The organism is Pseudoalteromonas agarivorans (genome assembly GCF_024518735.1).
Taxonomy (GTDB): Bacteria; Pseudomonadota; Gammaproteobacteria; order Enterobacterales; family Alteromonadaceae; genus Pseudoalteromonas; species Pseudoalteromonas atlantica.
This window is the reverse complement of sequence record NZ_JANIGJ010000002.1, coordinates 346030-403700: the sequence shown is the minus strand read 5'-3', so window position 1 is coordinate 403700 and position 57671 is coordinate 346030. Positions and strand designations below refer to the sequence as shown.

The following is a 57671-nucleotide window of genomic DNA, read 5'->3' as shown; positions in this document are numbered from 1 at the left end:
TGGGTGCAACTTAGTTGCACCTCAGTGATTTATAATGGGGTTTGCTCAAGTACTTTAATATTTAAAATAACAACGGGCGTTTTTGGTACAAAGTCGTAGCCAATTTTTTCATTAAAGCCGGTTTCTACAGCCATAATTTTATCTAGCGTGTCGTAACCATCCATTACATTGCCAAACACGGCAAAGCCCCAATCTCTACCTGGGTTTAAATGATCGTTATCATCCATATTAAAAAAGAACTGGCGAGTTCCCGAATGCGGTTCACGGTCTTGATATGCCATAGCGATGCTGTACATATCATTTTTTAAACCGTTGCCACTTTCGTTAAATATAGGGTCGTTTTCGTGTAAGCCATCAAGGTCTTTATCGTAGCCACCACCTTGTATTACAAAGTCACGGTCGTTTTCAACATCACGTTCTACACGGTGGAATATACTGCCTTGGTAACTTTTATCCATTACGTAGGTTAAAAAGTTATTTACCGTAATAGGGGCTTTTGAGCGGTCTAGCTCAACCACAATGCTACCCAATGACGTGACTATTTCTACACGCGGGAAAATATTGTCTTTTTGAACAAAGCGGCCTTCTTGCGCGGCAAAGGTGCTTACACTAAATAGTAGGCTTAAGCAGATTAAAAATCGTTTCATTGTTAACCTTCTAAAAATTCAATTAATTCTGGGTCCGATACAATGCGGGTTATAATTTGTTCCGTCAACTTATTGAGTTGACCTTCAATTTTGGCGCGATCGTGGCTCAGCGGCCCTTCTAAATTAGCACTGCCACGATACACTTTACTAAAATTGCTAGTAGAGCGAATGACACGTACGCCTAGCTCAATGTGCGCTTCGCTGGTATGGCTCATGAGCTTTTCAGTCACCTTTGCTTGTAAGGCATGAATGTCTAGTTCAAAGCGGGTTGTTGCTAGGTTTGAAATACTTGCCCCGTTACGATTTAGCGCGCTATCTAATACGCTTTTAACAGAGGTTACAATACCTTGGCTGGCAAAGGTTTTGGTTTTGTCCGACTCAACAAGCTTAAGGGTTGCGCTATCACCACGTAAATCAATAACGCTGGTACTTAAACTGGCTGAAATAACGCTAATTTGGCCACTTTTATAAACCGGGTTTAGTATCACTTGGTTTGGCTGGTTACTGCATGCGCTAAACACCAGCATGGAGCAACAGGCTAAAATAAATTTAGTTAATTTCATTTTATAGCATCCCACTATTTTTAGTTGCGCTGAGCACTACAAACTTTTTGTTTGAACCTAATAGCTTACAGTTACCAAACATACGATTTAATTTATCGTGATAATCTAAATGACGATTCCCAATAATACGCAGCTCGCCACCTTCTTTTAATGTATCTTTTGCTTGTTTAAACATTTGCCACGCAATGTGGTCGGTAACGGCTTGGGCTTGGTGAAATGGAGGGTTACACAACACCATATCCACACTGTCTCTTGAAAAGCCTGTTAAACAATCATTTTCTATAAATTGGCAATCATCAAATTTATTTGCTTGGTTAAGTTCTACATTTAAACGTGCAGATTCGACCGCCATGTACGACTCATCAACAAAGGTTACCGACGCATTTGGACAGCGTGATAACGTCATTAAACCAACCACACCATTACCACAACCTAAGTCGATAATACTTTTTGCTTTTGAGGTTTGCGGCAAGTAATTAAAAAAGAACCGTGCACCTATATCTAACGAATCGCGCGAAAACACATTGGCATGGTTCGTTATATTAAAATCAGTGCCTTCAAGCTGCCAACTTACCGGGAAGTTAGCTTCTTTATAACCGCCTTTAGCTGTACTTAATATTAAACGCGACTTTTTAACGGCCAAGCTTGTTTTGGTCTCGCCAATAAATTGCTCAAACGCTTTTATAGTTGAGTTATGAATTTCCTTTGTTTTACCCGCGGCAATAACCGGTGTGCCAGGGGCAAGTACTTCACTCAACTCGCTTAATTGAAACTGTAAAAACCCGACGTTACGCGGTATTTTTATAAGTACTAAATCAACCTCTTCAGGCAGCGCAGATAAGCTATCTAACTGTGTAAATTGGGCTGTTGATAGTTTATTTTCTTTTAAATTATAGGCTGCAGCTTGGTGGCTAATATAAGAATCGTTAACTGAACAAACCGTTAATTCACTAAAATAACAGGCCAGGGCACCAAACGCGTCGTTTAAAATTAGTAATGAGCGACAATCAGGGTGATGTTCGTTAACATAATTGATAAGGTACTCGTCGGCCGAATCCCACGCTTGTAAACTGCGGTTTTTTTGATCCAAAGGGAAACGTTCAAGAGTAAATGTTTTATCGCCTAGCTGGGCTTGCGTCGTCATAATGGTTTGTTGATCAGTAATCTAATGTAGGTAAATTCTAACATGCAACGGCAAAACGCCAACCCCCAACAGTTACCAAACGGCTTTTCTTATCAAAGTAAGGCGCTTAGTGCGCAAAAAAGCCTCGATTTATTTTATTATTTACAAAAAAATCTTAATTGGCAGCAGCCTAATGTCACTGTGTATGGCAGAACAGGGCCCATACCACGTTTGCAATGTTTTATGAGCGACTTAAATATTGAATATGGTTACTCACACAGTAAACAAATAGTAGAGCCGTGGGATAAGGTGCTTTTAGCAATGCGAAAACGTTTAGAGCGACATTTAAATAAGCCGCTTAATTCGTTATTAGTCAATTATTACCGTGATGGTAACGACACCATGGGCTGGCACAGTGATGATGAAATAGAGCTAGGTCCTGAGCCTACCATTGTATGTATATCGCTTGGTGCTGAGCGCGTACTCAAATTAAAACAAAAAGCCACCAATAAAGTCACCGACTTAAAATTACAAAGCGGTAGTTGCTTAGTGATGAGTGGGCATAGTCAGCGCGACTACCAGCACGCAATCCCCAAACAAACAACGCTTGCTCACCCACGGATCAGCTTAACGTACCGCTTTATTGAGCACATTAAACAAAAGCAATTTAGTTAGTTAAATTAACTTGTTATAGTAGCTGCACAATTCAGTGACTAAATATGGTGTTTTAATGTCAATGCAACAACAAATTCAAGACAAGCTTAGTAGCGCGATTGCCTGTAAGCATTTAAACGTAATTAACGAAAGCCATATGCACAGCGCCGGTACTGAGTCGCATTTTAAAGTAATTGTGGTAAGCGAAGAATTTGCGGGTAAACGATTACTACAGCGCCACCGCCAAATTAACGAAGTACTAAAAGATGAGCTAGCAAATCATATTCATGCCTTAGCGATTCATACGTACACGCCAGATGAATTTTCAGAACAAGGTGGCGAAGCACCTGACTCTCCAAATTGTATGGGCGGCTCAAAGCTAAATTAACCACACTGTAGGTTAGCCAATATAAATAGGGGTATTTGATCAGGTTTAACTGATCAGATCAGTGTTTTTAGTATTAGCCTTTAAACTAGCGCTAATTTTTATTGTAAAAGATATAGGATGATCAATGGTCATTAAGCCTAAAATTCGTGGATTTATTTGTACTAACGCACACCCTGTAGGTTGTGCAGAGCATGTTCAAGAGCAAATTAACTATGTAAAACAACAAGGCGAATTAAAAGATGCGCCTAAAAATGTACTCGTAATCGGTGCATCTACTGGCTACGGCTTAGCGTCTCGTATTACGGCGGCATTTGGCGGTGGGGCTAAAACACTGGGTATTTTCTTTGAAAAAGAAGGTACAGAGCGTAAAACAGGTTCTGCTGGTTGGTACAATACAGCAGCATTTCAAGACGCTGCAAATGAAGCTGGGCTTTGGTCAAAAAATATTAATGGCGATGCGTTTTCTAACGAAATTAAGCAAAAAGCAATCGAGACAATCAAAGCAGATTTAGGCAAAGTAGACTGTATTATTTACAGCTTAGCATCGCCTCGTCGTACCGATCCAAATACAGGTGAGGTGTATTCATCTACACTTAAACCTATTGGCAGTGCTGTAACCACAAAAAATTTAAATACGTCAAAGCGCGAAATTGACGAAGTAACAGTAGAAGCCGCAAGCCAAGATGACATCGACAACACCATTAAAGTGATGGGCGGTGAAGATTGGGAAATGTGGATTGATGCATTAAAAGAAGCAGACGTACTAGCCGATAACTTTAAAACCACGGCTTATACTTATATAGGTAAAGAGTTAACGTGGCCAATCTACGGGCACGCAACAATAGGTAAAGCAAAAGAAGATTTAGACCGTGCAACTGCCGCAATTAAAGAATCGACAAAAGATTTAAATGGTCAAGCCTATGTGTCGTCTTTAAATGCTGTTGTTACTCAGGCAAGCTCTGCTATTCCTATTATGCCGCTATATATCTCTGCTTTATTTAAAGTAATGAAAGCCGATGGCACTTATGAAGGCACTATTGAGCAAATTCATGCTTTATTTAGCGAAAACCTATACGGTGAAAACCCACGCTTTGACGAGGGCGGCCACTTATTTCAAAACTACAAAGAGCTAGAAGACGATGTACAAGCACGTGTGCAAGCTGTTTGGGATAAAGTAGATACGAGCTCAATTGATGAGCTAACCGATTATGTAGGCTACCATAACGAATTTTTACGTTTATTTGGTTTTGGCATTGACGCTGTTGACTATGAGCAAGATGTAGATGCAGTGAAGCCAATTGCAAACATGATTGACTAATCATACTTTGTCATTATAAAAAGTCGCTTATTGCGGCTTTTTTGCTTTTAGTGTTTTAGATATTTTGTGGCAGTTAGGTGCTTAGGCTACCACTTTGGTCTACCTTGATTTTTATTTAAAACACTTAACAAAACTAAATAAGCGTTTCTGTCGTATAATTTTCATAAATACACTCGCATAGTCGTACATAATGATGTTAAAATCGAAGCAATATGTGAGGAGTTTTACTGCGTTGCTTGTTTGATATTCCTAGCAAGTTGTTCTTTTGTACCTTGATATATCTTGGATAACTCAAGTGGCGACGTGGTTGATACGATTTTTCAGTTTCTTTCCGTTAATTAATGCAAGTGCGTATGATCAACATAAAAAAAGGTCTGGATTTACCCATAGAGGGCGCGCCTCAGCAAGTTATTCATGATGGTTCTGCCATCAAACGTGTAGCTGTGCTAGGTGAAGAGTTTATCGGTATGCGTCCAACCATGCATGTTCGTGTGGATGACCAAGTCAAAAAAGGCCAGGTACTTTTTGAAGACAAAAAGAACCCAGGCGTCCTATTTACTGCAACAGCTTCTGGTACAGTAAAAGAAATTAATCGTGGTGCTAAACGTGTGCTGCAATCTGTTGTTATTGAAGTAAACGGCAGTGAGCAAATCACCTTTGACTCTTTCAATGCAGATGAGCTTGCAAGCTTATCGCGTGAAAAAGCCAAAGAAGTACTTGTTCAGTCAGGTCAATGGACAGCACTTCGTGCTCGCCCATTTAGCAAAATAGCTGCGTTGGATGCAAATCCTAGCTCTATATTTGTAACCGCTATCGACACAAACCCTCTTGCTGCAGATCCTGCAGTAATTATTGCCGAAAATGCAGCTGCATTTGAAGCGGGTCTTGCTGTTGTTTCGCGTTTGACCGATGGCAAAGTATTTGTATGTAAGCAAGCTGGCAGTCAAGTTCCTAGCTCGTCTATCGCTCAAGTAGAAGTACATGAGTTTGGTGGCGTGCATCCAGCAGGCTTAGTTGGTACTCATATTCATCACCTTGATGCAGTATCTGTTAATAAACAAGTTTGGCATATTGGTTACCAAGACGTTATCGCGTATGGTCACTTATTCCTTACTGGTGAAATCAACACAGACCGTGTTATTTCGCTTGCAGGTCCTCGCGTTAAAAACCCTCGTTTAGTGAAAACACAACTAGGTGCTTCATTAGATGATTTAGTGGCAGGCGAATTAGAAGACGGTGATAACCGTGTTATTTCTGGTTCTGTTTTATCTGGCGCTATTTCTTCAGGTCCTCATGCATTCTTAGGTCGCTACCACGTTCAAGTATCTGTTTTACTTGAAGGTCGCGAAAAAGAGCTGTTTGGTTGGATTGCACCAGGTAGTGATAAATTCTCTGTAACGCGTACATTCCTTTCTCACCTTGCACCGAGTCGTTTATTTAAAATGACAACGTCTACAGGTGGTTCAAAACGTGCCATGGTACCAATTGGTAGCTACGAGCGCGTAATGCCGCTAGATATTTTGCCAACCTTATTATTACGTGACTTAATTTCACGTGACTTAGACAGTGCAATTTCATTAGGCGCGCTTGAACTTGATGAAGAAGATTTAGCGTTATGTACCTTCGTTTGTCCGGGCAAATACGAGTATGGTTCTATCCTACGCGATTGCTTAACAACGATCGAGAAGGAAGGCTAAGAGATGGGTTTAAAGAAATTTTTAGAAGACATTGAGCCGCATTTTGAACCAGGTGGTAAACACGAAAAATGGTACGCCCTGTATGAAGCAGCCGCGACTATTTTTTACACGCCAGGTTATGTAAATAAAGGCGCAACTCACGTTCGCGATAATATCGACCTAAAACGCATGATGATTTTAGTGTGGATGGCGACGTTCCCAGCTATGTTTTTTGGTATGTTCAACATCGGTCATCAGGCCGCAGGTGCTTTAGCACAAGGTTTTGAACTAGCAAACTCTTGGCAGGTTGGCTTGTTCCAGTTATTTGGTGGTGAATTAACCGCTGAGTCGGGCTGGGGCGCTAAAATGTTCTACGGGGCATGTTTCTTCTTACCAATATACGCCGTTACTTTTGCAGTAGGTGGTTTTTGGGAAGTACTATTTGCTTCTGTGCGTAAGCATGAAGTTAACGAAGGTTTCTTCGTAACCTCTGTATTATTTGCACTTATTTTGCCTGCGACTATTCCTTTATGGCAAGTGGCGCTAGGTATTACGTTTGGTGTTGTTATTGCTAAAGAAATCTTTGGTGGTACAGGCCGTAACTTCTTAAACCCTGCATTAGCGGGCCGTGCGTTTTTATTCTTCGCATACCCTGCACAAATTTCAGGTGACACAGTATGGACTGCAGTAGACTCGTTCTCTGGTGCAACTATGCTAGGTCAAGCGTTTGTAGGCACTCTTGATTACAGCAACATGGAGCTATGGTGGAATGCGTTTTACGGTTTCATTCAAGGTTCTGTAGGTGAGACATCTACTCTTGCTGTGCTTATTGGTGGCTTATTCTTAATTTACGTTCGCATCGCTTCTTGGCGCATTGTACTAGGTGTATTCCTAGGTATGGTGGCAACTGCATTCTTATTAAATGCGGTTGGCTCTGAGAGCAACCCTGTATTTGCAATGCCTTGGCATTGGCATTTAGTACTGGGTGGTTTTGCGTTTGGTATGTTCTTTATGGCTACTGACCCTGTATCAGCTGCATTTACCGATAAAGGTAAGTTCGCATACGGCGCGCTTATTGGCTTTATGGTAGTTATGATCCGTGTAGTAAACCCTGCTTTCCCAGAAGGCATGATGCTAGCAATCTTATTTGCTAACTTATTTGCTCCACTGTTCGATCACTTTGTAGTGCAAGCTAATATCAAGCGGAGGTTGGCACGTAATGTCTAGTAATAACGAATCAATCGGCAAAACGTTAACGGTTGTTGTGGCACTATGTTTAGTGTGTGCAATTATTGTATCGTTTGCTTCTGTACAGCTTCGTCCTTTACAGCAAGCTAATAAAACTCAAGATATTCAACGTAATATCTTAGCAGCAGCTGATATTGAAATCGCAAACTCTGTATCTGACACATTCGATGGCAAAATCGAAGCACGTGTTGTTGATATGGACACTGGCGAATTTGTTGAAGATGCTGATCCAAACTCATTTGATTTCGAAAAATCGAAATTCGACCAACAAAGAAGTTTTGCACTTAAAGCAGAAGGGATTAAGGACATCGCTGGTATTCAGCGTATGACTAAAAACTCACCTGTTTACATCTCTAAAAAAGAAGATGGTTCTACAGATGCAATCATTTTACCTATCCAAGGTTACGGCCTTTGGGGTGTAATGTATGGTTTCTTAGCGCTTGAAAGCGATGGCGAAACAGTTAAAAACATCAACTTTTACAAGCATAGCGAAACACCAGGCCTGGGTGGCGAAATTCAAAACCCACAATGGACAGCTAAATGGCAAGGTAAAGAGTTACCTATTAACATTATGAAAAGCGGTGCTAGCAACGAACATCAAATTGATGGTTTATCAGGTGCTACATTAACTTCTAATGGTGTTGATCACACAGTTGACTTTTGGACTGGTGAAAACGGCTTTGGTCCTTTCCTTGCGAAGGTACGTGAAGGAGCGTTGAAATAATGGCTGATACTAAAGAAATGAAGTCGGTCCTATTTGGTCCGGTTTTAGCTAACAACCCAATCGCATTACAAGTACTTGGTATTTGTTCTGCTCTGGCGGTAACGTCTAGCTTAAAAAATGCCTTAATCATGTCAATTGCTTTGACATTAGTAACGGCGTTTTCTAGCTTGTTCATTTCAAGCATTCGTAACCACATACCTTCATCAGTACGTATTATCGTACAGATGACGATCATTGCTTCACTAGTAATTGTTGTAGACCAAGTGTTACAAGCATTCTCTTACGCTACGGCGAAAGAGCTTTCTGTATTCGTTGGCCTAATCATTACTAACTGTATTGTAATGGGTCGTGCTGAAGCGTACGCAATGAAGTCGCCACCACTTATGTCATTTTTAGATGGTATCGGTAATGGCTTAGGCTACTCAGTGGTATTACTTACTGTTGGTTTCATTCGTGAGCTATTTGGTAAGGGAACACTATTCGGTGTTGATATTATCCCATTAGTACAAGATGGTGGTTGGTATCAACCTATGGGTCTATTGATTTTACCACCGAGTGCATTCTTCATCATTGGTTTATTCATATGGGTACTTCGTACTTATAAGAAAGACCAAGTAGAAGCTAAAGCGTAAGGGGCAAGCAATGGAACATTATATTAGTTTATTTGTAAAAGCGGTTTTTATTGAAAACTTAGCTTTAGCTTTCTTCCTAGGTATGTGTACTTTCTTAGCAGTATCTAAAAAAGTAACTACATCAATTGGCCTAGGTGTAGCCGTTATTGTGGTACTGGGTATTTCTGTACCAGTAAATAACTTGGTTTACCATGCCGTACTTGCACCGGGTGCATTAGAGTGGCTTGGTTACCCTGAAGCAGACCTTAGCTTTTTACGTTTCTTAACGTTCATTGGTGTTATTGCAGCACTTGTGCAAATTTTGGAAATGGCATTAGATAAGTTTTTCCCTGCACTTTACAACGCATTAGGTATCTTCTTACCACTAATCACAGTTAACTGTGCGATTTTTGGTGCGGTATCATTCATGGTTGAGCGTAACTATAACTTCGGCGAGTCTGTTGTTTATGGTGTTGGCGCTGGTGTTGGCTGGGCGCTTGCAATTACATTACTTGCAGGTATCCGTGAGAAAATGAAATATTCAGACGTGCCAGATGGCCTACGTGGTTTAGGTATTACCTTCATCACTGTTGGTTTAATGGGTCTTGGCTTTATGTCATTCTCTGGTATTTCACTGTAAAGGTAGCGAGGATAAATCATGAGTTATGAGATTTTCTTAGGCGTTGGTGTTTTCATCGCTATCGTTGTACTACTAGTTTTAGTTATCATTGGTGCTAAATCTAAGTTAGTTGCAAGCGGTGACATCATCATCGGTATTAATGGCGATCCAGACAAAGCCATTAAAACATCAGCAGGTAGCAAGCTTTTAGGCGCGCTATCTGAATCAGGTATTTTCGTATCATCTGCATGTGGTGGCGGTGGCTCTTGTGGTCAGTGTCGTGTACACATTAAAGAAGGTGGTGGCGATATCTTACCAACAGAACTTGATCACATTTCTAAAGGTGAAGCCCGTGAAGGCTGTCGTTTAGCGTGTCAGGTAAATGTTAAAAACGACATGGAAATTGAACTTGAAGAGTCAATTTTCGGTGTTAAAAAATGGGATTGTGAAGTTATCTCTAACGATAACAAAGCAACGTTCATTAAAGAGCTTAAGTTACAAATTCCAGATGGCGAATCAGTGCCTTTCCGTGCGGGTGGTTACATCCAAATCGAAGCGCCTGCTCACCATGTTAAATACGCAGATTTCGATATTCCTGAAGAGTATCGTGGCGACTGGAATCACTTTGGTTTCTTCGACCTGGAGTCAAAAGTAGACGACGAAACAATTCGTGCATACTCAATGGCTAACTACCCAGAAGAAGAAGGCATTATCATGCTTAACGTGCGTATTGCTACGCCGCCGCCAAGAAACCTAAGCCTACCATGTGGTAAAATGTCATCGTACATTTGGTCACTTAAAGCAGGCGACAAGGTAACTATTTCAGGTCCATTTGGTGAGTTCTTCGCTAAAGACACCGACGCTGAAATGGTATTCGTAGGTGGTGGTGCAGGTATGGCACCAATGCGTTCACATATCTTTGACCAACTTAAGCGTTTAAACTCTAAGCGTAAGATTAGTTTCTGGTATGGTGCGCGTTCTGAGCGTGAAATGTTCTATGTTGAAGATTTCGACGGCTTAGCAGCTGAAAACGATAACTTTGTATGGCATACCGCATTGTCTGACCCACAACCAGAAGATAACTGGGAAGGTTATACAGGCTTTATCCATAACGTACTTTATGAAAACTACTTGAAAGATCATGAAGCGCCAGAAGATTGTGAGTTCTACATGTGTGGTCCTCCAATGATGAACGCGGCTGTTATCGGCATGCTTAAAGACCTAGGTGTAGAAGACGAAAACATCTTACTAGATGACTTCGGTGGCTAACACCCATATCAAAACAGCTTAGTTTTGGTTAAAATACGGGCCTCGTTGCACTTTGTGCAACGGGGCTTTTTTTATTTTATTTTACATGGGCTAATTTAATGAACAGAGTAAGCAGTTCTCAAGGCGCTATCAGTATTTTTTTATTAACTATAATGCTATTTATCTCTGGCTGTGGGGCTGATAAAACACCTCAGGAGGTATTTTTAGAAGGCAAAACGATGGGCACCACCTATCATATTAAATACTTTGCCGACGATAAAAGCGTCGATGCCACTAAATTACAGCAGCAAATAGATACGCAATTGAAAGCGGTTAATCAGTCTATGTCTACGTATATCCGCGATTCTGAAATTAACACATTTAATAAATTACCCGCCAACCAGGTTATGCCAATTAGTGAAGACTTTAGGGCTGTGGTGAGCGAATCGATTCGTTTAGGTAAGTCGACCAAAACGCTCGATGTTACGATGGGCCCGTTAATAGATTTATGGGGCTTTGGACCTGATAAAAAACCAACTAAGCGCCCAAGTGATGAAGCACTTGCTGCAATGATTGAAAAAATTGGTGTAGATAAACTTAATCTTACTGAGCAGGGCCTTGCTAAAACAGTTGATGGTTTAGAGCTGTCGTTTTCGGCCACAGCGAAAGGGTATGGCATTGATAAAGTAGCGCAATTACTTGAAAGCCAAAACATTAGTAACTACATGGTAGAAATAGGCGGGGAGCTGCGCATTGGCGGTGAAAAGCCAAATAACCAAGATTGGAAAATCGCGATAGAGCAGCCAGATGCGCCACCAGGCGAGCGAAAAGTTCACCGTGTATTAGCGCCCGGTACGAATGGCATTGCAACATCAGGTGACTACCGTATTTTTTATAAAATGGATGGCGAAACTTACACTCATTTAATTGACCCAGTAACAGGCATGCCAATCAAACATGACTTAGTGTCGGTAACTGTATTACATCCTAGTGCAATGACCGCAGATGGCTTAGCAACCGCATTAACGGTTATGGGAATGGACGATGCTAAAGCATACGCTGAAAAGCACGATTTACCTGTGTACTTAATGGCTAAATCAGACAAAGGCATTGTGACTTACGCGAGCACTGCATTTAAACCTTATTTGTAATATAATGGCGTTTAGCTAAAGCTTTATTCGTGCTAAACGCATATTACAACCGATTTTTTGAAATAGACTTCTCTCGCATCTATGTGGGTTTTGGGTGTATAATTTAGCGGTCGCTCAACAATGTTTGAGCATAATTTATTGCTGATCAATAGGGGCTAAGCAATGTCACTTTTTCTTCTTACATTTGGTTTATTAATTTTAATCGTGATAGCTATGGCTGTTGGTATGATCGTGCAAAGAAAATCTATGGCAAGTAGTTGCGGTGGATTAGGCTCGGTAGGTATTGATAAAGCCTGTGATTGTGACGATCCATGTGATAAGCGTAAAAAGCGTATGGCTAAAGAGCAAGCCTGGAAAGAAAACCAAATTATTTAAGCAGTAGCTTAATGACAAAAAGCGCCATATGGCGCTTTTTTTGTACCTGTATATTTAGTGCTCATATCTTCTTTTAATTAAACACAACCTTAATGTATTAGACCAAGGTCTATAGTTTAGTTTTTTTCACCTATTAGGTTTATTTTTCTCGTTTGTCAAATTGGAGCTAACACTCTAAAGTTTAAGCATAGACACAGAGCAAGGCTCCAGTCATAAGTTTGAGGCATAAAGTTTGCCTCGCTTAAAAGAATCTTTATATTGTGTGTGAAGATGTTGTCAGTGTGAAAGGCAACTCAAGGTCGGTGGTGACCGGTTTTGAGTTGTTTTTATTCTCTACAATTGCCACGCAGTGTAAACCAAGAATCTTTATATTGTGTGTGAAGATGTTGTCAGTGTGAAAGGCAACTCAAGTTCGGTGGTGACTTAGCTTGAGTTGTTTTTATCTCTTACAATTGCCACGCAGTGTAAACCAAGAATCTTTATATTGTGTGTGAAGATGTTGTCAGTGTGAAAGGCAACTCAAGGTCGGTGGTGACTGGTTTTGAGTTGTTTTTATTCTCTACAATTGCCGCGCAGTGTAAACCAAGAATCTTTATATTGTGTGTGAAGATGTTGTCAGTGTGAAAGGCAACTCAAGTTCTGTGGTGACTTAGCTTGAGTTGTTTTTATCTCCTACAGTTGCCACGCAGTGTAAACCAAGAATCTTTATATTGTGTGTGAAGATGTTGTCAGTGTGAAAGGCAACTCAAGGTCGGTGGTGACCGGTTTTGAGTTGTTTTTATTCCCTATAATTGCCACGCAGTGTAAACCAAGAATCTTTATATGTGTGTGAAGATGTTGTCAGTGTGAAAGGCGGCTCAAGTTCGGTGGTGACTGAATTTGGGCTGTTTTTGTTTGTGCGGCTTTATTTTTAACTTCATTAATCCCCCTTATCTCTACTGCTCAACCTACCTAAATATAAAATATTTATAAACTAAGTCTTTATTTTTATTATGTTATTTTTTATTAACAAAATAGCTGCGAAAGCTTAACGCAAAACTTTATATTTTTTGTTGAACCGAAAACTGTCTTTGTTATACTCAGCATCGAACTTTCAGTAAGTTTTGAAAGTTTGTTTGATACGGATCAATTCTCACTAGGTAAATGTGTGCTAGCCGGTTTGATTGTATTTAGCACCTCGTTTTAGGGCTTACAGCAGCAATGTTTTTTAATTTTTCCATTGCGCGCTTTATTACTCTAATTTTGTTATTAGTCATTTAGTAGGTTAATGTCTTTGAACACACTTTCTTTGCATCATACAAATACGGCTTTTGCTTCTAGCAAACCGCACACGTGTGAGCGCTTGAATAAAGCGGGCAAGGGCGTGTGTGTCGCTATAACATTATTAGTGTTTAATACGGTAATGCTGCTAAGTGGTGCATTAGAGGATGCCTTTCAGCTTGAAGCGTTGTTTAGCAATGGCTCTATTGTTGAGCCTGTTTTGCTGCACATTACGCAATTTTTAGCTCATCCGATCATATCTAGTCAGTTACTCATTGGCCTTTGCTGGTTATTGTTCCATATTTTTCCGGCGCGTCGTGCTGGAATTATCCTTCGTAAAGCCGCTTTCGCTTTTCGCGAGGCAAAAGTACACCAACCTGTGTCCGCTGCACATGGTTGTCGTGCTCCACCTAGCTTTACAGGTTGTCTGTAAGGCTTCACTTGTTGCTGGTTTTAATTATTTTTTCTTGCTGTAAATAATTAAAGTTTGCATTAGCAATGTAGCCGCGTGTTTTAAACACGTCAGCCAACCAACACTCACCCAAGTTAACTTTTATTACGTTATATAAATGCGTTTAGAAGCTGGGTTTGTTGCTAGGTATTTTTTGCATCCACTTGCAGCGGGTTCAGTCCCCTTTATTTTTATAATTTAGTTCTAGTTAACTTGGGTTTTTATTGAAAAATCGTTGCTTAATTTTTATTCAAAGCAGCAAATTAAAACTCTAGGTTTGTAGGATACTCCCTTGTTAATTCGTAACCTTTGTAATATTGCTTTAGCTAGTACGGTGCTGGCGTTGTCAGGCTGTAAAGGCGGGATACTCGATCCAAAAGGCCAAATAGGTATTGATGAGAAAAACTTAATCATCATTGCTACTGTCCTTATGCTGCTCGTAGTAATCCCCGTTATTGTGATGACTTTGTATTTCGCATGGAAATACCGAGACACACAAGATCATGAAATTTATGCACCAAAATGGGCTCATTCAAATAAGATTGAAGCCGTTGTTTGGGCTGTTCCTATTGTTATCGTTATTATTTTAGGTGTTATTACCTGGCAGTCTACCCAAGACTTAGACCCCTATAAACCTATTGAAGGTAAAGGCGAGCACCTCACTGTAGAGGTGGTTTCATTAAACTGGAAGTGGCTATTTATTTACCCAGAGCAAGGTATTGCAACGGTAAATGAATTGGTATTTCCGGCAAATGTGCCGGTGGAATACAAAATCACTTCAGAAAGCACAATGAACTCGTTTTTTATTCCTCAGCTAGGTAGTCAAATTTATTCTATGGCAGGCATGGAAACCAAGCTTCATTTAATCGCAAACGAGCCGGGCACATTTAAAGGCTTTTCTGCTAATTACAGTGGCGCAGGTTTTACCGGTATGAAGTTCAATGCCATTGCCACCCCAACACAAGCTGATTTTGACACGTGGGTAACAAGCGTTAAAGCCAATGCTAATAACCTCACTCATGCCAATTATGTTGAGCTTGCAAAAGCCAGTGAAAACAATCCTGTTGCCTATTATGGCAAGGTCGACGACGGCCTATTTCATACCATTGTGATGAAGTATATGCAGGCACATGGCGATATGAACAAAAAACATAAAGCAATGAGCGAACATGGGCAAATGAGCAAAAAGCACCATGAAATGAATGAACACGCAATGCCTTCATCTCACAGCCAGGGCGAGGAATAATAATGTCGTTTTTAGGTAAACTTTCACTCGACGCAATTCCGTTTCATGAGCCAATTATAATGGTTACCATGACGGTGATAGCGATTGCCGGGCTTATTATTGCCGGGCTTATTACTAAATATAAAAAGTGGGGCGTGCTTTGGCACGACTGGATCACCTCTGTTGATCATAAACGCTTAGGCGTAATGTACATCTTTTTAGCATTAATAATGCTGTTTCGTGGTTTTTCTGATGCCATTATGATGCGTGCGCAGTTAGCACTTGCTACCAGCGGTGCACCTGGTTATTTGCCTCCTGAGCATTACGACCAAATATTTACAGCGCACGGCGTTATCATGATCATATTTATGGCTATGCCATTTATGATTGGCCTAATGAACATTGTATTGCCACTGCAAATTGGCGCACGCGATGTCGCTTTTCCATTTTTAAATAACTTAAGTTTTTGGTTTACTGCCAGCGGTGCCATTTTAATTAACTTGTCGCTTGTATTTGGTGAGTTTGCAAAAACAGGTTGGGTGGCGTATCCGCCGCTTTCGGAGCTGACCTTTAGCCCTGGGGTGGGGGTCGATTATTATATATGGGCCTTGCAAATATCCGGGCTCGGTACGCTTTTAACTGCAGTAAACTTTTTAGCGACTGTGTTTAAAATGCGTGCCCCAGGTATGACCCTAATGAAAATGCCAATTTTTACATGGGCATGTACATGGGCAAATATTTTAATTGCAGCATCTTTCCCTATTTTAACTGCTGTGCTGGGCATGCTAACGCTTGACCGTTACCTTGATTTTCACTTTTTTACCAATGCAGCGGGCGGCAACGCCATGATGTACATCAATCTGTTTTGGGCGTGGGGTCACCCTGAGGTTTATATTTTAGTACTGCCTGCTTTTGGTATTTTTTCTGAAATTATCTCAACCTTTGCCGGTAAACGTTTATTTGGTTACAAATCGATGGTGTATGCCAGCGGTGCAATCTCTATTTTAGGTTTTATTGTTTGGCTACACCACTTTTTCACCATGGGGTCGAGCGCCAACGTTAATGCGTTCTTTGGGGTAATGACCATGGTTATTGCCGTCCCTACTGGCGTTAAGCTATTCAACTGGTTGTTTACCATTTACCGCGGCCGTTTACGTGTTAGCGTTCCTGTACTTTGGACATTAGGCTTTATGGTTACCTTTACAGTAGGCGGTATGACCGGCGTACTACTGGCTATTCCGGGTGCCGATTACGTGTTGCATAACAGTTTATTCTTAATTGCGCATTTCCATAACACAATTATTGGTGGCGCTGTATTTGGCTACCTTGCAGGTTTTGTATTTTGGTTCCCTAAAGCAATGGGCTTTAAGCTTAGCGAAAAATGGGGTAAAGCGTCTTTTTGGTGTTGGATAGTTGGTTTCTTCGTGGCGTTTATGCCGTTGTATGTACTTGGTTTCTTAGGTATGACACGTCGCTTAAACCACACTAATAACCCAGATTGGAACATGTGGTTATACATTGCCGCAGGCGGTGCTGTCATTATTATGTTTGGTATTATTTTCCAAGTCGTGCAGCTATTTGTTAGCTTTAGAGACCGCGAAGCACTTGATGATACAACCGGCGATCCGTGGAACGGCCATACACTAGAATGGGCAACTAGCTCACCTCCACAAGTGTATAACTTTGCCACTATTCCTCACGTTGATGACATTGATGCCTGGACCGAAGCGAAAGAAAAAGGCCAAGCGTATCAAACAAAAGCAAGCTACAGCCCAATTCATATGCCTAAAAACACAGCATCTGGGGTGTTAATTGCAGCAAGCTTAACTGTATTTAGCTTTGCTATGATCTGGCATATCTGGTGGTTAGCTGCCGTTGGTTTTGTTGGCGCAATTGCCTTATTTATCAAGCGTTGTTACACCAGTGATGTTGATTACTATATACAACCTGATGAAATTACACGTATTGAAGCTGCGTATAATTCTAGTGGAAATAAGGAGCTAAGCGCGTGAGTACACTATCTGCGAATGTAGAAACTGCCCATTTAGACTCAGTTTCGCACGATGATCATGCACATGAGCATCACGATACCTCTGGCGATACAATCTTTGGCTTTTGGTTATACCTAATGACCGATTGCCTATTATTTGCCTCGTTTTTTGCCACTTACGCCGTGCTGTTTATGAACACAGCCGGTGGTGTATCAGGTAAAGACATTTTTGAACTCGACTTTGTCGCTGTAGAAACAGCGGCGCTACTCATTAGTAGTATTACTTTTGGCTTTGCCATGATTGCCGCACAAGGGCAAAAAAAGGCACTAACACTCACCTGGTTGTTTATTACCTTTTGTTTAGGTGCTGTGTTTATAGGCATGGAAATTTACGAATTTCATCACCTAATTGTGCATGGTAATGGTCCACAACAAAGTGCCTTTTTAACCTCATTCTTCTCGTTAGTAGGCTTACATGGTTTGCACGTAACTGCGGGTCTAATTTGGATGAGTATTATGATGATAGAAGTGGCTAAACGCGACTTAGGTAAACAAACAGTGACACGCTTAAGCTGCCTAAGCCTATTTTGGCACTTCTTAGACATTGTTTGGATTTGTGTATTTACCGTTGTTTATTTAATGGGAGCAATGTAATGAGCCACAGCGAAGCGCACGCGTTAAAGCAAATGCAAAACGAGCACCATGATGAGTCTCATGGCAGCGTTAAAACGTACTTAATAGGCTTTGTGCTATCAATAATTTTAACCGCCATACCGTTTTACATGGTAATGGAAGGCGACTTTTCAAAAGTAACTACGCTTTGGAGCATTGTTACTTTAGCTATTGTACAAATTTGGGTGCACTTAAAATACTTTCTACACCTTAATTTTACGACAGAAGATGGTCGTGCAAGTACCTTCTCATTTTTATTCAGTGCCCTAATTATCGTCATGGTTGTTGGGTTATCGGTTTGGATAATTTACGAATCTAACGCAATGATGATGTACTAGGAGTTGAAGATGTTTCGTCGTTATTTATCAGTGACTAAGCCAGGCATTATTATGGGCAACCTTATCAGCGTTGCAGGCGGTTTTTTACTTGCCTCGCGCGGGGATATAGACCCATGGCTAATGGTTGTTACGCTTATTGGCTTGTCACTTGTGGTTGCATCGGGCTGTGCTATCAACAATGTAATTGATAGGGACATAGATGTAGCCATGGCACGTACTCGTACGCGGGTAACAGTAACAGGCGAAATGTCGGCCTTTGCTGCACTGAGTCACGGGGTTTTATTGGGGGTTGTAGGTTTTGGTTTACTCATTGCTTACACCACACAAGCCGCGGTATTTTTTGCAGCGTTTGGCTATATCATTTATGTTGGGGTTTATAGCCTTTACATGAAGCGCAACTCAGTTTATGGCACGTTTGTAGGTAGCCTTTCTGGCGCAGTGCCTCCTGTTGTAGGTTACTGCGCTGTAACCGGGCAGTTCGATATAGGTGCATTAATATTATTAGTTATGTTTAGTCTGTGGCAAATGCCACATTCATATGCCATTGCTATTTTTCGTTTTAAAGATTACCAAGCCGCAGGTATTCCCGTATTACCCGTAGCGCAAGGTATTGATAAAGCGAAGCGCCATATTGTACTTTATATTGCTGTGTACGCTTTAGTCGTCATGCTATTACCAATAAGTGGCTACACTGGCGCCGCCTTTATGGCAGTGGCGTGTATTACCAGTTTTTGGTGGTTACTTATGGCACTGCGTGGCTATCGCCGTAATGTTAATTTAACGAGCTGGGCACGCCAAGTGTTTGCTTTTTCTATTATAAATATTACAGCACTCAGTATTGCCATGGCCGTTGACTACCACAGCGCAGCGCCACAACTGCTTACACTGATATAATTTTTTAAAGCTTTATATTTCCAAAGTTAATCCAAAGGCTCGAAAGGGCCTTTTTTCATGTTTGAAATAAAGCGGCAATAGAGTGTTTTTGATCTTGCTTTAGGTTTTCTTTTATTTGGGCTCTAATTTCTGCTGATTTATTTTGGCTTAGCTTAAAGTTTCCACTCCAGTGAGTGGGAGTAAACTCTATAAAGCTTAATTGTTGATACATTGCTTGGCGACTGCGTGTAGGCATATCATTAATATTCCACATGGGCTTAATGGTTTGCTCAAAATGGGTTGTTAATTGACTCATTATTTTTTCTTTCTCACTGTCGCTTTTAATAATCTCTACCTTTGCAGTGACTTGTACTGATGAGTAAAGCCAGCTTGGCAGTGTTTTATTATTACTATACGAGGGAGATAGATAGCAGCTATCACCATTAAAGTGTAATTTTACTGAGCGTTTATCACATTGTGTTAGTGGGTTATGTTTAGCTACGTGTGCAGTGAATACATTACAAATGGGATCATATAGTACAGGTACATGGCATATATTATTTAAATCACTTTGCGAGCTGGGCGTTAAAATACTCGCTAGTGGAAATTGCTCAACCAATGCCTGCAAACGTTTAATATCATGCTCTTGAAAATGCGAAGGTGGGTACATTAGAGCTTCTCCTCTAGTTGCAATTTTATGTTCGGCCATTGCTCATCAACTATGCTAAATTTTGCTGTGTTTCTATAGCTACCATTGCTGAGCTTTCTATCTTTATAAGCGAGTCCTTCAAAACGTGCACCTAAACGTGCAATAGCATTACGTGATTTTTGATTATATTCATGAGTATTAAATGTAATTCTCACTAAATTAAGCTCATCAAAAGCGTATTTGAGCAGTAAAAATTTAGCATGTGTATTTATGTAAGTTCGCTGCCAGTCATTACTAATAAAGGTGTGGCCAATTTCAGCACTCAGGTTGTGTTTATCTAATTTAAATAATCGTGTTGTACCTACTACTTGCTGTGTATTCGTGTCAATAATCGCAAAAACAATCTGTTCGTCTTTATTAAATTGCGCCTGTGTTAAAAACCACTCTTTTAGCATTTCAGGGGTTTTTGCGTAGTTAACTAGTACCCATTGCCATACTTTAGGGTGCTTACCTGCTTTATATAATCCATTTAAGTGTTTATGGTTTAGTGGTTCTAGAACAACCTTGTTTGTTTTATGTATATGCTGAGTGAACATTATTCGCTCCATTTTTTGCTATTAAAGAGTAATAAATGTACGCTTATTTGGTTTAGTAAAAACAACCAGAATATAACTTTTACCTATACCAGATAGAAAATACATGCAGCCACTTAATATAAAATTTAATAAGCAATATAAGGCAAAGTATTTGCAGCTAGCGCAAGCTATTCGAACTGCAATTATTGAAGGTGATATTGCGGTTGGCGCTAAGTTAAGTTCAGCTAGAGAGATGGCGAAAGCTTATCAATTAAATCGCCATACAATAATGAATGCTTTACAACTATTAGTGGCTGAGGGATGGTTAGAGTCTCATGAGCGTAGCGGTTATAAAGTAACGCAAACCTTACCTATCCAAGGCAGCGCTAATACTAAGCAAGTGCCAGTCTTAACACCTAAAGCCTATAAATTTGCCAAAGAGTTAGCAGTTCCAGCTCCTGCAATGAATTTAAATAATTATAAGTATAATTTTGCAGGTGGGCTTCCCGATCTTAATAGCTTCCCATATAAAGAATTTAAACGCTCCTTAAGTCATGTTTTTAACCATGTAGATACCAGTAAATTTCATTATGGTGATATAAGCGGTGTGAGTGAGTTAAAAGTGCAAATAAGCAATTACTTATATAAAGCGCGTAACTTAAAAACAAACGACTTACTTGTGTGTAATGGCTCACAAGAAGCACTATTTTTAATTTCGAAAGCATTTATTAGCACTAACGATTTTGTTGCTGTAGAAACGTTAGGGTATCCACCAGCCCGTAAAGCTTTTGCGGCATGTGGCGCACAATTAGTAGATATAAAACAAGATGAATATGGTTTATGTATTGATGATTTGAAAGTGCAACTTAGCCGCTTCTCAATTAAAATGCTGTACTTAACACCGCTGCATCAATACCCGACAACTGTTACTTTATCGCCTACACGGCGTATGCAAATTTATCAGTTATGTTACCAACATGGCGTAATGATTATAGAGGATGACTATGACCATGAGTTTCATTACCAATGTCATCCGTTACAACCAATGGCGGCGGATGACCCTGCGGGTATAGTTATTTATCTTTCTACATTCTCTAAAATTATGTTTTCCGCAGCCAGAATCGGTTACATTTGCGCTGCCCCTGATGTTATCGCACAACTTAATGCGTGGAAGCAGTTAATGAATCATAAAAATGATGTGGTTATGCAATTAGCTTTAGCGCACTTTATGAAAGAAGGCGCATTTGAGCGCCATTTAAAGCGAATGACTAAGCTATATAAGCATAGGTATGAAGCTATGGATAACACATTAATAGCACTGCAGGTGAAAGGTTTACCTATTGAGTATAAAAAGCCCGATGGTGGGATGGCAATGTGGGTTAACTTAAACATAGATACGGCTAATATTAAAAAGCATCTGCACAAGCACAGTATTTATTTGCAAACAGAATCAGAGTTTTATTTCTGCGACTCTTATAGAAGCTTAAAACCTAAACACTTTAGTTACTTGCGTCTAGGCTTTGCTGGCCAGTCAAAGGAAGTCATGCAAGAAGGTATAAACATAATTGCTGGGTATGCTTATTAAGCTATTTATTTAAACTTTCTGCTTCGTAAAACAAAGGTTTTAGGGTGCCGCAGTTTATAAATTTATACGTTAACTCATTCTGGCTAGGAAGGAGGGTTGAGGTTCTAAACTTTTGCATACAGGCATTTACCAAATCTACAAAAATTAAGTGGCTGAAACTAGGTGCTTGGCTAATTTTATGTATGTAAATTCGCTCTGTGCTACCTAGGTCTATCATGTCGTATTCTTGCCACTGGCTAGCTTTAGCTAAATCTTTTAATTGGCGAGCATATAGCTGCTTACTCATTTCTATTGTTCTGTTTGTGTAAATTAGGCTGCCTGCTTTTTTGTAATTGCCTTTGTACACATCTGCGGTAATGGTTATTTCTTCACCGCGCATTAAGCGTTGAATATTAAATGGTTTGGGCTTTAGCGTTATAAGCTCTGCGTTGCGTACAACATCTAAAAAAGCCACATCGGGGTTTTTAATCCTATACACCACTTGTACATCGTGCGGTAATTTATAGCCGGGTAAGTTAAACGCATAAATTCCTGAACCTTTATTCACCAGTACTATTGCATGCTCAGCCTTGTATTTAGGGTTGAGCGGGGGCAATTCTGCAGCCTCTTCCTCAGCAAAAGCGTATCCACTTATAGTAATGATCAACAAAGTAAGAAGTAAACGCATAATAATCTCAATTAATTTATGAGCTTAAATTGTAGTATATAGTGCGCTAAGCTGGTGATTTATTGTTAGGCTAAGTAAGCCTATTTACTAATTAAGATGTATTTATGCGCTTAGTTGCTCACTTCGTGTAATAAAGTCCTAGCATATACGTGTAGGTTTTCGTCTTCAGGGTTTGAAGTGTTCGTCAAATAAATTATACGCCCAGCTTTATTAATAAATAGGGTAGTGGGTGTGCCTCTTATTCCTAACTGTTTTGCTATGGCATCGGCTTTAATAGCTGTTTTAAATGTGTAGCCTCTATCACTTATTACTTTAGCGGAGGTGGCATCGTCGTTTTCTTCAAAGCTTACCGCAATGACCTTTAAGCCTTTATGTTTTATTTTCTCAAGTGCTGGTTGCAGCTTTTTACAATATGGGCACCACGTAGCCCAAAAATGTAAAACGTAAGGCTGGCCTAATAAATCTTGTGTGTGAACGGACGAACCATCAGCCATGTTTAACGTTATTGCAGGCAATAGTGGTAATGAGTCATTAGCGAGTAGCTGTGCAGAGCTTATAAAACTTAATAAAATTAATGTAATGGCGGTAATTAGTTTTCTCATGGTTCGTTCTTATTATTTTTAATATTAATAAGAACGTGAATTAAGTTATTTCATTTCATTAAAAACCCGCAGCCTGCTCAATTACTATTGCATGGCGCTGCGCTAAACGCGTATGGTCTCTGTCGTAGCCGCCACCAATAACACTGGCAATAGCGGTGTTATGTTCAAGGCAGCGCTTAAACACTAAATGGTCACGCTGTTTAATGCCGTCCCAGCTTATATCTAGTTTGCCTAAGCCATCGTCTTGCCAAATATCTACACCCGCATCGTATAGGACTAAATCGGGGTTGAGTTCTTTTAGTAAAAACTGCAGCGTATCATCCACAACGCCTAAGTATTCTGCGTCTTGCATATTGTTAGCAAGGCCTATGTCTAAATCGCTGGAGGATTTTCTAAACGGGAAGTTTTTTTCGCAGTGTATAGAGCATGTATACGCATACGGTTGATGCGCAAGCATTGCAGCTGTGCCATCGCCTTGGTGTACGTCTAAATCAAAAATGAGCACGTTGGTCACTTCACCGCTTTGTATTAATGTTTGCGCGGTAAAGGCTAAGTCGTTCACCATACAAAAACCTGAGCCAAAATCAGTGTGTGCATGGTGCGTACCACCTGCTAAATGACAGGCTAAGCCATGCTTTAATGCTAAGCGTGCAGTTTGTAACGTGCCTTGTGGGGCGGTGAATGTGCGGTCCATTAGCGGTTGCGACCAAGGTAAGCCAATGCGGCGCATGGCTTTTTCGTCTAGACGGTTATGCCATAAATCGTGAATGTAGTTTTCGCAGTGTACCAGTTCAAGTGGTTCAGGGGAGCCCAAAATAGGCTCTACTAAATTATTACCTGCAATGCCTAAACCTTTAACCTGCTCATATAAATGAGCAAATTTACTCATTACAAATCGGTGCTTAGGGTCAAAGCTAAACGAATAATTACTGTGATAGACCAAAGGTAAGTGAGGGTTTAGGCGCATAACCGTATCAATAATAAAGTTTGCGCTATGGTAATAAACTTAACTAAGGGAGTCTATTGCCGCTATTCAATCAATGAAGCAAGCTCGCGATGAAGTAATTGTTCATCGGCTAAATTAAGTTCAACTAACCGTTTTAAATAGGTAATGCTGTTTATATCTATATGGTGGCAATTAAGGCCGATGTGTTGATCTTCTATGTGGCAAATAAACACCTCCATTTTTATTTCTATATCGCTTTGTGGCAAGGTAAAGCGCAAGGTGGCTTCGCTATTTTTTGTGCCACTAAACGCCGCGCATTTAGTAATGAGTGCGCCATGTAAAGATACATCGAGTAATTTGCATGGGTAGCTCTCTCCTGCAAATTCTAATTGCGCCGCGGTTGAAAAAAGAATACGCGAGAACTGACGTCGATTTTCCATAAAACGAGTTGCCTTTATTGTAATATTTAAATCAAGCATAGCGGGAAATAACCCATAGCGATAAAAAATGGCATAAAAAAACCCCGCATAAATGCAGGGTTTGTTATATCAGTTAACAATTAACCAATTTTTTTGTACTTAATACGCTTAGGTTGTGCAGCTTCTGCGCCTAAGGTCTTTTTAAGCCACTCTTCGTATTCAGTGTAGTTACCATCGAAGAAGTTAATTTGGCCTTCGTCGCGGTAATCTAAAATGTGTGTTGCAATACGGTCGAGGAACCAACGGTCATGCGATATACACATTACACAGCCTGGGAACTCTAAAATAGCGTTCTCAAGGGCGCGAAGTGTTTCAACATCAAGGTCATTGGTTGGCTCATCTAGTAGTACTACGTTACCACCCGCTTTTAAAAGCTTAGCAAGGTGTAAACGGTTGCGCTCACCACCTGATAAGTCTTTTACAAACTTTTGCTGATCGTTACCTTTAAAGTTAAAGCGGCTAACGTATGCACGGCTTGGGAACTCAAAGTTACCAATTTTTAGCACGTCTTGCCCGTCAGATATTTCTTCAAATACAGTTTTGCTTTCGTCCATATTGCCACGGAACTGATCAACCGTTGCAAGCTCTACAGTTTCACCTACGCTAATGCTGCCGCTATCTGGTTGCTCTTCGCCGCTTAGCATTTTAAATAGGGTTGATTTACCCGCGCCATTGGCACCAATAATGCCCACAATCGCGCCTTTTGGCATACTAAAGCTTAAATCGTCGATTAAAACGCGGTCGCCAAAACTCTTACGTAAGTTATTAACTTCAAGTACTTGGTCGCCTAAACGCGGGCCAGGTGGAATAAATAGCTCGTTAGTTTCGTTACGCTTTTGGTAATCAGACTGCTGTAGCTCACTAAACTGCGCCATACGCGCTTTAGACTTAGCTTGGCGACCTTTAGGGTTTGAACGTACCCACTCAAGTTCTTGAGCAATTGATTTTTGACGTGCTTTTTCAGATTTTTGCTCTTGTTGTAAGCGCGCATCTTTTTGCTCAAGCCAAGAAGAGTAGTTACCTTCCCACGGAATACCTTCACCACGGTCAAGCTCTAGTATCCAGCCAGCTACATTATCAAGGAAGTAACGGTCATGCGTTACCGCCACAACAGTGCCTTCGTAATCATGTAAGAAGCGCTCAAGCCAAGCAACCGACTCAGCATCTAAGTGGTTAGTAGGCTCATCGAGAATAAGCATATCTGGTTTTTCGAGTAATAAACGACAAATAGCAACACGGCGGCGCTCACCACCTGAAAGGTGCTCAATTTTAGCATCCCATTCAGGTAAACGAAGTGCATCAGCAGCGCGCTCTAAAACGTTATCGATGTTGTGGCCATCGTGCGCTTGAATGATTGCTTCAAGCTCACCTTGCTCTTTTGCTAGGGCGTCAAAGTCAGCGTCTTCCATTGCGTACTCGTTGTACACTTCGTCAAGGCGATTAAGGGCATGTTTTACTTCGCCAACAGCTTCTTCAACTATTTCGCGTACTGTTTTGCTTTCGTCCAGCACTGGCTCTTGCGGTAAGTAACCAATTTTAGTACCAGGTTGAGGGCGAGCTTCACCTTCAAAGTCTTGATCAACACCGGCCATAATGCGAAGTAATGTAGATTTACCAGCACCATTTAAACCTAGCACACCAATTTTAGCGCCAGGGAAAAAGTGCAACGAAATATCTTTTAAAATTGTGCGCTTAGGTGGCACAACTTTAGATACTCGACTCATCGAGAATATAAACTTATCAGGTAAAACCATGGAGGAAAGCCTTCAAATAATAATAAAAATTTCAATGTTGTATTGTAGTGGCTCACGGGTGAAACAGTCAACGAATGGCGGGTTTTAAAGCGCTAATGGCTGCAGGTTGATAAAGTATAAAATCATGAATAAATTTCATTTAGACATCTATACATCTAGAGGTTGATATTTTTAGCATACTGTTCATAATGAGAGCGTATAAATTCTCGGTTTTTATGAGTAGGAGTAAAAAATATGCCAATTACAGTGAAAGACGAGCTACCGGCTATTGCCCGTTTACGTGAAGAAAACGTGTTTGTAATGCCAAAAAGTCGCGCAAAAACGCAAGAAATTCGTCCTATGCGTTTGGCTATTTTAAATTTAATGCCTAATAAAGTAGAAACCGAAGTGCAGTTTATTCGTTTGCTTGCCAATTCTCCTTTGCAAGTAAATGTAGAGCTATTACGCCTAGATACGCATCGCAGCAGTAGCAACTCAGAAGAGCACCTAGATACCTTTTATCGTTATTTTTCAGAAGTGAAAGACAATAACTACGATGCGTTAATTGTTACCGGCGCGCCACTAGCACACCTTGAATACGACGATGTTGCGTACTGGGATGAGCTAAAAGTGATTATTGATTGGGCAGAGCAGCACGTTACCTCTACGCTGTTTTCGTGCTGGGCGGCGCATGCGGCGTTGTATCATCGTTACAATTTAAAACGCGATTTAAAAGAAGATAAACTTTGTGGTGTGTTTACTCACCAGTGTTACTTTGATCACGGGGCACTTACTCGTGGCTTCGACGACACCTTTTTAGTGCCGCACTCACGTTATGGCCACATAGATATAAATAAAATAAATGCCTGCGACGATATAGTCGTGCTGGCAGGCTCTGAAAAAGTAGGCGCTTACTTAATGAAAAATAAGTCGGGCAGCCAAGTGTTTATAACCGGCCACCCAGAATATGATGCCGACACACTAAAAGCAGAGTACGAACGCGATTTACAAAAAAGCCCTGATGCGCCAAAACCCGAAAACTATTTTCCAGATAACGATGCAAACAAAAAGCCGTCAAAAACGTGGCAAAGCCATGCTTTTTTGCTGTTTTCGAACTGGTTAAATTACTACGTGTACCAAACGACCCCTTATGATATTAATTTAGTTAGCCAAGATGTGAGGACTAACAACTATGCAGAATAACGTGCAAAACAATAATAAACACAGCGAATTAAGCGCTGCATTAAAAGAGCGTATTTTAATTTTAGATGGCGCCATGGGCACCATGATCCAAACTCACAAGCTTGAAGAAGAAGACTACCGAGGCGAGCGCTTTAAAGACTGGCACGTACTAATTAAAGGCAATAACGATTTATTAAGCCTTACAAAACCTGAGTTAATAACCAATATACACCGCAGCTTTTTAGCCGCCGGTGCAGACATTATTGAAACCAATACCTTTAACTCAACCACCATTTCGATGGAAGATTACGACATGGCAAGCATAAGCCGTGAAGTAAACCTAGAGTCGGCAAAACTCGCACGCGCAATATGTGACGAGTTCACCGCTAAAAACCCAGAAAAACCACGCTACGTAGCCGGTGTGTTAGGGCCAACCTCTAAAACCTGCTCAATTTCGCCAGATGTAAACGACCCAGGCTATCGTAATATTACCTTTGATAAGCTGGTTACTGCGTATGTTGAGTCTACCCTTGCACTAATGGAAGGCGGCGCCGATTTAATACTTATCGAAACCATATTCGACACCCTAAATGCAAAAGCGGCCTCATTCGCAGTAGAAGAAGCGTTTGAGCAAGCAGGGCGTACATTACCCGTAATGATCTCGGGCACAATTACCGATGCCTCAGGGCGTACGCTTTCGGGGCAAACCACCGAAGCATTTTATAACTCTATTCGCCATATCAAGCCGCTTTCTATAGGCCTTAACTGTGCCCTTGGCCCCGATTTACTTCGCCAATACGTAGAGGAGCTTTCGCGCGTATGCGAAACATTTACCTCAGTACACCCAAATGCCGGTTTACCAAATGAGTTTGGTGAGTACGACCTAGAAGCAGAGGACATGGCGAAAGAGATTATAGATTGGGGTAAATCGGGCTTTATAAATATTGTTGGTGGTTGCTGCGGCACCACGCCTGCGCATATTCGTGCGTTTGCCAAAGGGCTTGAAGGGGTAAAGCCTCGCGCGTTGCCAGAGCTTGATGTTCGTATGCGTTTATCAGGCCTTGAAGCCTGTAACTTAAACTAGGAGCCAACATGACCCAGCAAATTGCAGTATTTACCAATGTTGGCGAGCGTACCAACGTAACCGGCTCTGCCATGTTTAAACGCTTAATCATGGAAGAAGACTATGAAGCAGCGCTTACCGTTGCCCGCGAGCAAGTAGAAAACGGCGCCCAAGTTATTGATATAAACATGGACGAAGCCATGTTGGACTCAAAAGCGGCCATGGTTAAGTTTTTAAACTTAATTGCCTCAGAGCCCGATATTTCTAAAGTGCCCATTATGGTCGACTCCTCTAAATGGGAAGTAATAGAAGCAGGCCTTAAATGTATTCAAGGCAAGGCTATTGTTAATTCAATATCGCTTAAAGAAGGGGAGGAGCCGTTTAAACGCCAAGCTAAAATTATTAAACGTTTCGGCGCTGCCGCTGTTGTAATGGCGTTTGATACCGACGGCCAAGCCGACACCGCAGACCGCAAATACGAAATATGTGAACGCAGCTACAAAATATTAGTCGAAGAGATAGGTTTTCCGCCGGAAGATATAATATTCGACCCCAATATATTTGCCGTAGCCACCGGAATAGAAGAGCACGACAACTACGCCGTAGAATTTATTGAAGGTACACGCCGCATTAAACAAAACTTACCACACTGTAAAGTGTCGGGCGGGGTGTCTAATGTCTCGTTTTCGTTTAGGGGTAATAACCCCGTACGTGAAGCCATTCACTCGGTGTTTTTATACCACGCGATAAAAGCGGGTATGGATATGGGTATTGTAAACGCAGGCCAGCTTGCCGTTTACGACGACATCCCCGAGAAACTTCGTAAAGCCGTAGAAGATGTAATCCTTAACACCGACCCCGGTGCAGGTGAGCGCTTAGTAGAAATAGCCCCTAAGTTTTCGGGTATGGCACAAGCCGAACGCGTAGAAGATTTAGAGTGGCGCACATGGCCTGTTGAAAAACGCCTAGAGCACGCCCTTGTAAAAGGCATAACCACCTTTATAGATGAAGACACAGAAGAGTGCCGCGCAGCTGCCGATAAACCTATTCACGTAATTGAAGGGCCATTAATGGATGGCATGAACGTGGTAGGGGATTTATTTGGTGCAGGTAAAATGTTTTTACCGCAAGTTGTTAAATCGGCCCGTGTGATGAAACGCGCAGTGGCCTACCTAGACCCATACATAGAAGCCGAAAAAGAAGAAGGCGCCACTAACGGTAAAGTGGTTATGGCCACCGTAAAAGGCGACGTGCACGACATAGGTAAAAACATTGTAGGCGTAGTACTGCAATGTAATAACTACGAAGTAATCGACTTAGGCGTAATGGTACCTGCCGAAAAAATACTGCAAACCGCGATTGACGAAAAAGCCGACATAATCGGCCTTTCGGGTTTAATTACCCCATCGCTTGATGAAATGGTACACGTAGCCAAAGAAATGACCCGCAGAGGTTTTGAGCTCCCACTTATGATTGGCGGCGCAACGACCTCTAAAGCGCATACTGCCGTTAAAATTGAACCGCAGTACGACAAAGGCGTAGTGTATGTAAATAACGCCAGCCGTGCGGTGGGCGTGGTATCAAGCTTATTATCTAAAGAGCTAAAACCGGCCTTTTTAGAAAAAACTAAAGCCGAGTACGAAAAAGTACGCGAGCAGCAAGCGCGCAAAAAGCCACGTTCAAAACCCGTTACCATACAGCGTGCCCGAGATAACGCAGCCAAGCTTGATTGGGATAACTACACGCCACCGGTGCCTAAAAAGCTGGGCGTGACCGAATTTAAAAATGTATCAATCGCCACGTTACGTAAATACATAGATTGGACCCCGTACTTTATGACGTGGTCAATCGCTGGTAAATACCCACGCATAATGGACGATGAAGTCGTTGGCGAGCAAGCACGTAGCTTATTTAAAGACGCTAACGACATGCTCGACGACCTTGAAAAGTCAGGTGCTTTGCAACCTTTAGGTGTAATTGGTTTATTCCCTGCAAACCGTGTGGGTGATGACATAGAAATTTACACCGACGAAACCCGCAAAGAGCTGTTAACTACCTCATGCCATTTACGCCAGCAAACCGAAAAAACCGACTTTGCTAACTATTGTTTAGCCGACTACATTGCGCCAAAAGGCACACCTGATTACTTTGGCGCGTTTGCAGTAACGGGCGGTTTAGAAGAAGACGACCTAGCCGACGCGTTCGATGCCAAGCAAGACGACTACAATAAAATAATGGTAAAAGCCGTTGCCGACAGGCTCGCAGAAGCCTTTGCCGAATACCTGCACGAACAAGTGCGCAAAGAGTATTGGGGTTACGCAGCCGATGAAAACTTAAGTAACGATGAGCTAATTCGCGAAAACTACCAAGGTATTCGCCCAGCGCCGGGTTACCCAGCGTGCCCAGAGCACACCGAGAAAAAGAAAATTTGGCAGTTACTCGATACCGAAAAACGCATTGGCATGCAGCTCACCAGCTCATACGCCATGTGGCCAGGGGCTGCGGTTTCGGGCTGGTATTTCTCACACCCAGAGGCAAAATATTATGCCGTAGCCGCTGTGCAAAAGGATCAGGTAGAAGATTACGCCAAGCGAACTAATATGACGCTCGCAGAGGCTGAACGTTGGCTATCGCCTAATTTGGGGTATGAGCCAGAGTAAAAGAGCAGCGGTCAGTTTTTAGCTGTCAGCTATCAGTAAAACAAAAACGAGCCAAATTAGGCTCGTTTTTTTATATTAAAGAAAAGAAGTAAAAATTGGTTCATATGTATTCAGTGTTTATTTAGTATAAGTAGTAATGAAAAGCTGAGTAACTTGATTTTTACTCAGGAAAATATTCTTTTCTAAAAATAATAGGATTATAGATTAAATGAAGCTTTATCATTACATGGATGAGGTGTTTGGCTTAAAAAATTTATCAAATAGGAGGATTAAGGCTTCAACTTTTGACAATTTGAATGACCCTTTTGAGTTATTAGGTATCGAAACTAGCACACCTTATATACGTGCAAGCTTAAATAGGATGAAACTAGGTGTTTCAAGAGAATTTGGAATATTGTGCTTTAGTAAAATTTGGTCTAACCCTGTTCAGTGGGCTCATTATGCTAATAACCACAAGGGCATATGTGTGGAACTTGAGCTATCTAATAAAGAGGATGCTCAAGAAGTAAAATATTATTCTGAAAGATTTAAAAGTAATTTAATAGATGATCAAAGCTTCCCACTAAAGTTATTACTTTCTAAATTCAAACATTGGGAATATGAAAAAGAATATAGAACAATTCGGGACCTTAATAACTTTGAAAAAGAAAATGGTCTTTATTTTCAGCCATTCAATGAGGACATGAAACTATCTAAAATAATTATTGGATGCCAATCGAAGTTAACTAGAAGCGAGCTAGAGAAGTCCCTCTGCATTCAGGATAGAGGTGTTGAAATTATATATGCTAGAGCTGCTTTCAAGTCATTTAAGATTGTTAAGTATCAGAATAAATAAAGGACTATTAATGAAGTATCTAAATTACATATTGCTTTGCCTATCCCTATTTTTCACATCGAACACATTTGCGCTTGAGCAGAAGTATCACGAGAGTGTTTTACCTGTTATTGCTGCTTTTAAAACGCAGGATAAAACTGCGATTGCTGCGCATATTCGCTACCCTCTAAAAAGGCAATATCCATTGCCCGACATTAAAAATGAAGCTGAGTTTGTTAACCGCTTTGATGAAGTGTTTGACGAGGAGCTTGTTACTATTATTGGCAGCTCTAATATTAATACCGATTGGGATAGCGTAGGTTGGCGCGGCATTATGCTAAATAACGGCGTGATGTGGCTAGATACTGACGGTAAAATTATCGGTATAAATAGCCACACAGCTAAAGAGCAGGCATTTGCTATACGCTTAATTGAACAAGACAAGCAATCACTTCATTCAAGTATTAATACATTTGAAGAGCCAGTGCTTGATTGGAAAACGGCTAGCTACCATATTCGCGTTGATGATTTAGGTGATAGAAATTACCGTTATGTAGTGTGGAGTATTGATAAAAATACTATCGATAAGCCTGATCTGGTTTTATCTAACGGTGATATTACCTTTGAGGGTAGCGGCGGCAATCACCACTATACGTTTATAAACGGACGCTATAGTTACATATTACACGTTACTATTATTGGCTGCGATACATCGCCACCTGGTTGGCTTGAAGTATATAAAAATGATGAGCAGCTATTAAATGAGCCAGTTATAAGTACTAAGTAGAATCAGTAAACCCTTCTTATCTCTATCCAATAAAGCTGCCACTTAATAACAGCTATAGGTTGGCGTTTCGCCGATAAAAATTTCAATAAACCAATTCTAAGTGGTAGGCTAAAAAAGTAGCAATTATTCAAACCGTTCTCGCGCAACAAGGCATTCCTTTAAAGCGCTTTGCCAAGGAGTTAAATATGATCACGCTTACCGTTAATGGTAATAAACATGAGTTTACAGGCGATCCCTCAACGCCGGTGCTTTGGTATCTTCGAGATGAATTAAATTTAACCGGGCCTAAATTTGGCTGTGGTATGGCGCAGTGTGGTGCGTGCACCATACACATTGATGGCGTAGCGCAGCGCTCGTGCATATTACCTGTATCGGCTGTGGCAGGGCGTGCTATTACTTCTATTGAAGGGTTAAGCGAGCAAGGCGATCACCCAGTGCAAAAAGCCTGGGTTGAGCATAAAGTGCCGCAATGTGGATTTTGTCAGTGCGGGCAAATAATGCAAGCGGCAAGCTTATTAGCCGCTAACCCCAACCCCACTGATGATGAAATAGTGAGTAATATGTCGGGCAATATTTGTCGTTGTGGCACGTATCCGCGTATTCATAAAGCGATTAAGTCGGCGGCTAAAACCATTGCGGGCGTTGAATATTTTGACCCAAATGAACAAGGGGAAGAAGTATGAAAAACGACAATACGTACTTTGACCTAAACCGTCGCCAATTTTTAAAAACCAGCGTAATAGGCGCATTAGTATTAGGCACTTATTTTGTAGGCAGTGCACCAAAAGCGTTTGCAGGCGTGTTAGAGCAGCCCTCTGAGCAAGCAAAACGTGCTAACTTATTTATAGCGCTGCGCCCCGATGGCATGGTTGAAATAACCTGTCATCGCTCTGAAATGGGCCAGCAAATCCGTACAGCCATTGCCCAAATTGTGGCAGACGAAATGGAAGCCGCGTGGGATAAAGTCGTCGTTATTCAAGGTAAGGGCGACCCTAAATATGGGGATCAAAATACCGATGGCTCGCGCAGTATTCGCTACAACATGCAGCGCCTACGCGAAATGGGCGCAAGTGTACGCTACATGATGCAGCATGCAGCTGCTAAATATTGGAACGTTGAGCCGCAAACCTGTACAGCTAATCAGCACGTGGTTACCCACAGCTCAGGAAAAACGCTTACTTATAAAGATTTAATTGATCTCGCGCTTGGCATTACCCCGCCAGAGCCTGGCAAGTTAACACTTAAAACACGTAAAGAATGGCGTTATATAAATACCGGTATGGCGCATATAGATTTAACCGATTTAGTAACCGGTAAAGCCACATTTGCTGCTGATGTTCGCGAGCCAAAAGCGCTGGTGGCTATTATTGAGCGCCCGCCGGTAGTAGGTGGTGTGGTTAAATCGTTTGATGCCAGCGCCGCTAAAGCAATTAATGGCGTAGTTGATGTTATTGAAATGCCTGTACCAAAAGGTGCGCCGCAATTTCAGCCAAAAGGCGGCATTGCTATTGTTGCTAAAAATACCTGGGCAGCATGGCAGGCGCGTAAAGCACTAAAAGTGGTGTGGGATGATGGTAAAAACGGCGATTATAATTCAGTGAACTTTAAAAAGTCGTTATTACAAACAGTGAGTGAGCCGCAAACGCATGTACGCGAAAAAGGCGATGTAGCTAGCGTACTGGCTAAATCGAGCAATAAGTTAGTAGCCGACTATTACGCGCCGCACTTGGCTCAAGCACCTATGGAGCCACCTTGCGCCACTGCAATGTACAATAAAGACAGGGTAGATATTTGGGCTGCAACGCAAAACCCGCAAGCTGATATGAAAACCGTAGCTGCGTTACTGGGTATGGACGAGAGCCAAATTAACGTGCATGTCACCATGTTAGGTGGCGGTTTTGGGCGTAAATCAAAACCTGATTTTTCAGCAGAAGCTGCCTACATTTCAATGAAAGTAGGGCAACCTATTCGCGTACAATGGACGCGAGAGGATGATATTCAGCACAGTTTTTATCATGCGGTATCGGCTCAACATATTGAAGCTTCACTCAATAAAAAAGGTAATATTGAGGCTTACTTACATCGTACGGCGTTTTCGCCAATTATGTCAACGTTTCAAGAAGGGGCAACGTCGCCAGCAGGTTTTGAGCTGCGCTTAGGCTTTACCGATAACCCTATAAACTCACCTAACTTAAAGCTAGAAAACGGCGAAGCACCCGCTAAAACAAGAGTGGGCTGGATGCGCTCGGTATCAAATATTTTTCATGCTTTTGCTATTCAGTCATTTATTGCTGAAGCGGCGCACAAAGCAGGGCGCGACCAAAAAGACTATTTACTCGAAACCATAGGCCCTGATCGCATTTTAGATGTAACCGAGCAAAATGCGTCTTACGATAACTATGGCGCCGATAAAGACGTTTACCCATTAGATATTGGTAAATTACGCCATGTTATTGAAAAGGTGGCTGAGATAAGTAAATGGGGCCGAAAGCTGCCAAAAGGTCGCGGATTAGGTATTGCAGCACACCGCAGCTTTTTAACCTATGTGGCAACGGTGGTTGAGGTAGAAGTATCGGATGCTGGTGATTTAAACGTGATTAAATCGTGGGTCGCTATTGATGCAGGTACGGTTGTAAACACCGATACCGTTAAAAACCAAACCCAAGGTGGCTCTATTTACGGTATTACCACTGCAATTAGCGACGGTATTACCTTTGATAAAGGCCGCGTGCAGCAAAGTAACTTTCATGATTATCGCGTACCGCGTATGAGCGACTCACCACTAGAGGTAGAAGTAGAAATAATACAAAGCGATGCACCACCAGCAGGTGTAGGCGAGCCCGCAACACCGGTTTACGCCCCTGCATTGTGTAACGCTATTTTTGCCGCTTGTGGTAAACGCATTAGGAAACTGCCTATAGGTAATCAATTAAAAGCGTAAATAACGTCCTTTTTTAGCCGTTAAACAAAAAAACCGCCAAATGGCGGTTTTTTTAGAAGTTAGCGATTAGTGAGTTTTTTCAAACTCATCTACTTCACGCTCTGCTTCTTCTTTAGATTTACCGTACTGTTGCTGGATTTTACCCACTAGCTCTGTACGGCTACCTTCAATTTTGTCTAAATCGTCGTCAGTAAGATCGCCCCATTTTTGTTGCGCCTTACCTTTAAGTTCGTTCCAATTACCTTTCATACGATCGCTGTTCATAAGTATCTCCTTACTTAGTTTTAAATAACGTTCAGTATAAAAGGAGCAAAGCGTGTACCAACCAGTCAAATTTTTATTTTGTGTTTATAATCATTAATTTATATATTTAAGCGAGGCGTTACTTTTATTGCAGCGCGTATGTTCTTAAAAAATGTACAGAGCGGTCTGTAATTATTTCTGATTATGGATACGCGTAAACTCATCTGCTTTTGCGGCGCGTTTATTTTTGGTTTTTGTTACAATGCACACAAAGCAATTTTGGGTAAATAGCAGTGCTGCCGGTTCAAAACATATATCAACAACTTCTAACTACATTACAAAGTAACCCCATAACGTTATTACAAGCACCGCCTGGTGCGGGTAAATCAACCTGGTTGCCGCTACAGCTTATGCGCGACGGCCATTTTAAACGTATTGTAATGCTTGAGCCACGCCGCTTAGCTGCACGTAATATTGCCAATTACTTAGCACAGTGCCAAAACGAAAAAGTGGGGCAGAGTGTTGGTTTGCGAGTACGTGGTGAAAGCAAAGTAGGTAGTAATACGCGCCTTGAAATAGTCACCGAGGGCATGCTTACCCGCATGCTACAAAATGACCCCGAATTAAGCGATATAGATTTACTGATATTTGATGAATTTCATGAACGTTCAATTGCGGCCGACACTTCACTGGCCTTTGCTTTAGAGACCCAAAGTGCGCTGCGCGACGATTTAACCATACTACTTATGTCGGCCACCCTTGATACCGAGCGCTATACGCAGTTTTTTGATTGCCCGGTTATACAATCAAGCGGGCGTAGTTACCCCATTGACGAAGTATATATACCAATAAAAGATGAGAGCCGCTGGTTAGATGCTATTCCCTCTTTAATAAAACAAGCACTAAACGAGCAAAGCGGTAGTGCGTTGGTGTTTTTGCCTGGGCAATTTGAAATAGTACGCGTACAACAGGCCCTTAATGATTTACCAAGTAACTGCTTAGTTGCCACATTATTTGGCGAGCAAGATAAAGCCAATCAGCAAGCGGCGATTGCCCCTGCGCCTAAAGGTATGCGCAAAATAGTGCTTACCACCAATGTAGCCGAAACCAGTTTAACCATTGAAGGCATTCGCATTGTTATTGATAGCGGCAAACGCCGCGCCGCAACGTTTAACTTAAAAACTGGCGTAACTGAGCTTACAACACAAAGTATATCGCGCTCCTCTGCTGTGCAGCGAGCGGGGCGTGCAGGGCGAATAGAGCCAGGGGTTGTTTACAGGCTTGGCTCTAAACAAACATTTGAGCGACGTAATAGCCACGATAGCCCAGAAATACTCACCTCAGACATAAGCCAACTTATGCTGGAGGCAAAACAGTGGGGCGCAAATATCAGCGAACTCACCTTGCTTGATACGCCAACAGCGCAGCAATGCACGCAAGCGGTAAACTTACTAACCATGCTTGAAGCCATCGACTCCAAAGGCAAGTTAACCAAATTGGGCAGCAACATGCTGGGTTTTGGGGCGGATATTCGCTTAGCGCATATGCTTTTAAAAGCGCAAGCGCTTGAGGCTGAACTACCTGGTATTTACCGTTTAGCAGTTTATTTAGTGGCGCTGTTTGAGAGCCGAATAAACAGCGCCAACGAGCTAAGCTTGGCGCTACATAGCCAACAACAAAGGCCACACCCAGTATTTAAGCAGCAGTTAAAATACTGGCAAAGCCGTTTAAAAGTAACCGACAGTAACAGCGAGCTAAACACCGAGTATTTAGGTTTGCTGGTGGCATTAGCTTACCCCGATCGCATTGCAAAAAAACGCGGCAATGGCTACTTACTTGCCAATGGTGCGGGCGCTGATTTAAACACCGATTACTGGCATAACGATGACTACCTTGCTATTGCAAGCATGGGCGGCCATAAAGGCACGCGTATTTTTGCAGCCACCGCACTTAGCCCATTTGAGCTACAAGATTACTTACCGCATTTGTTTACTACGCTTACCCGCTGTGAGTTTGATGAAAAAACCGCGCGGTTTATCCATCAAGATGAAGTAAAGCTCGGCGCCATTACCCTTACAAGCCAACCAAGTAAGCAAAAGCTTGATAAAACCGAGCGCGCCAAAGCGTGGCTTAATTTATTTACCAAACATGGTTTTGCATTATTTAATGAACAACCCGATGCGCAGCAATTATTAATACGCATGAGTTTAGCCAGTCAGTTTATGCCAGATACGTTCCCGGCAATAAGCGAGCAGCAACTTATCGAAACAGCTGATGATTGGTTAGGCGTATATTTACAGGATATAAAAACGCTGGAGCAGCTTAAAAAGTTTAACTACTTTGAAGCACTGCAAAATTGTTTTGACTGGACACAGCAAACAGCCCTAAAAACACTGTTACCGCTTAGGTTAACGGTACCAAGTGGCTCAAATATAAAAATTAATTACCAGCTAGATGGCCCCGCAAAACTTAGCGTGCGCATGCAAGAAGTGTATGGTTTAACAAGTACGCCAATGCTTGCAAATGGCAAGCTGCCTCTGCTGATGGAATTACTCTCGCCAGGTAAGCGTTCATTACAGCTTACGCAAGATCTTGCGCACTTTTGGGCTAGTAGTTATCGCGATGTACAAAAAGAAATGAAAGGACGTTACCCCAAGCATTTTTGGCCCGACGATCCAGCCAACAGCGTGGCAACCAATAGAGTAAAAAGCAAAATGTAGGTTTATTAACTTAAAAATATTTGTTTTATTTTTGAGCATATGAATATAGTGTACCTATATATAAATCAATACTTGTAACTACAAGGAAGAAGTGATGAAACGACTATTTACATTAGCTTTGCTATTAGTGAGTACCTTTTCGGTTGATGCTGAAAAGGCACTGGACTTAAACAAATTTGCACAGCATTACTACAACACAATGACCGCCACGCAAGCGCCTAACGCAAGTGAAAAAGAGCTTGAAGCCTACCTTAATTTATTAACAGACGATGTAGGCAGCCAGCACATACCGTATCAAGTAGATGACTCTCGCACAGCAGAGGGTAAAAAACTAATGCGTAAGGGCATGAGTTTTTATTTAGGCGCGCACACCTTATACGAAAGCGAGCTGCTAAATACCTTTATATTTAACAATAGCGGCTTTGCGATTCGTTATAAAAACCACGCTAAGGGCATTCATCCGCAAAGTAAGCAGCCAATAGAGTACACATCAGTAATGATGGAAGTAATAGAAGTTGAAAACGGTAAAGTGGCGATGATCCGTAAATATCACGAATAAAACGTAAAGTGATAAAACGCGCTAGCCATTAAAGCAAAGTTAATGGCTAATTGGGCTGTAATAGCTTTTTGTTGTTAAGTGCTTAAACTTCTTTACCACCGTGCTGCTCTGCTAAATCATCTAGCTCGGCAGAGGTGTAATCAAACCCGCTTTCATCATACTCGTAAGTGACTTTTACACTGTCGCCGCCATTAAATAGGCGAGTTTTAACTTGGTTTACGGGCCAATCTTTTAGTACATGCACAAAGCGGTTAGCAACTTGCGAGGTTTCAAAGCGGTAGCGAATTTCTGTTTTCATAAAAAGGCTCTGTTATTGTATGGCTTAGCTAAAAGTGAGTAGTAAAATTACACTATTTAATGCATTACCACCTCTCATAATCTCATGGGTGTGTTGATTTTTGATGGTTGAATTTGCAGCCGTATGTTTGGTTTTAAGGCAAGGCAGAGCCTATGTAACTTGGTTATTCCCCATAAATAGGCGATAACGCAGCATAAAAGCCAAACATGGGCTGCCCGTTGGGTTCTTTCTAGGGTGATAAGCTCTGTTTATTGGTTTTTACTTATTCTTACATGGATGTAAGTCATTAAAATAACGCAGGAGCCGTTATCGAGCCTACTAAGTTACAAACCACGCGCCGCGATTTAATCGCCCCTAGATTGAACAAATTTCTATCCGCCAAGGTCAACACGCCCTAGTATACCTTTAATCAATACGCTGATATAAGCCTCTAAAACAGTAAGTGAAGCAAAAAACCACACTTAAACGCTATAAGTGATGCGTTTTTAAAATAAATAATAATTATTACAAATAGCTTTTATATCTAAAAAGTTAATGTGATTTTATTTTTACGTAATGTTCGCATTTTGCTTTAAGGTGCAGTGTTCCTTTCTAAAAATACTTATCTAGTACAAACCAAGCATTGTTATAAGTTTTTGATAGTTAATTACTTTAATAAGTAGATTTACTTTGTACAGCGAATGTTTTGCTAAGGGATTTACGCGCTGTTTAGCTATGTTAAAAAGTATTTTTGCCGATCTCCCTTTGTTCTAAAAACTAAAACTATTTTAAAAATAAAACAAAAAAGCAACATTTAGGTTGATTGTTAGGTATTTGTAATTAGAATAGTCGCTATTACAAATAAGAATGATTCACATACAATATTAGGATTCAACATGAATTTGCGTAAATCTCTCCTTGCTAGTGCAGTAATTACTGCAACTATGGGTTTAACTGCGTGTGGCGGCTCAAGCTCTAGCGATAGCACCGAAACACCAACCACTCCAACAGTGACTAATTCGGCACCTACCGCTATTAGCTTATCAACAGCGGCTGTAACAGAAGATGTAGTAGGCGCAGTAGTCGGTACTTTAAGTGCAACCGATGACGATGCAACAGGCATGGTATTTACACTTTCTGATGATGAACAGTATTTTGAAATTAATGACAGCAATGAGCTAACGCTTAAAAGCACATTAGCGCTTAATGCTGAGCAAGTAGAAACAGTTGATGTAACAGTAACTGCAACCGATGCTGGCGATTTAAGTTTTACACAAACACTGAGCGTATCTGTAACTGATATTGAAGCGCAAGATGGCGTAAACGTTTACGAATTTGCCTCAACAGTTAATGCTAGTAATTCTGCGGTAAGTTACACAGGCCAAGTGGCTCGTCATGCACTTTCGGCGCAAATTAAAGCTTACATAAGCTTATTAAGTGTTGATTACATTGAAAGCGAAGGCTTAACGGGCGATGCCGTTAAAGCGCAGTTAATGGCTTATTGGAGCGATTACGAAGCCGTAAAAGATAACAGTTTTTTGTTTATTGATGGCGCAACTACGTTGCAACAGTCGTTTGCAGAAATTTCGAATTCAGGCAAAACCTTAACAGGTAAAATTGCCGGTAACGATGCGTCTAAAATGGAAGAAGATTGGCTAACAGAAGGCACATTTGAAGGTTGGAGTGACTTTGGCACTCAAGCAAAAACACCAGAAGGGCTTATTTTTCATTACTTTGATTTACTTGCAGCTAATGTAGATGCAATTGCAAGCGGTACGCAGTCTGAGGATGTAAACGGTAATGACATTACTGCGGCATACATCACAACAAGTGGCCTTGATTTAAACCAGCTTATTCAAAAGCACACGCTAGGTGCGTTAATGTTCTCGCAAGGCACTGACGATTACCTAGACGAAGGGCTTGATGAAGATAACACCGATGCAGCAGCCGATGGTACTTACAGTACTTTAGAGCATCAATTCGATGAAGGTTTTGGTTACTTTGGCGCAGCACGTCATTATTTAGAATTTAGCGACGACGCTATTGCTGATGGTAGCGCAAGCGCTGATATTGATGGCGATGGCAAAATTGACTTAGCGAGTGAATACAATTGGGGTAACTCTACCAATGCAGCTAAACGTGATAAAGGCGCGGTAGTAGCAACTGACTTTAGCAGCGCAGCAATGACGGCGTTTATTGCGGGTCGTAAAATTATTAACGATGCTGCATCAGGTGCATTAACTGATGATCAAAAAACGCAGTTATTAGCACAGCGTGATATTGCTGTAGCCAATTGGGAAAACGCAATTGCAGCCACCGTTGTACACTACATCAACGACACATTAGCCGACATTGATACAGTACAAGGTACACAGGCAAGTGCTGACGATTTTGCTAACTTAGCTAAGCACTTTAGTGAAATGAAAGGCTTTGCACTGAACTTTCAATTTAACCCATTTTCACCTTTTTACAGCGACGATAACGCAGGTAAATTTGCCGAGCTACATACATTACTCGGTGAAGCGCCACTGCTAACAGATGCATACAAAGCGCAGTTAGTAGAGGCACGTGATTTGATGCAGGAAGTTTACGGCTTTGATGCTCAAAACGTTGAAAACTGGTAATAACCACCCGTTTTAGCACCAAGGAAGGTCAGCCCACGGGCTGACCTTTTGCCGTTTAATTTTCAAAGTTTTTAGGGTTGAAATAATGATCAATTATGCAAAAAAAGGGGTTGTGGTTGCAGCTACTGTATTAACCCTTAGTGGGTGTGGTGAAAGTAGCTCAAGTAGCACAGGCAGTGATTTTCAAAGTAGTGATAGCGGGCAAACTACTACGCCTGCGGTTACAGAGTTTGATGAAGCACAACTCGTTGCTAACTTAGTCGATAATGTAATAACACCGACGTTTGTTTTATTTAATCAACAAGCACAAACACAAACACAGGCCGTTGAAAATTACTGCCAAGCTGAAATACAAAGCGTACAAGAAAGCTCTGAAGAGGCCATTGCGCTGCGTGCTCAGGCACAGCAAGCATGGCTTGATACCATGGCGGGTTGGCAACAAGCCGAAATGATGCAAATGGGGCCGCTTCTTGATAACGCAGGGCAGTTACGTAACCAAATATATTCATGGCCTACTTTTAGCCGCTGTGGGATAGACCAAGACGTGGTGTATAACCAAGACGGTGTTATTAACCAAGATCAAAATCGCCCGTATGCCATTAGCGAAAGAACAGCAACACGCCGTGGCTTATTTGCAATTGGGCATGTGTTGTTTAACGAGCAATTAGCGCATCACTGTAGTGTGGCAAATGATGCCCTTGCAGATTGGAATAACCGCACAGATTTAGCGCGTCGTCAGGCTCGTTGTGAGTTTGCTGTGGTGGCAAGTGAAGATGTTTTAAGTTCGTCAGCGCAGTTATTACAAGCTTGGCAAGGGGATAGCGGTTTTGCTAACGAATTAAAAAATACCGGCCAAAGTGGCTCTCGCTTTAGCACAACTCATGAAGCGCTTAATCATATTAGCGATGCACTGTTTTATATCGACACAATAGTAAAAGATAAAAAATTAGCAGAGCCGATTGGTATTTTTTCAAATTCGTGTGGCGCATCGGCGTGCCCTGAAGATGTAGAAAGCCTAGATGCGAAAAGCTCTTTAGATAATATTCGTAACAACTTAGTGGCGTTTGAAGCGTTAATTATGGGTAATTTAGACGCTGAGCAAGCAGGCACTGGCTTTGATGACTTTTTAGATGCAGAGCAAGCACAGGCTACTAAAACACGTTTAGTTGAAGGAATAGCAGCCCTTAAAGCCACTTTAAATAGCATAGATAGCTCGCTGGCCGATTTACTAATTGATAACGAGCAACAGGTACGTGATGTACATGGGCAAGTGAAAGTGCTGACCGATGAGCTAAAAAATGACTTTATTAATGAGCTAGCACTTGAGCTACCTACCACCTCTGCAGGCGATAACGACTAAGGGCGACAATGAAATACAATAAACTTACAATTGCATTGCTTATGGCCGTAAGTTGCCAAGCAGTGGCAGAGCAAAAAAACGAATTAGAACATATTCAAATTATTAGCCATAACGATAAATTGCGCACCGAAGCAGGCTCGGCAACTTTAATTGGCGAAGCGCAACTTGAACAATTTGAGTTTGATGATATTCATCGTATTTTATCGCAGGTGCCTGGGGTAAACATACGCGAAGAAGATGGCTTTGGGCTAAGGCCTAACATTGGTTTTAGGGGCGTAACCCCTGAGCGTAGTAAAAAAATAACCATTTTAGAAGATGGTGTTTTAATTGGCCCTGCGCCGTATTCGGCACCGGCGGCTTATTATTTTCCGCTTACTACACGCATGACCGCTGTTGAAGTGTTTAAAGGCCCAGCAGCCATACATTATGGCCCGCAAACGGTGGCGGGTACGCTTAATTTAGTGTCGCGCCAAGTACCTGATGATGCCAGCGGTATGCTTGATATTTCAGCGGGCTCCGATGGCTATAAAAAAGCGCACGCGTATTATGGTAATCGCCAAGGGCAGTTTGGCTTTTTAGTTGAAGGCGTTCACCTAGAAAGTGACGGTTTTAAAGAGCTTGATGGCGGGCAAGACACAGGCTTTGAAAAAGACGATTTATTAGTTAAATTAGATTACACACTTAATAGCGAGCAGTTTAAGCAACGCTTTGAGTTAAAGCTGGCCTATTCAGATGAGCTTTCTAACGAAACCTACCTTGGGTTAACCGAAGAAGATTACCAGCAAACACCGTATCGCCGTTATGCCGCCAGCGGCCCTGCAAATATGGATACTAAGCATACGCAGGTGATGTTTACCCACCAGCTTAGCAGCGATAATTTTGCCCTTACAACCCGCGCCTACCGCAACGATTTTGAACGTGCATGGCTTAAACTCAACGCGGTTACTAACAGCAGTGGTAGTTTATCGGATATTTTGGCAGACCCAACACGCTTTGAGCGTGAATACAGCGTTATTAGTGGCCAAGCCGATTCGGTTCAAAGTGGTGAAAGCAATGTGTTTTTAACCATGGGAACTAACGACAGAGCCTTTTTCTCACAAGGCATACAGTTTGATGGTGATTGGCAAGTAGCTGCGTTTGGGCTTGAACATTCACTCTCATTTGGGGTGCGTTTTCATCAAGATGAAATAGAGCGCGATCATTTTGAAGACACATACGCTATGGTTAACGCGGTTAACACCCGTACAGACACCGCGAGTGTATTTACCACACAAAATACCGAATCTACCGATGCGTGGTCGTTATATATTGAAGACAAAGTAACCTTCGATAAGCTAACTCTTGGTTTAGGCGTGCGCGGCGAGTTAATGGATATGTCGTATCAAAATGACGCCCCTGGACAAGAAAACGATTGGCAAGATAAATCGAGCCGTATTTGGTTACCTGGTTTAAGTGGCTTTTACCAATTATCGGCCAATGCAGGGTTACTTTTTGGTGTACACCAAGGGTTTGTGCCCTCAAGCCCATCTAGCCCTGTACGTGAAGGAGATGAAGAGTTTGAAAAAAGCGTAAACTATGAATTTGGTGGCCGTTACAACAACGGTAACAGCCAAGTGGAAGTAGTGAGCTTTTTTAATGATTATTCAAACTTAGTAGAAAGCTGTGGCCAGTCAAACTGTGGAATCGAAAACGAAATTGACCGCGAGTTTAGTGGTGGGGAAGTGGATGTATGGGGCGTTGAGTCTCAATTTGCACACACTTACGCATTAAATAAGCACATTGATGTGCCGGTACGCTTAACTTATACCTACACGCAAAGTGAGTTTAAAGAAGAGCTATTTAGCGAATTTACGCAGTGGGGACATATTCGCCCGGGCGATCATTTACCGTACTTGCCTAACCATCAAGCTGCGCTGAGCTTAGGCCTTGCACATAACGATTGGTCGGTTGATGTATTAATAAAATACACCTCAGAAATGCCAGAGGCCGCTGGCGTAGCTTATACCGCTGGCGAGCTTGGTAACACCACAGGGAATGATTTTTCATTACCGTTGGCAGGTGTCGAGGTACCCGCTACAACAGTACTAGATATTGCTGCGCGCTACGAGCTTGATCAATATGGGCATATTTACGCTAAGGTAGATAATCTGTTTGACCAAGATAACATTGTTAGTCGTCGCCCATATGGCGCGCGCCCGGGTAAACCGCGTAGCGTAGCCGTGGGTTACAAATATCAATTTTAAGAGGTAAGTTATGCTCGAGACTATATGGCAAACGCTTCTTCAAACGCCAAATTATTTGTTTGATGCCAATAAACGTATTTTTATTGGCTATAGCATTGCGGCGTTAGTGATTGCAATGTTGCTGTATTTCTCGGGCCGTGCGCAGCAAAAAAAGCGCACGTGGCGTGGGCTGGGGCGCTATTTATTTAGTAAGCGTATTTGGCTGAGTAAAAGTGCCAAGCTCGACTACCAATTATTAATTATAAACCGCTTACTTAAAGCCGCGCTGTGGGTGCCTATAGTGTTAACTATGGTGCCTGTTGCTATTGGCGTAAGTGATGCCCTGCAATGGCTTTTTGGTGAGCGCGCAGTATGGCAGCTGCCAAGTACTGTGGTGTTAGTTATTTTTACCGTTTTATTGTTTATATTTGATGATTTAACACGGTTTTTATTACATTTAGCACTGCATAAAGTGCCGTTTTTGTGGCATTTTCATAAGGTACATCATAGTGCGTTAGTGCTCACCCCAATGACCATTTATCGCAGCCACCCGTTTGAAAGCTATTTATATGCCTGTCGAATGGCGTTAGCCCAAGGTTTTGTAGTGGGCGTTTGTGTGTATTGCTTTGGCCGAAATTTATCAATGTTAGATATTTTGGGGGCTAATGTATTTGTATTTGCCTTTAACGCTTTAGGCGCTAATTTACGCCACTCACATGTGTGGTGGAGCTTTGGTAAAAAAATAGAAAATTGGTTAATTAGCCCAGCTCAGCACCAAATTCATCACAGCGATAACCCAAAACATTTTGACCGTAACCTAGGCTCAGCGTTAGCCATTTGGGATAGAGCCTGTGGCACGCTGATAAAAGCGCATCAAGTAGGTAAAATTACCGTGGGGGTTGGCAATAACGACCGGGGGCACAACAGTGTAATGGATGCGTATTGGCGGCCAATTTACGAGAACCTACAAACGCCTTGGCAACGTGTGGCTAAAGCCGCTAATAAGGTGAAAGTTTTTAATAAAAAAAAGCCCATTATTGAGGTTAATATTAACGACAAAACAGCTAAATAGCGCTCGGTTACAAAAAATAAAAGGTTAAATTGTAAATTTTGTGTTTCAATAATCGTATCAAACTCGGTACATACACGCGTACCTTCTTTAATTTACGATGATGATTTAACATGCATTACAAATCAGTTTTATTAGCAAGTTGTGCTTTATTGCTAAGCGCCTGTGGTGGCTCAGGCAGCGATGACACGCCCACCGTCAATTCAAATAAAATTCCTACCTTGTCGGTTGCCGACATACCCAGCGAATTAACTAAAGGCCAAACCATTGAGCTAATTGCAACAGCAAGCGATGAAGACGGCACAATAAGCAGTGTGGTTTGGCAACAAACTGCGGGCACCACGTTATTGAATGAACCATTAGATGCGTTAAGTACCCGCCTTACTATACCCGCTGCGCAAAGTTATGAGCCTATAACGTACTCATTTAGCGTAACAGCCACCGATAATGAAGGGGCAACAAACACTCAAACCGTTACATTTGTAGCCAAAAACAGCATGGACATACACAGCGCCGCTAGGTTATTACACCAAGCTAGCATGGGCCCAACGCTTGCTGAAATAAACAGTGCTCAAGGTTTAAGTGAGCAACAATGGCTCGATAACCAAATAGCACTGCCAGTTAGGTACCATCGAAACTACTTGGTAAAACTTGAAGATGACGAAGACTTTAAATATATAAGCCGAATAGATGCATGGTGGAAAGCGGTGCTACAAAGTGACGACCAACTACGCCAACGCGTTGCATTTGCACTGAGTGAAATATTGGTTGTATCGGATGAAAATAGCGATTTACGTGCACAACCAGAGGGCATGATCACTTACTACGATTTATTGCTCAAACATGCGTTTGGCAATTTTAGAGAGTTACTCGAAGAGGTAACGCTTTCGCCAATTATGGGCACGTACCTAAGCCATTTAGGGAACGAAAAAGCTGATGAAGCACTTAATATTCGCCCAGATGAAAATTACGCCCGTGAGGTTATGCAATTATTTACCATTGGCCTAGATGAGTTAAACCTTGATGGCTCCGCTAAGCTAGATGCAAACGGTAATAGCATAGCAACTTACGGACAGGCTCAAATACAGGGGTTTGCGCGTGTATTTACAGGCTGGACATTTGCCGGCAGCGAAACCTTTAAACGCAAAAGCCGCGATTATATAAACCCTATGCAAGCTTACAGCGAATACCATTCGAGTAAAGAAAAGGTACTATTAAATAATGAGGTTATACCGCCTGGTTATGGCCCAGAGGAGTCGCTAAAAATAGCCCTCGATAATTTATTTAATCACGACAACGTAGCACCGTTTATTTCTAAGCAGCTTATTCAGCGGTTAATTACCTCAAACCCTACTGCGCAATATGTAGAGCGCGTTGCACGTGTATTTAACGATAATGGAAGTGGTGTGCGAGGCGATTTAGCCGCAGTTGTTAAAGCTATTTATTTAGATGACGAAGCACGCCATTTTGGCAGTGTACTTAGCTATCAAGGTAAAATTAAAGAACCACTTTTAAAAACTGTGCAGTTTTGGCGAAACCTTAATGCGAAGTCGCAGCAAGGTTATTATAAAACGTGGAACTTAGTCGATAGCTATGGGCAAGGCCCCATGCAGTCGGGCTCTGTATTTAACTTTTTTAGACCCGATTACCAAAGTGCGGCGTTACGCACCCAAGGTTTGGTAGCGCCTGAATTACAAATAGCCAACGATGCGACTTTAATAGGCACAATGAATGCCTTATTTGCAAGTTTGGTTTGGAGTACAGCCGAAGCGCATACCGAGTTAAACCCTGCAGGAATTTATGTTTATGTTCAAAGCGATATGGATTACTTGGCGCAAAATGGCATTAGCGCACTGATAGAGCAATATAATACCCTGTATTTTGCCGGCAATATGAGCGCTGACACTACACAAGCTTTACTTGATTTAGATGCCTATTTTGATGAGGAACAGTACCGCGTGAGGGTTTCGTACTTGTTATACATGATTGCTATTTCACCTGAATTTAACGTGCAGTATTAGGAGCGCATAATGAGCCTAAATAGAAGAGACTTTTTGTCATTATGTTTAAAAGGCGGGGTATCAGCAGCCGCTTTAACCAGTTTGCAGCTACAAGCGTTAACGGGGGCAACTAATGCAATAGAACTCGGTGATTATAAAGCCCTAGTGTGTGTATTTTTATACGGCGGAAACGACTCACTTAATATGTTGCTACCCCTTGAGGGAGAGCAGCGTAGTTTATACGAGCAAAGTCGGCAAAACCTCGCAGTAGACAATCCGCTAGCGTTAAGTGTTTCTCAGCAGTTTGCAGGTGGCGTAGGTATTCATCCCTCACTTGCGCCTTTACAGAGCGTGTTTGAGTCGGATGATTTAGCCTTTGTTGGTGGCGTAGGCACTTTACTTACCCCCACCACATTAACAGATTACAAAAATAACGCGGTGCCTTTACCTAAGCATTTATTTTCCCATAACGATCAGCAAGCGTCATGGATGTACGGCCGAGAAAAAGCCTCTTTAAACAGTGGGTGGGGCGCACGTATGCTAGAGCGATTAGCTGTGGAGGATCAGTTTGCGGCAAATATCTCTCTCGATGGCACTAATTTATGGCAAACAGGCACAAATACCAGTGCCTTTGCGCTTAACAAAAGTGGCATAAGCACAATTAACGCCTTTGGAGGTTATCAGCCCCGCACTGAGCACGTTACTAACATAATGAACCGCTTGCTAGGCAATGCAAGCCATGTACTAGGGCGTGAATATGCAAATGGCTTAAATAGCGCAATTACCAACACGCAAACGATGAACAGTGCGCTTGAACAAGCCCCAGCGCTTACTACCACCTTTAGCGATACTAGCTTGAGTGAGCAATTAGCCGCGGTGGCCAAAGCAATTAGTGTGCAGTCGTCGTTAAGTACTCAGCGCCAAGTATTTTTTGTCTCTATGGGGGGATTTGACACCCACGATGATCAGCTTACGGCGCACCCTGCATTATTAAATACGCTAGCTCAAGGGCTCAGCGAGTTTAACAGTGCCATGAAAGAGCTAAACATGAATGATAAAGTCACCACGTTTACTATGTCGGACTTTGGCCGCACGCTAACCTCAAACGGAGATGGCACCGACCATGGCTGGGCGGGTAATCAAATAGTAATGGGCGGCGCGGTAAAAGGCCGTTCTATTTATGGCCAGTTACTTACTCAGCAATTAGAGGGCGGATACGATACCGGAGGCGGGCGGTTAATTCCGCAAGTGGCTAACGAGCAATACTTTGCAACGTTAGCGCAGTGGTTTGGCGTGCCTGTTTCGGAGCTGGTTGATATTTTTCCAAATTTAAGTAACTTTAACAGCGCGACCTTAGACTTTTTTGTGTAATGATACTGACACGCCAGCCTAGGTTCGTTAGTTTAAGGTTAAAGCGCCGCTGCTTGATAATAAAAATTCGTTATTTAGTTGTTTTAATTAGCTTATTTTAAGGTTTTTGAACAAAGCTTATTATTTAAAGCACTTAAGTATCACTATACAGGGGCGCGAGCTGTTAATTGTAATCTAAACCTAGTGCTTGACAGTATAATGTACTGGTTTCAAATACTTAAAATTAAAGATCACACATGATAAAGGAATCATAATAATGAAAATTTTAGTGAGCTTAGTAAGTTTAATCGCTTTTTTACTCGTTTTACTGCCAGGGCCTTTATATAAGTATGGGGTTGTTGAACTAAGTACTGCGTTTGCAGGGTTTAGATTTGGTGTGTATGTGGGTGGCGCTGCATTAGTGCTGCTTGTTATACAGGTTATTTTTATGCGTAAAACGCTTAGCATGGGCAGCACTTTAATGGCGTTGGTGTTTGCAGCCATCGCGATTGCAATGCCACTGAGCATGATGAGCAAGGCTAAAAGCGTACCCGCGATCCATGATATTTCGACCGATTTAATTAACCCGCCAAAATTTGTGGCAATTGTACCGCTGCGAGCGGATGCTAAAAACCCAGCTGAATACGCAGGAGAAGAAACAGCCACGCAGCAACGCAAAGCTTACCCTGAGTTAAAAACACTAAATTATGCACAATCAAAAACAGACTTATTGGCTGCTACCGAGCAAGCGGTTAAAAATTTAGGGTTTGAGCTTGTTAATGTTAATGCGGCTACGGGCATTGTAGAAGCAACGGATACCACCACATGGTTTGGTTTTAAAGACGATGTAGTTGTGCGTATCAATGATGAAGGCAGCCAGCGCTTTGTCGATATACGCAGTAAGTCACGCGTGGGGCGCAGCGATTTAGGAAAAAATGCTGAACGTATACATTCACTCATTGATGAGATAAATACGTTACTGGATAAGTAACCAACATTTAAGTTAAAAAAGCCCAACCTTGTTGGGCTTTTTTGGTCAGGGTGCATTCACTGCGCCGGCGTTAGGGTGAACCACATCAAAGTGCATACCGGTATTATTTTTAGAGCCAGCTCTCATGGGATTAGTTTTAAAATAAAGCACTTAAATAAGCGAAAAGGTAGACGACTTAAATTTTTACAGACTATGGAGTTGTTATGAAAACAGTAGGATATGCAGCAAAAAGCGAAGGTGCGCAACTAGGTGAATATACTTTTGAGCGCCGCGATTTACGCGATAACGATGTAGAAATTGAAATTTTATATTGTGGCGTATGCCACTCTGATTTACATGCAGTGCGCAATGACTGGGGCGGAAGCCGTTACCCGTTAGTCCCTGGGCACGAAATTGTAGGTAAAGTAAAAGCCATTGGTAGCGCTGTTAAAAACTATGCAAAAGGTGACACGGTAGCGGTAGGTTGCATGGTTGATTCATGCCAAAGCTGCAAACAGTGTGATAACGGCGAAGAGCAATTTTGCCAAGAAGGCATGGTAGGCACATACGCAGGTAAAGACAGAGAAACCGGCGAGATGACCCAAGGTGGCTATTCTAAACATATTGTTGTTCGTGAAGAATTTGTACTATCAGTCCCTGAAAGTCTAGAGCTTTCGCGCGTTGCCCCTTTATTATGTGCAGGTATCACTACTTACTCTCCATTACATAAGTGGGGCGTTACAAAAGGCAGCCGTGTTGCCGTTGTAGGGCTTGGTGGCTTGGGTCACATGGCTGTTAAAAATGCCGTAGCCATGGGCGCGAGTGTAACAGTGGTTGGGCGAAGTGAGTCTAAAAAAGATGACGCAGTAAAACTTGGCGCGCAGCATTATTTAGTGTCGACTGACGAAGATGCAATGAAAGCGTCGCAGTCGGCTTTTGATATTATTATTGACACCGTACCTGTTAAGCACGATTTGTCTATTTACACACCCTTATTAGACATAGATGGGACGCTAGTTATTGTTGGGCAAGTTGGCCCCGTAGAAGAGCTAAACACTGTGCCTCTTTTAATGGGTCGTCGGCGCATCGCAGGCTCACTGATTGGTGGGATAGAAGAAACCCAGCAGATGCTAGATTTTTGTGGCAAAAATAACGTATTGCCAGAGTGCGAAATGATTAATATTGGCCAAATAAACACCGCGTATGAGCGAATGGAAAAATCAGACGTACGCTATCGTTTTGTTATTGATATGGCGTCGTTAGAGGCCCAGTAAGGTGGGTGATTAAATACCCTTATTAAAGTAAAAGAGCGGCTAATTGTATTAGCCGCTCTTTTTATATGCTTAACAGGTTTGTGCTGCGGGTTGTTGTTTATTAAGTTGCAAGTAGCTTAAAAACCACATTACTAAGCCACCTAAAAACAACGCCGCTGCGACATAACCTGTTTGGTTAGGCGCTGCACCTTGTGCAATAACAGCCCCGCCAACCCAAGGACCGATAGCATTTGCGGTGTTAAATGCGCATTGTACTAATGCACCAATCATTGCATGGCCCTCTGGGGCTACATCCATTAATAAAGATTGAATAAGCGTTGCCAAACCCACACTGCAACCAATAAAAAATATAACCGCATAAAGCATCCAAATATTGTAACTTGCGCTAACGTAGGCAATTGCAAATACGATGGTGCACACCAGTGCAAGGCCTGTGGTTTTAATGGCAGATTTATCGGCTGCTTTGCCTAATATGTAATTACCTAACGTACAACCAATACCAAACATCACCATAGCGATAGAAATAGTGTAAGGGGCTGTTTTAGTTACATCTAAAATTGTATCGGCAATGTAAGTGTAAATACAAAACACGCCGCCAAAGCCAATAATAACAATACCTAAAATAGACCACACCAGTTTATTTTTAAGTACGCCAAACTCGTTAAGTAAGTTAGATGGCTTAGCGTTATCGATATTTGGCACTACTTTGTATACAAATATAAACGCAATAAACGCTAAAACCGCAGCGCCACCTAAGCAATAACGCCAGCTTAGGTTTTGCCCCACCAAGGTAACAATAGGCACGCCTACGATGGTTGCAATGGTTAAGCCCATAAATACTTTTGACATAAAGCTTGCGCGTTTACCCGAAGGGGCAATATCGGAGGCAAGCAAAATAGCGGCACCAAAGTAAGCGCCGTGAGGTAAGCCGCTTAAAAAGCGAAAAATAACGAGCTGCTCTAATGAGGTTGCTAATGCACTCAAGCCATTAGAAATACACATTAGGCTTAAAAAAATCAGCAAAGCTTTGCGTTTTCGCATATTGGCCGTTGTAAGCATTAATACCGGCGCGCCTACCACAACACCAATAGCATAGGCGCTAATTGCATAGCCACTTTGCGAAGGGGTTGAGCCAAACGTTTCACTGATCAGCGGCAGCATAGGCATCATTGAAAATTCTGATAATCCTAAAATAAACGTACCTAGTGCTAACACTAATAAAATAGCAGCTTTATTTAACTGATTAGATGCCGACGCAACATCTGCACTCATAGAAGATCCTTTAACTTTGATTTTAAAAATAGTGAATAGCCACACATTAATTGCGTGGAGAGTAAACATATATTAGGTGTGGAGTGTGTCAGTGAGATGGCTATTTTAAGTTAAAAAGTGTACTGCGTCATGTATAAAAAATAGTATTTTTGGCTTGTTTTACTTTTGTTAATTGCTATAAAGTGTGACTTATTGGATTAATTTATAAAAAGTTTTTAAAAAGCAGCTCACTAGCTAGTGTTTAATTGCTCGCAGAAAAACTAAAAAACACCTATATTTACAAAGTTATTACATTTATTGCTAGCTTACATATTATTTTTATATTTGTTTGTTATTGTCATCCTATTATTATTCCCTAAAGGTTTAACACATGTTTGGTCTACGAAAAGATAACGCCAAAGTTGACGAATTGGAACGTCAACTCAATGAAAGTAAATCAGTACTATCCGCTATTTATAACCATGTAGCGTATATTGAATTTACACCCGAGGGAAAAATTTTAGACGCTAATGAGCTTTTTTTAGATACCGTAGGCTACAAAAGAGAAGAGGTAATAGGCAAGCACCACCGGATTTTTTGCGATTCAGACTACGCTAAGTCGAGTGAGTACAGCCAATTTTGGCAAGCACTGCAAGGGGCAAACTCAACAAGCGGTACCTTTATGCGATTTAACGCTAATGGCGAAAAGCTATGGCTAGAGGCTACTTATTTTCCTGTTGAAGTAAACGGGGTGGTTACTAAGGTTATTAAAATAGCGTCGGATATTACAAAAAATTATGTACAGCGAAAATCTCAAGAAGCGCTCACCGAAGCGCTTGATAAGGCGCTGGCTACAATAGAATTTAACCCCGATGGCACCATAATTAAAGCAAATCAAAACTTTTTATCTACGGTGGGTTATTCACTTGCAGAAATAGTTGGCAAGCATCACAAAATGTTTTGTACTGATTCTTTTTATCAAAATAACCCTCGGTTTTGGGAAGAGCTAAGCGATGGACAGTTTAAGTCGGGTAAGTTTAAACGCATAACTTCTGATGGCTCGCAAATATGGCTAGAGGCAACTTATAACCCCATTTTAGATAATAAAGGCAAAGTGATAAAAATAGTGAAGTTTGCCTCTAATATTACCGATCGCATAAAAGACAACGAAGCCGTTAGTGAGGCCGCACAAATTGCGTATGAATCGGCGGTGTCGAGTGCGCAAACGGCAAAAACGGGCTCAGATATTTTACACGATGCAATTGCAAACTCAGATGCAATTGTAAGCCAAGTACTTAAATCGGTTGATTTAATTAAAAACCTGAATGAGCAGTCAGCAGTTATCGGCTCTATTGTGTCGACCATAAGCAGTATTGCCGATCAAACTAATTTATTGGCGTTAAATGCAGCCATTGAAGCCGCCCGAGCGGGCGAGTACGGGCGAGGCTTTGCCGTGGTAGCCGATGAAGTTAGGCAGCTTGCAGCAAGCACCAGCAGTTCAACCAACGAAATTGCAACCGTAGTTAAAAATAACCAAGAGCTCACTAACGATATTTCAAAGCAAATCACCTCCGTCTCTGATTCGTCAGAGCAAGGCCGAGAGCTAATAGCGAAAGTCTCAGAAGTAATTCAAGAAATAGAACGCGGCGCAGATGCTGTTTCTGCAACAGTGTCTAAGCTTAACGCGAGTTAAGTGGCAGTAAGTTCTCAAAGTGCGACATTTTGTCGCGCTCTAAACTTGTAACTACATTATATAATTTATGCCATATATAACAGTGGCATAAATTATAAATGACTCATATTCAACATATCCAACATTCTTATTTATTCTCTCCTTTAGCACTTTTATTAACTGGCCTTTTTTCTCCTGCAGTATTTGCAGATGATAACACTTTAGAAATTATTGAAGTGCATGGGCAGGTACACAATAAGCACTTATCGCTTGGTTCGTCAGAGGCAATGCTTAGCAATTTAGGTGTTGATTTTTCGGCTGCGGGCGGGGTGTCTAACTTACCTATTTTAAATGGTTTAATGGGCGATAGAGTAAAAGTACTGATTGATGGCGCAGAGGTTACTGCAGCGTGCGCTAATCAGATGAACTCGCCTCTTTCTTACGTATCAGCTAATCAAGTAATGGCTTACAAAGTAGTTGCTGGTGTCTCGCCAGTGAGTGCTGGTGGCGATAACATTGCAGGTGTAATAAGCGTTAACTCAATTTCACCACAATATAGCGAAAGTAGTGAGTTAGCATGGCACTCAGGCTATGTCTCGGCTAAGTACAGCAGTGTTGATAACGGCCAAAAACTAGGTTTGGGAGCACGTTTAGCAAGCGATACTGTGAGCCTTAATTACCAAGGGTCGTTTAGTGATGCCAACAGCTACAAAGATGGAAAGGGTAATGTGGTACTTGATACATTATATCGGGCTCAAAACCACAGCCTAACTGGCGCGATACGTGACGATAAACAGCAAGTTGTGATAAAGCTTACGCATCAAAAAATACCGTATCAGGGTTTTGCTAACCAGTACATGGATATGACTGATAACACCAGTTATGGCGCTATTGCCCAATATAAGCGCAGTTTTGAAAACAGCGAGCTAGAAGGGCAAGTTAATTGGCACAGCGTTAAACACGAAATGGGTTTTTTTAGTAAAGAAAAAACCGGCATGATGCCCATGAAAACAGATGCAAAAGACATAAGCACACAGCTTAAATGGCGCCTTACACTTGATCAAAATAGCTCATTACTACTTGGACAAGAATATTATAATTACCGCATTGATGATTGGTGGCCGGCGATTGAAGGCTCAACTATGATGGGGCCAAATGATTATATAAATATTAATAGCGGTAAGCGTGAGCGTATTGCCTTATTTGTAGAATATGAAAGCCAAATCAATAACAAGCTCTGGTTAAATACGGGTTTAAGGGTTGAGCGTGTTAATACACAGGTTGATGAAGTACAAGCCTATAACGATGGCATGATGAATATGGGCAGTATGAGCGCAATGACAACTGCCAATAATGCGCTAGCTGCCAATAACTTTAACAATGCCGATAGAGACATAACCGACACCTTAGTTGATGTAAATGTGTTAGCTAATTACCAAGTTACACTATATGACGAGCTGCAATTAGGCCTTGCCCGTAAAAGCCGAGCCCCTAATTTATATGAGCGTTACAGTTGGGGTGTAAGTAATATGGCAAGCACTATGATTGGCTGGTACGGCGACGCTAATGGTTATATTGGTAACCCAAACCTCAAAGCCGAAACCGCCCATACCATCAGTGCAACGTATTCAAAAACAGCAAAAAATGATGCGTGGCGGGTAAGTGCTAATGTGTGGTACACCGATGTAACGGACTACATTGATGCAGATATTGTACGTAGTTTTAATAGTTATGGTTTAGCAAATACAACACGTAACATTTTAAGCTTTACTAATGTTGACGCCACACTTTATGGCGCAAAGCTTGATATAAGTAAGTCACTTTATCAATCAACACAGTTTGGCGAATGGCAATTAAAAGCAAACATAACGAGCACTCGTGGGAAGCGCCGCGACACTAACCAACCGCTTTATCAAATTAAGCCGTTACATACAGCGCTCTCATTAAGCCAGCAAATAGGGATATTCGAAAATGCATTGTTGTGGCAATGGGTGGATACAAAATCACGCGTTGATGTTAACCGCTTAGAAAACCAAACCGTTAGTTACAGCTTAGTTAATATAAGCTCTAAAGCTACTTTTGATGCGCTTACGCTGGGTATTGAGGTGGTAAACTTATTTGATACGTTTTATCAATTACCCCTAGGCGGGGTAAGTATTGCAGCGCTTAAGCAAGGTAGCAGCACGGGGTTTACTCAATTAGCTGGGCAAGGGCGCTCATTTAATATAAGTGCCAGTTACGCA

50 protein-coding genes and 1 pseudogene (1 of these 51 running past the window's edge) are annotated in these 57671 nt (G+C 41.7%); 38 read left to right on the top strand and 13 right to left on the bottom strand.

Annotated elements, in window-relative coordinates:
• Positions 1 to 29 precede the first annotated feature (29 nt).
• From NQT65_RS06205 to NQT65_RS06195, 3 genes are read right to left on the bottom strand one after another with little or no spacing between them, the layout of a single operon-like run.
• On the bottom strand, positions 30 to 647 hold the full coding sequence (locus NQT65_RS06205) for a peptidylprolyl isomerase (RefSeq protein ID WP_004587149.1): 618 nt from the start codon (positions 645 to 647) through the stop codon (positions 30 to 32).
• Between the two features lie 2 nt (positions 648 to 649).
• A complete protein-coding gene (locus tag NQT65_RS06200; RefSeq protein WP_256850726.1) occupies positions 650 to 1210 on the bottom strand; it encodes a YajG family lipoprotein in 561 nt (186 codons plus the stop codon).
• A gap of 1 nt (position 1211) precedes the next feature.
• The gene (locus NQT65_RS06195; protein ID WP_256850725.1) at positions 1212 to 2354 is read right to left on the bottom strand and encodes a methyltransferase; all 1143 of its coding nucleotides are present in this window, start codon (positions 2352 to 2354) and stop codon (positions 1212 to 1214) included.
• 42 nt (positions 2355 to 2396) lie between these two features.
• Between NQT65_RS06195 and NQT65_RS06190 the strand changes: the two genes are divergently transcribed.
• The 17 genes from NQT65_RS06190 (at position 2397) to cyoE (ending at position 19175) form a co-directional block, all read left to right on the top strand.
• Complete coding sequence (locus NQT65_RS06190) at positions 2397 to 3008, top strand: alpha-ketoglutarate-dependent dioxygenase AlkB family protein (RefSeq protein ID WP_256845623.1); 612 nt, start codon at positions 2397 to 2399, stop codon at positions 3006 to 3008.
• 55 nt (positions 3009 to 3063) lie between these two features.
• The gene (locus NQT65_RS06185; protein WP_004587145.1) at positions 3064 to 3375 is read left to right on the top strand and encodes a BolA family protein; all 312 of its coding nucleotides are present in this window, start codon (positions 3064 to 3066) and stop codon (positions 3373 to 3375) included.
• Between the two features lie 124 nt (positions 3376 to 3499).
• Positions 3500 to 4693 (top strand): enoyl-ACP reductase FabV, encoded by a 1194-nt coding sequence (gene fabV, locus NQT65_RS06180; protein WP_256850724.1) that lies wholly within the window; start codon positions 3500 to 3502, stop codon positions 4691 to 4693.
• Positions 4694 to 5046: 353 nt separating this feature from the next.
• On the top strand, positions 5047 to 6390 hold the full coding sequence (locus NQT65_RS06175) for a Na(+)-translocating NADH-quinone reductase subunit A (protein WP_256850723.1): 1344 nt from the start codon (positions 5047 to 5049) through the stop codon (positions 6388 to 6390).
• A 3-nt stretch (positions 6391 to 6393) separates the two neighbouring features.
• Complete coding sequence (locus NQT65_RS06170) at positions 6394 to 7596, top strand: NADH:ubiquinone reductase (Na(+)-transporting) subunit B (RefSeq protein ID WP_004587142.1); 1203 nt, start codon at positions 6394 to 6396, stop codon at positions 7594 to 7596.
• Entirely contained in the window at positions 7589 to 8341 is a 753-nt protein-coding gene (locus NQT65_RS06165) for a Na(+)-translocating NADH-quinone reductase subunit C (RefSeq protein WP_004587141.1), read from the top strand. Before NQT65_RS06170 ends, NQT65_RS06165 begins: the two co-directional genes overlap by 8 nt.
• On the top strand, positions 8341 to 8973 hold the full coding sequence (locus NQT65_RS06160; RefSeq protein ID WP_004587140.1) for an NADH:ubiquinone reductase (Na(+)-transporting) subunit D: 633 nt from the start codon (positions 8341 to 8343) through the stop codon (positions 8971 to 8973). Before NQT65_RS06165 ends, NQT65_RS06160 begins: the two co-directional genes overlap by 1 nt.
• A 10-nt stretch (positions 8974 to 8983) precedes the next feature.
• Positions 8984 to 9592 carry an NADH:ubiquinone reductase (Na(+)-transporting) subunit E gene (gene nqrE, locus NQT65_RS06155; RefSeq protein WP_004587139.1) on the top strand — a complete coding sequence of 203 codons (609 nt, stop codon included), beginning with the start codon at positions 8984 to 8986 and terminating at the stop codon, positions 9590 to 9592.
• An 18-nt stretch (positions 9593 to 9610) separates the two neighbouring features.
• Positions 9611 to 10840: an NADH:ubiquinone reductase (Na(+)-transporting) subunit F gene (gene nqrF, locus NQT65_RS06150; RefSeq protein ID WP_004587138.1), complete on the top strand. Its 1230-nt coding sequence runs from the start codon at positions 9611 to 9613 to the stop codon at positions 10838 to 10840.
• Between the two features lie 98 nt (positions 10841 to 10938).
• Positions 10939 to 11970: an FAD:protein FMN transferase gene (locus NQT65_RS06145; protein WP_064386879.1), complete on the top strand. Its 1032-nt coding sequence runs from the start codon at positions 10939 to 10941 to the stop codon at positions 11968 to 11970.
• A gap of 162 nt (positions 11971 to 12132) precedes the next feature.
• On the top strand, positions 12133 to 12345 hold the full coding sequence (gene nqrM / locus NQT65_RS06140; protein ID WP_004587136.1) for a (Na+)-NQR maturation NqrM: 213 nt from the start codon (positions 12133 to 12135) through the stop codon (positions 12343 to 12345).
• A 1273-nt stretch (positions 12346 to 13618) separates the two neighbouring features.
• Positions 13619 to 14038 carry a hypothetical protein gene (locus tag NQT65_RS06135; RefSeq protein ID WP_004587448.1) on the top strand — a complete coding sequence of 140 codons (420 nt, stop codon included), beginning with the start codon at positions 13619 to 13621 and terminating at the stop codon, positions 14036 to 14038.
• 310 nt (positions 14039 to 14348) lie between these two features.
• Positions 14349 to 15302, top strand: a complete 954-nt coding sequence (gene cyoA / locus NQT65_RS06130) for a ubiquinol oxidase subunit II (protein WP_256850722.1) — start codon at positions 14349 to 14351, stop codon at positions 15300 to 15302.
• 2 nt (positions 15303 to 15304) lie between these two features.
• Positions 15305 to 17293 (top strand): cytochrome o ubiquinol oxidase subunit I, encoded by a 1989-nt coding sequence (cyoB, locus tag NQT65_RS06125; protein WP_256850721.1) that lies wholly within the window; start codon positions 15305 to 15307, stop codon positions 17291 to 17293.
• Positions 17290 to 17925, top strand: coding sequence for a cytochrome o ubiquinol oxidase subunit III (gene cyoC / locus NQT65_RS06120; RefSeq protein WP_256850720.1), 636 nt, complete (start codon positions 17290 to 17292; stop codon positions 17923 to 17925). The genes cyoB and cyoC overlap by 4 nt, the downstream gene beginning before the upstream one ends.
• Positions 17925 to 18281, top strand: coding sequence for a cytochrome o ubiquinol oxidase subunit IV (cyoD, locus tag NQT65_RS06115; protein WP_004587444.1), 357 nt, complete (start codon positions 17925 to 17927; stop codon positions 18279 to 18281). Before cyoC ends, cyoD begins: the two co-directional genes overlap by 1 nt.
• A 9-nt stretch (positions 18282 to 18290) precedes the next feature.
• Positions 18291 to 19175 (top strand): heme o synthase, encoded by an 885-nt coding sequence (gene cyoE / locus NQT65_RS06110; protein ID WP_064386876.1) that lies wholly within the window; start codon positions 18291 to 18293, stop codon positions 19173 to 19175.
• 55 nt (positions 19176 to 19230) lie between these two features.
• Here cyoE and NQT65_RS06105 read toward each other — a convergent pair whose 3' ends face one another.
• Together NQT65_RS06105 and NQT65_RS06100 are read right to left on the bottom strand one after the other, a co-directional pair.
• A complete protein-coding gene (locus NQT65_RS06105) occupies positions 19231 to 19824 on the bottom strand; it encodes an FMN-binding negative transcriptional regulator (RefSeq protein ID WP_256850719.1) in 594 nt (197 codons plus the stop codon).
• On the bottom strand, positions 19824 to 20399 hold the full coding sequence (locus NQT65_RS06100) for a GNAT family N-acetyltransferase (protein WP_138686118.1): 576 nt from the start codon (positions 20397 to 20399) through the stop codon (positions 19824 to 19826). Before NQT65_RS06100 ends, NQT65_RS06105 begins: the two co-directional genes overlap by 1 nt.
• Positions 20400 to 20502: 103 nt before the next feature.
• On the opposite strand from NQT65_RS06100, the gene pdxR reads away from it, so the two are divergent.
• Entirely contained in the window at positions 20503 to 21963 is a 1461-nt protein-coding gene (pdxR, locus tag NQT65_RS06095; protein WP_256850718.1) for a MocR-like pyridoxine biosynthesis transcription factor PdxR, read from the top strand.
• A 1-nt stretch (position 21964) separates the two neighbouring features.
• On the opposite strand, the gene NQT65_RS06090 is transcribed toward pdxR, so the two are convergent.
• From NQT65_RS06090 to ettA, 5 genes are all read right to left on the bottom strand, one after another.
• Entirely contained in the window at positions 21965 to 22630 is a 666-nt protein-coding gene (locus NQT65_RS06090; RefSeq protein WP_256850717.1) for a hypothetical protein, read from the bottom strand.
• Between the two features lie 110 nt (positions 22631 to 22740).
• Positions 22741 to 23232, bottom strand: a complete 492-nt coding sequence (locus tag NQT65_RS06085) for a TlpA family protein disulfide reductase (protein ID WP_256850716.1) — start codon at positions 23230 to 23232, stop codon at positions 22741 to 22743.
• 58 nt (positions 23233 to 23290) lie between these two features.
• Complete coding sequence (locus NQT65_RS06080) at positions 23291 to 24199, bottom strand: histone deacetylase family protein (protein ID WP_256850715.1); 909 nt, start codon at positions 24197 to 24199, stop codon at positions 23291 to 23293.
• A gap of 62 nt (positions 24200 to 24261) precedes the next feature.
• Entirely contained in the window at positions 24262 to 24618 is a 357-nt protein-coding gene (locus NQT65_RS06075) for a PilZ domain-containing protein (RefSeq protein ID WP_024034284.1), read from the bottom strand.
• 119 nt (positions 24619 to 24737) lie between these two features.
• Entirely contained in the window at positions 24738 to 26411 is a 1674-nt protein-coding gene (gene ettA / locus NQT65_RS06070; protein WP_055252958.1) for an energy-dependent translational throttle protein EttA, read from the bottom strand.
• Between the two features lie 234 nt (positions 26412 to 26645).
• On the opposite strand from ettA, the gene metA reads away from it, so the two are divergent.
• The 7 genes from metA (at position 26646) to NQT65_RS06035 (ending at position 35837) form a co-directional block, all read left to right on the top strand.
• The gene (metA, locus tag NQT65_RS06065) at positions 26646 to 27593 is read left to right on the top strand and encodes a homoserine O-acetyltransferase MetA (protein WP_256850714.1); all 948 of its coding nucleotides are present in this window, start codon (positions 26646 to 26648) and stop codon (positions 27591 to 27593) included.
• On the top strand, positions 27583 to 28656 hold the full coding sequence (locus tag NQT65_RS06060; protein WP_004587432.1) for a homocysteine S-methyltransferase family protein: 1074 nt from the start codon (positions 27583 to 27585) through the stop codon (positions 28654 to 28656). Before metA ends, NQT65_RS06060 begins: the two co-directional genes overlap by 11 nt.
• Positions 28657 to 28664: 8 nt before the next feature.
• Complete coding sequence (metH, locus tag NQT65_RS06055) at positions 28665 to 31295, top strand: methionine synthase (RefSeq protein WP_256845612.1); 2631 nt, start codon at positions 28665 to 28667, stop codon at positions 31293 to 31295.
• Between the two features lie 208 nt (positions 31296 to 31503).
• Positions 31504 to 32130, top strand: a complete 627-nt coding sequence (locus NQT65_RS06050; RefSeq protein WP_256845611.1) for a DUF2971 domain-containing protein — start codon at positions 31504 to 31506, stop codon at positions 32128 to 32130.
• A gap of 10 nt (positions 32131 to 32140) precedes the next feature.
• Positions 32141 to 32896, top strand: coding sequence for a hypothetical protein (locus NQT65_RS06045; protein ID WP_256845610.1), 756 nt, complete (start codon positions 32141 to 32143; stop codon positions 32894 to 32896).
• Between the two features lie 185 nt (positions 32897 to 33081).
• Positions 33082 to 33579: a (2Fe-2S)-binding protein gene (locus NQT65_RS06040; protein ID WP_024034278.1), complete on the top strand. Its 498-nt coding sequence runs from the start codon at positions 33082 to 33084 to the stop codon at positions 33577 to 33579.
• Entirely contained in the window at positions 33576 to 35837 is a 2262-nt protein-coding gene (locus NQT65_RS06035) for a xanthine dehydrogenase family protein molybdopterin-binding subunit (RefSeq protein ID WP_256850713.1), read from the top strand. Before NQT65_RS06040 ends, NQT65_RS06035 begins: the two co-directional genes overlap by 4 nt.
• A gap of 66 nt (positions 35838 to 35903) precedes the next feature.
• Here NQT65_RS06035 and NQT65_RS06030 read toward each other — a convergent pair whose 3' ends face one another.
• Complete coding sequence (locus NQT65_RS06030) at positions 35904 to 36101, bottom strand: CsbD family protein (RefSeq protein ID WP_002958133.1); 198 nt, start codon at positions 36099 to 36101, stop codon at positions 35904 to 35906.
• 272 nt (positions 36102 to 36373) lie between these two features.
• Between NQT65_RS06030 and hrpB the strand changes: the two genes are divergently transcribed.
• A complete protein-coding gene (gene hrpB, locus NQT65_RS06025) occupies positions 36374 to 38800 on the top strand; it encodes an ATP-dependent helicase HrpB (RefSeq protein ID WP_256850712.1) in 2427 nt (808 codons plus the stop codon).
• A gap of 94 nt (positions 38801 to 38894) precedes the next feature.
• The gene (locus NQT65_RS06020) at positions 38895 to 39359 is read left to right on the top strand and encodes a nuclear transport factor 2 family protein (RefSeq protein ID WP_256850711.1); all 465 of its coding nucleotides are present in this window, start codon (positions 38895 to 38897) and stop codon (positions 39357 to 39359) included.
• Between the two features lie 82 nt (positions 39360 to 39441).
• Here the strand turns inward: NQT65_RS06020 and NQT65_RS06015 are convergent, their stop codons facing one another.
• Entirely contained in the window at positions 39442 to 39657 is a 216-nt protein-coding gene (locus NQT65_RS06015) for a hypothetical protein (protein WP_004587424.1), read from the bottom strand.
• Between the two features lie 875 nt (positions 39658 to 40532).
• On the opposite strand from NQT65_RS06015, the gene NQT65_RS06010 reads away from it, so the two are divergent.
• The 8 genes from NQT65_RS06010 (at position 40533) to NQT65_RS05975 (ending at position 52505) form a co-directional block, all read left to right on the top strand.
• The gene (locus tag NQT65_RS06010; protein WP_256850710.1) at positions 40533 to 42260 is read left to right on the top strand and encodes a DUF4856 domain-containing protein; all 1728 of its coding nucleotides are present in this window, start codon (positions 40533 to 40535) and stop codon (positions 42258 to 42260) included.
• Between the two features lie 85 nt (positions 42261 to 42345).
• Positions 42346 to 43620 carry an imelysin family protein gene (locus NQT65_RS06005; protein WP_256850709.1) on the top strand — a complete coding sequence of 425 codons (1275 nt, stop codon included), beginning with the start codon at positions 42346 to 42348 and terminating at the stop codon, positions 43618 to 43620.
• Between the two features lie 8 nt (positions 43621 to 43628).
• Positions 43629 to 45863 (top strand): TonB-dependent receptor family protein, encoded by a 2235-nt coding sequence (locus NQT65_RS06000; protein ID WP_256845604.1) that lies wholly within the window; start codon positions 43629 to 43631, stop codon positions 45861 to 45863.
• Positions 45864 to 45873: 10 nt separating this feature from the next.
• Positions 45874 to 46914 (top strand): sterol desaturase family protein, encoded by a 1041-nt coding sequence (locus tag NQT65_RS05995; RefSeq protein WP_256850708.1) that lies wholly within the window; start codon positions 45874 to 45876, stop codon positions 46912 to 46914.
• A 110-nt stretch (positions 46915 to 47024) separates the two neighbouring features.
• Entirely contained in the window at positions 47025 to 48932 is a 1908-nt protein-coding gene (locus tag NQT65_RS05990) for a DUF1800 domain-containing protein (protein WP_256850707.1), read from the top strand.
• A gap of 9 nt (positions 48933 to 48941) precedes the next feature.
• Positions 48942 to 50282 carry a DUF1501 domain-containing protein gene (locus tag NQT65_RS05985; protein ID WP_256850706.1) on the top strand — a complete coding sequence of 447 codons (1341 nt, stop codon included), beginning with the start codon at positions 48942 to 48944 and terminating at the stop codon, positions 50280 to 50282.
• Positions 50283 to 50538: 256 nt separating this feature from the next.
• Positions 50539 to 51252, top strand: a complete 714-nt coding sequence (locus NQT65_RS05980) for a DUF1499 domain-containing protein (protein ID WP_055252973.1) — start codon at positions 50539 to 50541, stop codon at positions 51250 to 51252.
• A 203-nt stretch (positions 51253 to 51455) separates the two neighbouring features.
• Positions 51456 to 52505 (top strand): NAD(P)-dependent alcohol dehydrogenase, encoded by a 1050-nt coding sequence (locus tag NQT65_RS05975; protein ID WP_256850705.1) that lies wholly within the window; start codon positions 51456 to 51458, stop codon positions 52503 to 52505.
• A 69-nt stretch (positions 52506 to 52574) separates the two neighbouring features.
• On the opposite strand, the gene NQT65_RS05970 is transcribed toward NQT65_RS05975, so the two are convergent.
• The gene (locus tag NQT65_RS05970; RefSeq protein WP_004587418.1) at positions 52575 to 53777 is read right to left on the bottom strand and encodes an MFS transporter; all 1203 of its coding nucleotides are present in this window, start codon (positions 53775 to 53777) and stop codon (positions 52575 to 52577) included.
• Positions 53778 to 54147: 370 nt separating this feature from the next.
• Here NQT65_RS05970 and NQT65_RS20290 point away from each other — a divergent pair.
• The 3 genes and pseudogenes from NQT65_RS20290 to NQT65_RS05955 form a co-directional block, all read left to right on the top strand.
• Positions 54148 to 54918, top strand: a pseudogene (locus tag NQT65_RS20290) (PAS domain-containing protein); the annotation flags it as partial.
• Positions 54919 to 54966: 48 nt separating this feature from the next.
• Entirely contained in the window at positions 54967 to 55449 is a 483-nt protein-coding gene (locus tag NQT65_RS20285; protein ID WP_223230583.1) for a methyl-accepting chemotaxis protein, read from the top strand.
• A gap of 98 nt (positions 55450 to 55547) precedes the next feature.
• A protein-coding gene (locus NQT65_RS05955) for a TonB-dependent receptor plug domain-containing protein (RefSeq protein WP_256850704.1) crosses the window boundary here: on the top strand, positions 55548 to 57671 show its 5' portion. It continues 6 nt past the right edge of the window; only the first 2124 of its 2130 coding nucleotides appear in the window; it begins with the start codon at positions 55548 to 55550; its stop codon lies beyond the right edge, outside the window.

What these genes read in the sequence shown, in the direction of transcription:
- nqrE (WP_004587139.1), top strand. Translation starts at nt 8,984, where the DNA reads ATGGAACATTATATTAGTTTATTTGTAAAAGCGGTTTTTATTGAAAAC.
- NQT65_RS06010 (WP_256850710.1), top strand. Translation starts at nt 40,533, where the DNA reads ATGAATTTGCGTAAATCTCTCCTTGCTAGTGCAGTAATTACTGCAACT.
- NQT65_RS06080 (WP_256850715.1), bottom strand. Translation starts at nt 24,199, where the DNA reads ATGCGCCTAAACCCTCACTTACCTTTGGTCTATCACAGTAATTATTCG.
- NQT65_RS06160 (WP_004587140.1), top strand. Translation starts at nt 8,341, where the DNA reads ATGGCTGATACTAAAGAAATGAAGTCGGTCCTATTTGGTCCGGTTTTA.
- NQT65_RS06185 (WP_004587145.1), top strand. Translation starts at nt 3,064, where the DNA reads ATGTCAATGCAACAACAAATTCAAGACAAGCTTAGTAGCGCGATTGCC.
- NQT65_RS06170 (WP_004587142.1), top strand. Translation starts at nt 6,394, where the DNA reads ATGGGTTTAAAGAAATTTTTAGAAGACATTGAGCCGCATTTTGAACCA.
- NQT65_RS06030 (WP_002958133.1), bottom strand. Translation starts at nt 36,101, where the DNA reads ATGAACAGCGATCGTATGAAAGGTAATTGGAACGAACTTAAAGGTAAG.
- metA (WP_256850714.1), top strand. Translation starts at nt 26,646, where the DNA reads ATGCCAATTACAGTGAAAGACGAGCTACCGGCTATTGCCCGTTTACGT.
- NQT65_RS05985 (WP_256850706.1), top strand. Translation starts at nt 48,942, where the DNA reads ATGAGCCTAAATAGAAGAGACTTTTTGTCATTATGTTTAAAAGGCGGG.
- NQT65_RS06045 (WP_256845610.1), top strand. Translation starts at nt 32,141, where the DNA reads ATGAAGTATCTAAATTACATATTGCTTTGCCTATCCCTATTTTTCACA.
- NQT65_RS06205 (WP_004587149.1), bottom strand. Translation starts at nt 647, where the DNA reads ATGAAACGATTTTTAATCTGCTTAAGCCTACTATTTAGTGTAAGCACC.
- cyoD (WP_004587444.1), top strand. Translation starts at nt 17,925, where the DNA reads ATGAGCCACAGCGAAGCGCACGCGTTAAAGCAAATGCAAAACGAGCAC.
- pdxR (WP_256850718.1), top strand. Translation starts at nt 20,503, where the DNA reads ATGCAGCCACTTAATATAAAATTTAATAAGCAATATAAGGCAAAGTAT.
- NQT65_RS06165 (WP_004587141.1), top strand. Translation starts at nt 7,589, where the DNA reads ATGTCTAGTAATAACGAATCAATCGGCAAAACGTTAACGGTTGTTGTG.
- NQT65_RS05995 (WP_256850708.1), top strand. Translation starts at nt 45,874, where the DNA reads ATGCTCGAGACTATATGGCAAACGCTTCTTCAAACGCCAAATTATTTG.
- NQT65_RS06005 (WP_256850709.1), top strand. Translation starts at nt 42,346, where the DNA reads ATGATCAATTATGCAAAAAAAGGGGTTGTGGTTGCAGCTACTGTATTA.
- NQT65_RS05970 (WP_004587418.1), bottom strand. Translation starts at nt 53,777, where the DNA reads ATGAGTGCAGATGTTGCGTCGGCATCTAATCAGTTAAATAAAGCTGCT.
- ettA (WP_055252958.1), bottom strand. Translation starts at nt 26,411, where the DNA reads ATGGTTTTACCTGATAAGTTTATATTCTCGATGAGTCGAGTATCTAAA.
- fabV (WP_256850724.1), top strand. Translation starts at nt 3,500, where the DNA reads ATGGTCATTAAGCCTAAAATTCGTGGATTTATTTGTACTAACGCACAC.
- NQT65_RS06090 (WP_256850717.1), bottom strand. Translation starts at nt 22,630, where the DNA reads ATGCGTTTACTTCTTACTTTGTTGATCATTACTATAAGTGGATACGCT.
- NQT65_RS05980 (WP_055252973.1), top strand. Translation starts at nt 50,539, where the DNA reads ATGAAAATTTTAGTGAGCTTAGTAAGTTTAATCGCTTTTTTACTCGTT.
- NQT65_RS06000 (WP_256845604.1), top strand. Translation starts at nt 43,629, where the DNA reads ATGAAATACAATAAACTTACAATTGCATTGCTTATGGCCGTAAGTTGC.
- NQT65_RS06015 (WP_004587424.1), bottom strand. Translation starts at nt 39,657, where the DNA reads ATGAAAACAGAAATTCGCTACCGCTTTGAAACCTCGCAAGTTGCTAAC.
- cyoB (WP_256850721.1), top strand. Translation starts at nt 15,305, where the DNA reads ATGTCGTTTTTAGGTAAACTTTCACTCGACGCAATTCCGTTTCATGAG.
- NQT65_RS05990 (WP_256850707.1), top strand. Translation starts at nt 47,025, where the DNA reads ATGCATTACAAATCAGTTTTATTAGCAAGTTGTGCTTTATTGCTAAGC.
- NQT65_RS06175 (WP_256850723.1), top strand. Translation starts at nt 5,047, where the DNA reads ATGATCAACATAAAAAAAGGTCTGGATTTACCCATAGAGGGCGCGCCT.
- NQT65_RS06100 (WP_138686118.1), bottom strand. Translation starts at nt 20,399, where the DNA reads ATGTTCACTCAGCATATACATAAAACAAACAAGGTTGTTCTAGAACCA.
- NQT65_RS06190 (WP_256845623.1), top strand. Translation starts at nt 2,397, where the DNA reads ATGCAACGGCAAAACGCCAACCCCCAACAGTTACCAAACGGCTTTTCT.
- NQT65_RS06085 (WP_256850716.1), bottom strand. Translation starts at nt 23,232, where the DNA reads ATGAGAAAACTAATTACCGCCATTACATTAATTTTATTAAGTTTTATA.
- metH (WP_256845612.1), top strand. Translation starts at nt 28,665, where the DNA reads ATGACCCAGCAAATTGCAGTATTTACCAATGTTGGCGAGCGTACCAAC.
- NQT65_RS06040 (WP_024034278.1), top strand. Translation starts at nt 33,082, where the DNA reads ATGATCACGCTTACCGTTAATGGTAATAAACATGAGTTTACAGGCGAT.
- NQT65_RS06105 (WP_256850719.1), bottom strand. Translation starts at nt 19,824, where the DNA reads ATGTACCCACCTTCGCATTTTCAAGAGCATGATATTAAACGTTTGCAG.
- nqrF (WP_004587138.1), top strand. Translation starts at nt 9,611, where the DNA reads ATGAGTTATGAGATTTTCTTAGGCGTTGGTGTTTTCATCGCTATCGTT.
- NQT65_RS06075 (WP_024034284.1), bottom strand. Translation starts at nt 24,618, where the DNA reads ATGGAAAATCGACGTCAGTTCTCGCGTATTCTTTTTTCAACCGCGGCG.
- NQT65_RS06145 (WP_064386879.1), top strand. Translation starts at nt 10,939, where the DNA reads ATGAACAGAGTAAGCAGTTCTCAAGGCGCTATCAGTATTTTTTTATTA.
- NQT65_RS06050 (WP_256845611.1), top strand. Translation starts at nt 31,504, where the DNA reads ATGAAGCTTTATCATTACATGGATGAGGTGTTTGGCTTAAAAAATTTA.
- NQT65_RS06195 (WP_256850725.1), bottom strand. Translation starts at nt 2,354, where the DNA reads ATGACGACGCAAGCCCAGCTAGGCGATAAAACATTTACTCTTGAACGT.
- cyoE (WP_064386876.1), top strand. Translation starts at nt 18,291, where the DNA reads ATGTTTCGTCGTTATTTATCAGTGACTAAGCCAGGCATTATTATGGGC.
- NQT65_RS06200 (WP_256850726.1), bottom strand. Translation starts at nt 1,210, where the DNA reads ATGAAATTAACTAAATTTATTTTAGCCTGTTGCTCCATGCTGGTGTTT.
- NQT65_RS06060 (WP_004587432.1), top strand. Translation starts at nt 27,583, where the DNA reads ATGCAGAATAACGTGCAAAACAATAATAAACACAGCGAATTAAGCGCT.
- NQT65_RS06020 (WP_256850711.1), top strand. Translation starts at nt 38,895, where the DNA reads ATGAAACGACTATTTACATTAGCTTTGCTATTAGTGAGTACCTTTTCG.
- nqrM (WP_004587136.1), top strand. Translation starts at nt 12,133, where the DNA reads ATGTCACTTTTTCTTCTTACATTTGGTTTATTAATTTTAATCGTGATA.
- NQT65_RS05975 (WP_256850705.1), top strand. Translation starts at nt 51,456, where the DNA reads ATGAAAACAGTAGGATATGCAGCAAAAAGCGAAGGTGCGCAACTAGGT.
- NQT65_RS06035 (WP_256850713.1), top strand. Translation starts at nt 33,576, where the DNA reads ATGAAAAACGACAATACGTACTTTGACCTAAACCGTCGCCAATTTTTA.